The organism is Gulosibacter chungangensis (genome assembly GCF_008831155.1).
GTDB lineage: Bacteria > Actinomycetota > Actinomycetes > Actinomycetales > Microbacteriaceae > Gulosibacter > Gulosibacter chungangensis.
On sequence record NZ_WBKB01000008.1, the window covers coordinates 1 to 57,671 of the forward strand.

Here is a 57,671-nt window from a genome sequence, read left to right on the forward strand (position 1 = left end):
GATTGCGCTGGCTCACCGTCGATCGACAGTGCTGTTCGCGATGATGCGCGACGGCACCCTCTACGACGCACCGGAACCCCGACCGCTGGCATTAGCTGCTTGACAGATCACATAGGGGCACCCCCCAAGAGACTTTCCAAAATCAAGTGGCTTCGCCGAATTGATCCGCGGTTCGCGCCCAAAACATAAAACCCCAGGTCGCGCGGTGGGGCCACGGTGACACCACCGGCACGGTTCACCCAGAAACAGGAAAACCCCTGATCCCACGCCCCCGCCACGGTGGCAGGACCGCGCGTGAGTGTCAGTCGGAGGTCGTTGCCTCTGGCATCTTGATTCCCTCGAAAGGGGCCGCGTGGCGGATGAACTCGGCACGATCTGTTTCACTGATCGTCGTGATCCCATAGAACAAGGAAACACCCGCCACGAGTTCGTCGTCGCTCTCGCCCGCCTGGTAGTCAGGGTTGAGCGTTTCGTCCTGGATGGTGACGTCGAAGAACTCAGTCCCGCGATAGAAGCTCCCTACCCGCATCCACTTTGGATACTCCTCGAAGTAGGTGTCGCGCACTTGGTCAGTGATCTCATACCGTTCCGCGATCTCTCGAACGGTGTCGATAACCGCATCCCATTGTTCGATGGGGATTGTGACGTTCACCTCATGGCTTGCAGAGTTATAGGTGGTTAGCAGCGATTTGCCACCGTACCCGTTGCCTTCCTGTGGATACCAGCCACTTTCGTTTTCTACCGTCCACCCAGTGATGCCGTACTCACTTTCGAGAGTGTCCTGAACTTCGGCGATGAGCTCGTCTGCTCGCGCCTCAACCTCTTCAGCAGCGGAGAGCATCAACACATCGTTTGCTGGGATGCCCGCGTGCGCCGGGTAGTCGACCCAATCAACGGTGACAGTGTTCCCCTCAGCGTCGGTCGTGGTCGTCGTCGGAGAGGGGGCGCAGGCAGACAGCAAAATCGCTGCCGCTACAGCAACTGCCGCGCCGAGCGCGACACGTGGCCGCAATCGTGTTTCGATCATCATGGTTGGTTCTCCTGCCTCACCCAGTCGGTGCGTTCGCCGTTCTCTTCGAGTACCCAGCGCAGGGGGTCGTCGATGTAGCGCACGTTCGGTGTGAACCAGAACGTCTGATCCGGGTCCCAGCCCGCGATCACGGTAGCGGCCTGTTCATCGACAGGGATCGCTGTTCCCGCCGCAGAAAGATACGCCTGTACCTGGAGGTGCACGGCGTCGTAGTGTTCGGCGACTTTCGCCCAGTCCGGGCTCACCCAAGCGCCATCTCGCCCGGTGGTGCGGTACCAGTCGTGACGCTTCTGCGCGGTGACCTCGATCGGGAACCGCGCGCAAAGTTCCGCCCACGCTTGTGCGGTGTCGATCTCGAAGATACGCAGCCCCGCGGGTATCCCCAGCCGCCGGGTATCCGCTTGCTCGTAGCCGAGGCTGTCTTCCACGAACCACAACCCGGCAGGACTCCCGTCGAACAGTGCTCTGGTGGTCGAGGGAAGCTCCCACGGTGGCCGCGACCACCACATCCCGCTCCAGTTCGCAGTCACATCCGACGGTCGCTCACGCTTGGCGGCCAGTTCTTCTTCGATGATCTGATCCCGCACCTTGCGAAGTAGCGCCATCGGGTCTGTCATGATCTCGTGCGGGGGCGCGTCATCCCACTCCACCTGCCATTGGGAACACTCCGCTACCGGCTCGCCCCACCACTCGGCATGCACAGACGCGGCGACGTGCTCCGCGACGCGGCGAAGCGGGGCCTGCATCTCGACTGTCGCCGCGAGTACGTCGTTCCCGTCGGCTTCCTGCCAGTACCTTGCCGAACCGACCGACTCGGCGACGCAATCACGCAACAGTTCCGGCGTCACTTCGGCCAACGCCACAGTTTCCAAGCGTGCTGCAACCTCAGCGGGCGTGACCTCCTGAATCTCCGCACCGACGTCGCCGATCAACTGCACCGACGTGCCCTTACCTGGGTCGAGATGATACGAGGCGAGAAAGACTCCCGCGTTAAACGAGTCCTCACGGTACTCGGGGTCGTGGAGGCGATCAGACGCGATCGCGTACTCGAGGAGCAATCGTCGTCCCCGTGGCCCGCGCATGAGGAGGTCTGCCAGCGAGGTTGTGTTGTTCATGCGGACACCTCCCGTAGCACGTAGGAGTAGTTGCCGCGCAGCGTCTGATCGGAGGCCGGATCCAAGTCGGGGCTTGACCCCCAGTCCTGGCCGTCAAGCCGTGTCAAGGTGGAATCAGCCGCAGAGAGATCCCCGGTTGTCTCAGTACCGACACACAACCCAATGCCGCAGCAAGCCTGAGCCCACTCGCTTTCCTCCACCAGAATCCGCACACTCCGAGTCTACGAACTGCCCCTGAGAATCCGACTGCCTGGCTCCTCGGCTCTAACACCCCTCAGTCTCAAAGTGAGGCACGTATGCCACCGTGGGTGGGGCGTGCGCACCTCCCTCATGAGACGACTCATGAGGGAGGTCGAGATGAAGGGCGGTGTGATCCTGTTTCGCGGCAGCGGGGCTGCCGCGCGCCGTTATGTCGAGGCCGACCGCTCCCGCGCTGACGAGTACTACCTCGACGCGGACAACGCCGTGGCCGAGTACGCGGTGCTCGACGCCAGCGGCGAGGTCACGGACACCCGTTCCCTGACCGCCGAGGAGTATGAGGGTTGGGTGGACTGGACGGAACCGATCACGGGTGAGTCGATGGGCACCCCGCGCAAGCCGGGTGAGGGGTCGAAGGGTTCGCCGTTGTTCGCGGAGATGACGCTCAACGCCCCTAAGTCCTTGTCGGTCGCAGCCGCACTCCACCCGGAGGTATCAGCAGCGCTCGATGCTGCGCAGCAGGACGCGCTGGCTGAGATTCGCCGGTGGCTCGGCCAGCACTCCGTCACCAGGGTCGGGCCGCGCGACCAACGGGAAGTGCTGCCTATCGAGCGGATGCAGGTCGTTGGTATTCGGCATAAGACCTCGCGTGCGGGCGATCCGCACCGGCACATTCATATGCAGATCGGCACGCGGGTGCGGGCGGCTGGGAAGTGGCGGGCGCTCGATACGGCGGCGTTGTTCAAACAGCAGGGCGTGATCCGTGCCCTCGGCACCGCGGTGATCGCCGCGCACCCGCACCTCGCGCAGACCCTTGGCGAGCACGGCCTGACACTCGACCCGGTTTCCGGTGAGGTGGTGGAGTTGCGGCCGTTCAATGGGGTGATGTCGAAGCGGTCGGCGCAGATCAGACGCAACCTTGACCGGCTCAAAGCCGAATGGGAAGCCGAGCACCCCGGCGAAGAGCTCGGCCCGGTGATGACGGCGAGGCTGCAGGGCATCGCGTGGACACACGAACGGCCTGGGAAGAAGCCTGCTGATTTGAAGAACGAGCAGTGGTGGGTGCAGGAACTCCGCGACGCCGGATACAACCCCGCTGCGCCGCAACGCAGCACCGTGCAGAGCCTGGTGCTGTTGGATGATCTTGCGGTGCAGGAGGTTGCATCGCGGGCGCTGGATCGCTGCGCCGCCGTATCATCAGCATGGACGAGACACACGGTGCAGGAGCATGTCACCCGCATCACCACCGAACACGGTGTGCAAGCAACCCCCGCTGAGCTGCGGGATTTCATCACGATGGCGACCGAGCTTGCGGTCTCGGACTGCTTCTCCATCCTGCCACCTGATGCGGCGACGCCGGAGCATGTCGCGCACTTGACCAGCCTCACCGTTGTCGCCGCCGAAACCGCGCTCCGTGACCGGCTCACCGCCGCCACACCGGAGCAAGAACTGGAGCATCCGGACGTGACCGATGCTGCACGAGTGGCAGGGCTGGATGAAGGGCAGACGATGGCTGCTGCTGCGGTTGCATCCTCTGACCCGTTGGTGATCGTGGAGGGCGCGGCGGGCAGCGGGAAGACGACGATGCTGCGCACCGCCATCGAAGCCGCCGCCGAGCACGGGCGTGCGTCGCGGGTGGTTGCACCGACGCTGCGGGCGGCGCAGGTCGCGCACGAAGAACTCGGCGTCCCCGCAACATCCGTTGCAGCGCTCGTGCACGCGCACGGATGGCGCTGGAACTCCGATGGCGTATGGACACGCCTGAGCCCCGGCGACACCGACCCCGACACCGGACGCACCTTCACCGGGCCCTCAGCGGATGCAGTGCTGCGCCGGGGTGAGCGGGTGATCGTGGACGAGGCCGGGATGCTCGACCAAGACACCGCCCACGCCCTCCTCACCATCACCGCCGAAGCAGGCGCGACCGTCGCGCTCGTCGGCGACCGCGCCCAACTCCCCGCCGTCGGCCGGGGCGGCGTGCTCGACATGGCCGCCCAGGTTCGTGGCCGCACCTACGACATGACCGAACTCCACCGGTTCGCCGACGCCGAGTACGCGGCACTCACCTTGACGATGCGCGACCGGGAGAACCCCGGCGAAGTGTTCGACCGGCTCGCAGCCATGGGCCTCGTAACACTGCACGCGGACGAGGAACAAGCCCAGCAGCACGTCACCGAGCACGCTACTGAGGGTGAGGCGATCACGGTCGCCTCGAACGATGAGGCCGCCACGTTGAACGAGCGCATCCGCACAGGACGGGTTGAGAACGGTGAGGTCGATGACACGATTACGGCGTTCGGGAGCGACGAGCTGCCTATCGGTCGGGGCGATCTGATCCAAACCAGGAAGAACGACACCGCGCTTGGCGTAGCGAACCGGCAACAGTGGATCGTCCAGCACATCGCTGAGGACGGCACCCTCTACGCGCGAGAAACAGCCAGCGGGCGCAGAAACCCGCGCACCGTCGCCCTGCCACCTGAGTACGTGAGTGAACACGCGCACCTGTCGTACGCCGCGACCGCGTACGGCGTCCAAGGCGCAACCGTCAACACCTCCCACACGCTGCTCACTGAGGCGACGAGCGCGGCAGGCGTCTACGTCGGCATGACCCGAGGCCGCGAGCACAACCGGCTGTACGTCATCGCTGAGAATCTGGCGGATGCGCGTGCGCAGTTCGTTGATGCGATGGAACGCGACCGGGCAGACCGTGGTCTCACCCACGCCACCGTCCAAGCCGCCGAAGCAGTGCGGGGCATCATCAAGAACGGCCCGATCCGCCGCGTCACCGAAGAACTCGCCAGACTCGACAGGGAGGCCGAACGTGTAGAGCGGCAAGCGGAGCGGTGGGATCAGATCGCCGCGCGCCTCGATGCCCAACGTGCCGCTCATCGGGTTGAGGATGACGAGAGCACCGCAGTTCTCCGCAAGGCCGAGGAAGCCGCCGAGCAGGTACGCACCGAGGTCGCCGGGCCGCTCACTGTCCAGGCCGAGCGCGACGGCGCGGCATACCTCGCTGCCGTCGCAGACGAGGCCGCCGCCCGTGGCCGCCTCGCCACCGTAGGCAGGTTCGGCAGACGCAAAACCCGCACTGAGCACCAGGCCGCGACCGAACGCACCCAGACGTTGCGCGGGCAGGTCAGCACCGAGTGGGGCGCCACGCCTGAGAATCCTGATCGGCTCATCGAATGGGCGCGCAAGGTTGCCGCGAAACGCGCGGGCGCCGACCCTCGCGTGGCCGAGGCAGCGCAGGTTGTCGAAGCCGCCAGGACCGGCCGCGAGGAAGTACGACGACGCCATGAGCAGGAACGCCGGGCGATGCTCGTGCGCGAGTACGGAGCCGACCAAGCGCGTCGCACTGATCTCGGAATTGGCGGCGTCAGCTCGCATCGTGTGGTGCGAGATGCTAAGACCCAGGCCGCTATGCTCCGTACCGAGGCCGACGAACTCCGTGCACTGCCCGTCAACGATGCCGCCCGGCTGATCGAGGCCAAACGTGCCGGGCAGGAGCAGCGCCGACAGCAGATGGCAGAACGAGCCCGTCGGCTCAGCGACCCCTACGAGCATGAACTCCATCGTCACAATCCCGATCGCTGGCGGCCGACGCGCGGGCTATGACGTCACTCCTTCACGTGCGTGTCGCCTGGTGACCGCTGACCGCATGCGGGAGAATGAGAGGGACATCTAGCGAACAGTAGGTGACCGCGTCACCGGTAGGAGGTCTCCGCCAGGTGAAGTCACCCGAACAAACAACGGTGTCCAGTGGTCACCGCAGTACGCACCGAGCCCTCGGGTTCCCGAAGCGTGGTACCAACCCTAGCGACCGGCAAGGGAACCAAGATGTCCGGTAGCAAGCAGATCTCTGTCATCCGGCTCGGCGCGGATGATCCACTACAGGTTGACAGTTCAGGATCGTTGACCGCAGTTCAGACTCGTCGAGTCGAGGCGTGGCTAGCCGCTTTACTTCAGACCGAGCATCTCTCACTTCTGATCGGCAACGGTTTGAGCGCAGCGGCGGGCAGTATGGCGGGGAAACACCCACCCCTAATGTCTCGCCACATCTCAGAAGACGAGGAAGCGCCATTTCCTCGGATAAGAGAGTACGCGAAGGAATCGGCTCAGAACGTCGGTCGAGACGTAAATCTTGAAGACGAGATTCGAGCTGCCATGATGCTCGCGGATGGCCTCGCTGTGCTCGGTGAGAAGTCCAACGAGAACTCAGTCAGAGATGCCATTGAGGCCGCCATGTCGAGCCTGTTGAATGAAGTTCTGGATTTCGAAAGAAACATCTGGGAGCACCACCAGAAGTCTGACAGCGAAGCCCTTAAAGTTGCGCGCGCCTTGACACAGTTTCTCGGACCCTTCGTCGCGCGGCCAGCTCAACGCGATCGTCTGAACCTCTTTACGACTAACTACGATCGGCTATTGGAGTACGCGGCCGATGTACTTGGTCTACATCTGATAGACCGCTTCGAAGGCAGGCTCCACCCCAAGTTCAGCGCATCCAGAATCAACCTGGACCTTCATTATTCTCCGCCGGGGATTAGGGGCGAGCCCCGACTGGTCGACGGCGTGGCAAGGTTCGCCAAACTGCATGGTTCTATCGACTGGAGCTTCGCAAGAGGGGAGATTTGGCGCGACTCGATTCCTTTCGGCGGGCCTCGCACAGCTTCGAAAACAGCAGCGAACGCAGTCATCTACCCCAATCCGGCAAAGGATGTTGAGACCCTGTCCTATCCTTACGCCGAGTTGTTCCGCGACTTCGCCGCGGCTGTTTGTCGCCCAAATACGACACTGGTCACTTTCGGCTACGGGTTCGGCGATGGTCATATTAATCGCGTGATTGCAGATATGCTCCGCGTTCCGTCAACCCATTTGGTTGTTGTCTCGCGCGATCCTCTGAGCGCCCTCGATTCCTTCAAGGCCCGGACTCTGTTTCCTGTGTCGCAGACGACTGAACTTTTGGGCCCGGATGTAGGAGGCCTTGAAGAGTTCTCCTCCTTGCTCCCCGCAATTACCTCGGATCGAATCCTTGAAGCTCAGTTCGAATACCTCAACAAGCGATCTAAACTTGAGGATGAAATCGAGCCGAAGAACGCCGACAATGAGGGCTCATGAGCACACCATTCGATTTTCGCAAGAACCAGATCATCGGTTCAGTGGAGAGTGTCTCTCCCCGAGAGATTAGAGTCTCTCTATCGGACGAAGCACCAAGCGCAACGTCGTTGGATGCAGGCCTCGTGCAACGATTTCCCCGAATCAACTCATGGGTGCTTATCCCCAGCGAGGTCGGTCATTTGGTTGGTGTTGTCACTTGGATAGGCATAGATAGCTCGATGCCCTTGGTGGCTGAACGTCACGACCGAACGCTGCTCGACATCCCTTTCCCGCGGCGGCGAATGTCGGTCACCCCGTTAGGGACCCTGAGATGGGGGTCGACTCACGACACGTCGCCCGAACTAGTTCGGGGTGTCGTCTCCTATCCGTCGGTAGGTGAGCCGGTATTGGTTCCCGATGCCGAGCAAATCCGAGCGATCGGCAGCGCAGGAGCTGCAGGCGGGAAGGTTGTACTAGGCACATCACCTCTCGCAGGCGATACGGATGTCGCATTCGATCCAGACCGCCTCTTCGGCAGACATTTGGCAGTCCTTGGATCGACGGGATCGGGCAAGTCATGTACCGTCGCTGGGCTTGTCCGCTGGTCACTATCGGCTGCACGCGAAGCGTCCAGCAACAACAAATCGCGTGCCAGGTTCGTAGTACTAGACCCGAACGGCGAGTACAAGGATTGCTTCAAAGACTTGACCGGCGTGAGGGTCCTCCGCGTTGAGCCCAGCAGCCAAGGCGAAGAGAGGCTCACTGTTCCCGCTTGGTCCTGGTCAAGCGCTGAATGGGCCGCAATCACCAGAGCCTCCTTGCAGTCGCAACGGCCTCTGCTTCAACGCGCCCTCAGAAACCTCCGAAATAGTCTAGATCCAGAGATTGAGGGGATCGATCGTCTAGCAGTAGAGCTTCGGGCTCATTTCGATATATGGAACATCCTGCGAAGCGACATGCCTGCGTATTTCAACTTTCCGCGATACAAGGGTTTCACTTTGGTGCTGGAAGACATGGAGGGGGTCTTCTCTCCCTGGCAAGACGAAGACGGAATCCCAGAGCTTCTCGAGCATGTTAGGGATATGCAACAGCGCCATTCTTCGACTCGCCAATACGGAGAGAATAGCTATGTAAGCAGTGAGGTTGATGGACTTCTTGACTGCCTTCGTCGCGCCCTCACCGAGCTAGGCGAGCCGGAATCTTCCCCGAAGTATACGGAGGACATGCCAGTAGTTTTCGACCCACAGGATCTTCCGTCTCAACTTGAAGCACTGCTGAGGACACCTGATTTCCAGAGGGATGCCGGATATGCGTCATCGTTCCAAATGAGAGTCAAAGGTTTGTTGGGCGATCTTCGTCATCAGCCGATCATTGCACCTGACGGTGATGAGACCCTTGCGGAATGGCTCAGCAAGTTTCTCGGAGACGAAGAATGTGAGAATGGCGAAGTCGCTGTCGTCGATTTGTCGCTTTTGGCCCCAGAGGTCGTTCACACTGCGGTTGCAGTGATCGGACGTCTAGTTATGGAGGCCCTCCAGCACGTCAGAGCAATCACTGGCGAAGTTCTTCCGACTGTGCTGGTGCTCGAAGAAGCGCACAGTTTCGTAGCATCCGGCGTCAGCAGTGCAGATATACCGACCAGCGCTGATCTCTGCCGTGAGACTTTCGAACGCATCGCGCGAGAGGGCAGAAAGTTCGGACTTGGTCTTGTGCTGTCCTCGCAACGCCCCTCTGCGCTTTCCCAGACTGTGCTCTCTCAGTGCAACAGCTTCCTTCTTCACCGCATCGTGAACGACCGAGATCAGGATCTGCTCGGACGATTGGTGCCTGACTCGCTCGGCGAGTTATTGCACGAATTGCCGTCGTTGCCACCACGCCAGGCAATCCTGCTTGGGTGGGCAGCGGAGGTACCGACTCTTGTCGAGGTAGGTCACCTTGATCGCAGCCAACGGCCGCACTCAGACGACCCTCGCTACTGGGATACTTGGACTGTCGGCAAGACTATCGAGTTCGACTGGCAAGCAGTTGTCGATCATTGGACATCCTGAATCGCGCGACACGCGAGTCCGTCTCGGAGACTTCTTGCCGCCACGGAGGAAGTGATCGCTAGAGCGGGTCTCGACTGCGCAAGTCGCGCATCACGAGTGTATCCGACAATCGTGCAAATCCAGTAACCTGGTACCGCGCACACGCGCAAGATCACAGGTAAGTGTGTTTGGGGTACCTCGGCTACGCCGTCACGGCACACCGGGCTCAAGGAATCACGACCGACACCGCGCACACGGTTGTGACCGCGACAACGACACGGGAGAACTTCTACGTCGCGATGACCCGCGGCCGCAACGCAAACCACGCTTATGTCGCCGTGGACCGACCGGATGATGCGCACAGCCAGCTCCACCCAGGCGATAACACCGATGCCACTGCCAGGTCAGTGCTCTACGGAGTCATGCAACACGTCGGTGCTGAACTCTCCGCCCGCGAAACCATCACCGCGGAGCAAGAGCAGTGGGGCTCGATCGCCCAACTCGCCGCGGAGTACGAGACGATCGCGCAAGCCGCCCAACACGACCGCTGGGCGACCTTGCTACATGCGAGTGGCCTCACGCCTGAACAGGCCGAAGACGTGCTTGCCTCTGATGCATACGGTGCACTATCGGCGGAGTTGCGACGAGCGGAAGCGAATCACCACGATGTGGATCGGCTCCTGCCACGCCTCGTGCAGGCACGCAGCGTTGAGGATGCCAATGACATCGCCTCGGTACTGCATGCCCGACTCGCTAAAGCGACCGTCCGCCCAGCCGGGTCAGGGCGGACGCGCAAACAGCCACGCCTGATCGCAGGACTTATCCCACCCGCAGACGGAACCATGAGTCCAGAAATGCGGCAGGCACTCAATGAGCGACGCGAGCTGATCGAGCAACGCGCCGACGCCGTTCTCAACACAGCACTCGCTGACGGCGAAGAGTGGGTCGCCCTGATCGGGCCGATTCCAGAGGAACCGAAAGTGGCCACGGCATGGACTCGGCAAGCACGAGTGCTCGCCGCTTACCGTGACCGGTACCAGATCAGCGGAGCGCACCCATTAGGTCCTGTACCCGAACGCACTGCGCAGAAGATCGCCCACGTCCGAGCACAGACCGCACTCCAACGACTCCAAGAAATCCATACGCCCATGCAACGGCGCGACCACCAACGCGCCGTTAATCGCGCTCGCGGACTCTGAAATCGACTGTCACCGCGTGTGTCGCTCCCTCCTTACAGCAGGGCCATGGGTGATACTTGATGACCATATGTATCTCTTAAACAAGTAGGCGATTCGCAGAGCCGAGTCATCGCCGGAGAGCGAGGCAGGCAATGGCTATTTCGCCCCCAACGATCAGGCTCTGGGATGATAATCCCAGCACGCTCGACTTTCTAGGATTCGACGCAGTGGTCGACCCGATCGTCGCAGCGATCCGTGAACACAAGATTCACCCCCTTACGCTCTCGGTGCAGAGTCCCTGGGGTGGCGGCAAATCCACCGTGCTCAAGCTCATCGAGGCAGAGTTCGAGAACGACGAGACTTGCTTCGTCGTCTCTACCAACCCGTGGGCATACGACGATCAGGATGACGTCAAGGGCACCTTGATTGCCGAGATCCTTCACGGCATTCAGGCTCAGATTAAGGACTCTGGGGTCAAAGCGAATGTTGTGGCTAAGGCCAAGGAACTTCTGGATCGGGTTAGTTGGAGCCGTGCAGCAGTCGCGATTGCCAAGGGTGCTCTGACTTTCCAAATAGACCCTCAGCAGATCGCTGAGATATTCCGTCCGAAGGACCCGGCTGGTCCGGAGTCGATGGCGAGCTTCAACGATGCTTACAAGGACATGCTGGCATTGATCCCGAAAGTGGAGCGGGTCGTGGTGCTCGTCGATGATCTTGACCGTTGTCTGCCGGATGCGGTGACCGCGACGCTCGAAGCGATCAAATTGTTCCTGTCGACCGAGAAGATGGTGTTCGTCCTTGCCGCTGACCAGGAAATGGTTCGTGACGCTATCTCGGTCAGCCTTGATGGTGCTCGACGCGGCGACATCTTTGCCAAGCGTTACCTGGAGAAGATTGTCCAGCTCCCAATTGCACTTCCGCGCTTGTCCGGAGCGGACGCAGAGGCGTACATTGGCCTCCTGATTGCTGGGCGTTCGATGGAAAGCGACGACCTACGGAAACTTGCAGACCATGTTCGAACGCGTAGGAATTCCAACCAGACGCCACTGCTACACGGCCTAGATGACTTGGACGTCGTACCAACCGATGAGGATTTAGCGTTGGCGACCCAACTCGCAGAGGGCTTGAGCGCTGATCGTCGGTCTAATCCTCGACAGATCAAAAGGTTTCTCAACGCATTCGGGGTTCGCGAGTCCATCGCGCTGGCGCGCGGTGTGAATGTTGCTCCATCAGTGATGATCAAACTGCTCCTGCTCGAAGAACTCTACAGAACCTCCTTCAATACGCTCGCTGCAGCACCCGTTCAAGATCGCAGAGCGCTTCTGGCCCGATGGGAGGGTTGGGCACGCCCCTCCGGAAAGGAGGGGGAGGACGCCACATTGCCTGACGGCATTGATGAAGGAACGAAAGAGTGGGCCGCCGCGCCCCCGTTCCTGAAGGATCTGAACCTCGATCCCTACATCAGTCTCGCTGCCAGCCTTATCAACGTCAGCATGGGCGCGCAGGTTTCGGACGACCTGCTCGCCTTCATCAATGACCTGCTCAGCGAAAGTGAAGCAGTGCGCGATGTCGCCGCAGACGCTCTAGCTGACCGGGGACAAGATGAGCAACTCGCGGCGCTGGAGGTACTGATCGGTGCCACCAAACGTACCGACGACGCAGAAGCAGTGATCCGTGGTGCAGTCGTGTGGGTTGGGAAAAACGCTGCACTCGAAGATGCCGCGGCGACAGGCATTGAGCTGCACTGCTGGGGAGCGCGACTCACACCGGGAGCGATCGTCGAACTTGCCAACAGCCGTCGGCCTGCGCTTGTTAATCTTGTGAAACGTGCTGCGCAAGATACCTCGCTACACCCTTCGACACAAGAAAGTGCACGCGACGAGCTGGGGCAGCTAAATGGGAACTAGCGGCGCATACGGTGGCAGCAACTCCACCGCGTGGAATGAGTTCAGGGACGCGTGGTCCGGACTCGGCTCATCGGGCGACGGGGACGGAACGGAGGGAACTGATAATTCTAAGCCAGATCAACCTTCAGACACTCTCTTCGACCCGATATCGCCAGCGTCGAATCTCGACCGCGTCGGTCAAGCTCTAATCGATGCGCTCTGGCGCGACGACCCTTCGACTAGACGCAACACTGTGCCTCCGATTCCTCGACCCCGCACCCCGGGACGACGAGGAGCAGGTGCCGGAGGAGCAAGTGGCGCTGGAGGAACTGGAGGACGCTCCGCAGGAACTGGACGATCCGGCAGCAGATCTTCCAGACAGGTCATTGGCGGAGCATCCCGCGGCGGCGCAACGATTGGGGCGGCTTACGCACTAAGGAACCGCGATACTCAGAGGCTAGCGGACTACGGCCTTTCGCTTGCCGAGTTCGACTCACTGACCCCGCGAGCACGCATCAGCAAACTCGTGGCCCTCATGATCGGCGACGATGGACACCCCGATGATCGAGCCATCCGACGGGCAGCTACGGAACAAGTCAAGAGGATCGTCGCCACTGACGGCGAACCACCGACCGCTAACGAAGCGATCAAGGGGTTCGTAAGCGCTTACATCTTCCAGCTCGGACTCGTCGAGCTCAAAGACCAGATCACGAGCGGCACACTCGACGGGAATGAAGCCTTAACCCGCGAAAGAATGTTGCGAGGCTGGATTGATGCCAAAGTCCGAGCACTTGATATTGATGCTGGCCCGGCCCTGTCGGCTAACGACCTGCATCAAACCGCCGCTGACCTCGCTCAACGAGCGATCCGCGTATTGAGGGCGAGGTAACCAACATGCCACAGACTCACTTCTACATCTCAGGTCAAGATTCCACGCAGGACAGTCCAATTGCCTATCAACGATTGAGATGGCCGACCGGAGGAGGCGAGACTGAAACGATTAAGACTAGCCTGGGCTGGTGGCTCCCTTCATTGGGTCACGTCCCAGACCGAGCCGTCGACCTTGTTCGTATTGCTGGAGCCGCGTATCTCGCAGATCGACTCTCTGCAAGGCCGTCCGCTTTCACGCGGAGTCTTCATCTCACCGTGGAGGTTGCTGACCCGGTTCCCTGGGACGGCGAAGGGGCGAATCAACTTGCTCAGCTCCTCTCTTGGCTCACTGGCGACGCGTGGGAGATCGACCTGATCCAGGACCCAACCACCAGATCCGATTCTGGCGCTAGCGAATCACTCGATGTTGCGACGTCCGTCGCTCTCCTCAGTGGTGGACTCGACTCATACCTCGGTGCTTTACACCTGCTAGCAACGCTTGACGAGGTACCCCTCTTCGTCAGCCACTACGACACCGCAACCGCAGTGCGACAAGCTCAGAACGCAGTCCGCTTCTGGCTTCAAGATTCCTACGAATCTGTACCTTCCTGCACCCAGCTTGAGTTCACCCAGGTTCAGGAGAAGAAGGAACGCTCCAGTCGAAGCCGTTCGCTGCTTTTCGTGGCCTTCGGAGTCGCTGTCGCAACCAGCCGCCAGGCGACAACGTTATACGTACCCGAGAACGGCTTCACCAGTCTGAACCTGCCCCTGCACCCCAATCGTGCCGGTGCGCTCTCCACCCGCTCTACACACCCCGAGACGTTTTATCGTATCAATACACTTCTCCAGACCATCGGCCTGTCGGTATCCGTAACTAACCCGTTCGCCAATTACACCAAGGGTGAAGAGATGCGCCTCGTGGCGGACAGCCGCCCACCAGCAGGGTGGGTTCAGACTGCCAGCCTCACAATCTCGTGCAGCAAGCTCGACGGTGGTCGCATCAAAGGCGGCGACTCGACCCTTAACTGCGGCCTGTGCTACTCGTGCGTAACCAGGCGAGGCACATTCATTGCAGCTGAAATAGACGACTCGACGATCTACTTATCCGATAATCTCGTCGGTAATGCACGAGACGAACTTCTGCAGCGACGATTCAGCGACCGCGCGGCCATTAGCTACGCAGTCGTGCGTGGCATCGACGAGGACGAGATCGATGCGGGAACTTGGCCACCAGATGCAGACCTGGACGCCATCAGTGACCTAGCCGCACGTGGCCTCGCCGAGCTAGGGCAGGTAGACCTGACATGATCGATAAAGACCTTCCAGCGCTAGACACTCACGCCCACATCGACCCGGACGTTACGCCAAGTCAGATCGCGGCCCTTGGTAACGCCGTTGTGTTCGCCGTGACCCGAAGCCTCCATGAAGCAAACCAGGTCAAGAACCGACGCGACTCCTCGCTAATCTGGGGACTCGGCGTCCACCCAGGAGTCTCTACCGCCCGTGCTGCTTGGGATCCGCAACAGTTCAAAAGCCTCCTCAGTTCGTTCGCTCTAGTGGGCGAAATCGGGCTCGACCGACGCGGCGGCGCACTGGCTGAGCAGAGGTCCATCTTTAAAGAAGTGCTCGCTATAGTGCGCGATGAGCCTGTGTTGGTCTCCATACATAGCTCCGGTGCATCGACGGAGGTCGTGCAGTCTCTCCATGACGCTGGGATGCGCGGCGCAATCTTGCACTGGTTCAACGGTGATCACACTGACGTCCAACGAGCTATCGAAACCAACGCGTACTTCTCTGTGAATGCCGCGATGTCCCGAGAACAGATCCAACAATTTCCTCGCGAACGGGTGTTGTGTGAGACTGACTTCCCAGCGCGAAAGGTGCGTGCTCGTAAACCCGCAGACATGGCGGCCATAGAACAGCTTCTGAGCGAAGTATGGAAAACGAGTCCGGAAGAAGTTCGGGCTGCAACATGGTGGAACCTGCGCACGTTGAGTGAACAATCTGGAGCTATCGAACGCCTACCTGAAAGCATTGCAGACACGTTGTTGTATCTTTAGACGGACGGTCCGTCCTCAGTGAGTTAGCCGAGTTTTTATCTGTCGTACGTTTCTGCTAATCACGAGGTGTTGTGACCTCAATCCCGTATTTTTCATCGGTCATGTCCTTGGGCTTTTAGAGTTCCGATCGGGTTACCTTCCCTCCTGTCAGTGCTTCGTCGTATCCTGGTGACAGAGGCGGATTCTCATTCCAACGCGCCACTTGTGGCAGATCCTTCAGGTCACTCTTCAACGCATCGCCTCGTCGGAGTTGTTTGTGCGATGGAGAGGAACGAGACCGTGATCCGCTTGCTCTGGACTGGAAGTGTCCTTACCCGAAATTTTCTGCGTCGGTACATGCCGACCAATATCCTGCTTGATGCGATCCGCACCCCGCGCGGCCTCAAATGGGGCGTGCCAGCGATGCTGTTGGCGATCCCATACTTCGTGATCGCGGCAATCCTGATACAGGTCATCAACGATGGCGGCCCAGCTTGGCTCAATGTGCTTGTCCTGTCGAGCATTTGGAACGGACTCAAGATGTTGTGGATCGGTCCGTTAAGTCTGATGCTGCTTGCGCGTCTCCATGTCAACCGGCTCAAGACCGGAGCCAGAAGTCAGCAGAGGACCCAGGAAATGTTTGGCGAAGATACTGAATATTGTGATTTAGAAACGGCGCGCTGATCCGCGTCATTATCTACACATGCATCACAAGACCAAACGATCCGTACTGCGATCGTTGATCTCGTAGGTTGCCTCAGAGATCACGGTGAGCTGAATGAGCGGCACGAGCATGTGCCGAGTATCTGTCCATACGGAATGCTTCGGCGCTGAGTGGCGGCATCGAGCCTGAAGGCGGCTGTTTCTCGGAAAGTGCCCGTATGTCGTTGGCATTGGTCACGACACTGGCGACGCCCTGGGCAATGAGTCGATGCGGGCCATAACTCGTGGCACTTGTCACCGGCCCCGGCACCGCACCGACGTTCCGTCCCAGCGAGTATGCCTGTTGAGCCACCAGTAACGAGCCCGACCGTGAACCGGCTTCAATGATCGTCGTTGAACCAGAAAGTGCAGCTTCGATGCGGGCACGGGCCATGAACCGTGCTCGTGTCGGCGTGGCTCCCGGCGGCTGCTCGCTCACCAACAGTCCAACATCACTCACACGTTCAAGCAAATCTCGATGACCCGCTGGGTATGGACGGTCAATTCCACCGGCCATCACCGCAATCGTATGACCCGCAACCGCCAACGCAGACCGGTGTACTTCACCATCTATGCCGTATGCGCCACCAGCGACAATTACTTTCCCATCACTGGCAAGGTAAGCAGAGACATCGTTCGCGACCTGCACGCCGTAGCTGGTTGCCGCACGTGCACCCGTGATCGTGAAGCGATCGTTCTCTGGCATTGCCAGTAGCGACTCATCGCCTTTGACCCAGAGGACATAGGGGGCACTGTCGCCGAGATCGTGGAGCGACGCCGGATAGTTGCCATCGCTGGGAATAAGCGTCTTGAAGCCACCATGCTCAGTGAGGTCGAGTGCTTCTTGGATCAGTCGTGGTTCCACCCGGGGCATCAAGCGTTTACGCCACAGCTGAGCTTCCACGTTATCCAAACCGGGAACCGGTGCGTCGTCGGCAAGCATCGTGACAGTGTTGACCGCGCCGTGAACTGCAAGGAGATGCCCCGTTGTTGCATCAGTGGGGTCCGTGATCATGGTCAGGGCGATCCGTGCCGCACGTTCGTCCGTCGTGAATGCCAAGAGCGTGTCCATGTTCCCGTTCCCTTCGTCGTTGAAGGGAAGGTGAGCATTCGACGCCCGGGTCAAGCATTCATTCGACGGCGGCCTTTGGGTCGAATCGTACCCCCATTGGCTACCACGGCCGAGCGGACGGCTTCGTCGCCGATTCCCAACTGCGCTGAAACTTGACTGAGGGTGAAACCCTCGGCGTAGAGGCGTGCCGCCTCACTTCGTAGCTGTTGGGAATGTTCTGGGGCTCTGCTTGGGTGACCCGCTCGCCGAGCAATCTCTCGCACCGTCGCACGATGAACGTTGAACCTTCTTGCCAGCTCCTGAACCGGCACCCCCTCGGCGTACCCAGCAAGAAGCGCGACTCGACTCGAGGCACTCAAACGGGTTTGAGACTGACCCGAATTTTTACGCATCGGACCACGGGAATCAGCCGCGAGGTTGGTACCCCTACGTGTTTGCTGTGACTTCGATCCCTTGATAACACGGGAAATCAACGTTCTTCGCGGCTTGCTGGGGTTTGAGAAGTACCTATGGAGGCCCACCACGGTTCACCCCAGTGAATATAAAGAACCCCTGCCTCTCCCTCGTGGAGTTGGCGGGGGGGTCTTTCTCGCTTCCCGACCCCCAACGCGACCCCCTCGATAGTCGGCTTTAGGGCTTATAGGCCCGATTGTCCGGCTTCCCTCGAGAATGTTCGAGCTGCCGCGCATTGGTAGCGCCTATTGCACCCAGTTTTGCGTCGTTCTAGGCCTTGGGGCGGAAGGTTGGTCCGCGGGTGTCCCAGGGCGCGTTCTCATATCCCGGGATCGGCACCGGTGGTTGCTCCTTCCGGTAACCAAGATCGAACCGCTTCCGGCCACCCAACCGCGGCTCACGCAGTGGATCGACGTTCGCCGGTGGGATGAACCACACGGTCCCGCCGCCTCGCTGTTTCGCGCGCTTCGCGGCGCGCTTGGATTTCGCCGGGTCATGGACGATCCGGATTTCCCAGCCCGCGTGCACCCGCCGATGACACGAACTGCACAGCAGGATCCCGTTATCGAGATCAGTTTTCCCACCGTGCGCGGTCCAATACGCCATGTGGTGGGCTTCGGTCATCCCGGGTGGCAGCCCGCAGAATGCGCAGCCCCCGTCACGTTCGATCAGCGCGAGTCGCTGCCCACGGGTGAAGTGTCGTACTTCGCGGCCGAGATCGAGCACGACCGAGTCGTAGCCGAGCACGATCGGGATAATCCCAGCCGCGGCCGCGATCCGTCGCGCGGTAGCAACATCGATGATGGTGCCGCCCGCGGCACCATCGATCGTCGCGATCCCAGTGTGCACCCGGTTCGGGTAACTCGTGCCTGGCTGGTTGGTGTTCGTGCAGTTAGAAGCTGCTGGGGAACGGAACGCCGCAGCCGGGTCACCGGCCACCGCGTCAGGGACACCAGCATTCACAGCGCCACCGACGTCACCAGCACCAGCACCAGCACCAGCACCAGCACCAGCACCAGGGTGTCCGGCATCAGCCGAATCATCAAAGTCGGCGTCGGCGTGAGTGTGATTGTCTGCACCCGGACGATCGCCGTCGGTCCCGGACGTGTCTACACCGTCGGCGCCAGCCTTGGCACCAGCACAAGCCTCACAATCGCCACAACCAGCAGCAGGACCGCCAGTGGCTGTTCCAGAGATACTGGCCTGTAGTTCGGCGAGCTGCTCGGGTGGGAGGAAGTCTTCCAGCCCCATCCTCACGACCACGCTCATCGACGGGCCGGGAAGCTTCGAAAGATCACAGCCGATAATGTGCTTGGCGAAATCCACCATCGCATCGGCCTGGATCTGCGGGATCGACCTGGTTTCGACAGCAACTTGGTCACGCCGATACGGGTCCTTGCCCGAGTCATTCCGGAAGCTGCCATCAAGAAACGCTGCCTGCGCCACAGCATCGTCAGCCCCAGCACCGCCGGCCGCAGTATCGTCGGTCTCAGCATCGTCCGGAGCAGGATGTGTTGCCGGCTCGGCATCAGCAGCCAGGTCACTTCGTCCGTTACCGCCACCCTGCTGGTCAGAGCCGTCGGCGCGAGAAACAACGCTCTGCGCAGTAGTAGTGGCGTCAGGGTGGTCCGGGTCCAATACCAGGCCATCGGGGTGGTTGTTGCCACGGGAGGCGCGCAACGTCGCGGTGACGTACGCTTCGAACACCTGCAGCACCGTCGCACCGGATTCCGCATCGAACTTCCCATTCATGTGCAGTATCCCGGTGTCCTGGTTCTTACGGAATGTGACACTGTTCTGCCGGCGTTGCGCCTCGATCGTCGGGGCAACCCCGTCCGGATCCAAATACCCCTCCAAATGCGCCATCGCGGCCCGAAACTCCTTCAACGGCAAGCCAGCGCAGGCGATATCCACCAGCAGTTGTTCGCCCTCGTCGACCTCCTCCGGATCGACCCTCGCCTTTTCCCCAAGCTTCTCGGTAAGCCGAACAATGTCGTTAGCGTGCGCGAACCCCAGCTCCCCAGCACGCACCGCATCAGCGACAACCTCGTTCTTCGCTTGAAGCCGTTCGCCGGTGAGAGCCCGTTCGCCAATGATGGCTTGCCCGAGCTTTGTGAGCACGAACGCGTCACGACGTTCAATCTGGACACAGTCCGCGAAGAACTGCGATGGAGACTTGTATCCGTATTGGAAGTCAAGCCGCTGATCCAGCAACTCACCCCGCGACCGATACGCGACCTCCTGCGCGATCACCGCAAGCGTTGACGACAGCTGCCGCTGGTGAGCCGACACCACCTCGATCAAGTCCAGGAACCGGTCTTGCGAGGCCGCTTCCAGATCATCTTCAAGAACTCCGCGAGAGAACGGGAAACTGCGCGCGTACGAGTCGATGAAGCGAGCGAATGACTCGATTAACCGGGCAAGATCACCATCACGCGACATACCCTCCGGCAAAGTGAAACCCGACCCAAACACGAAAGCACCAGCATCGGCGCCAGCAGCACCAGCACCAGTAGCGGCACCAGCACAGGAACAGGAACCACCAGTGGCCCCAGTGCTATCGCCCGTGGGCGTGGTCGTGGCGTCGACAGATTCACGCCCTGCGGAGCCAGGGGACGTGAAATTGGGAGCGGGCTCAGGCACCGTAGCCCCTATTGCATCGACTTCGTCCCACGGGGAACGCCTGGAGAGCCCAGCGACGATGTCCTCAAACCCGGTACCGGGTGCGCCCAAGGCACCCCAAGCATCCGACGCACCGGAAGCACCGGAAGCACCGGAAGCACCGGAAGCACCGGAAGCACCGGAAGCACCGGAAGCACCACGATACCTATTGAAGTCGTCGTCATCGTCGGCAAACGTCGAATCGCACACGGTCATCGCGGATCACCTCCCGGAAGGCTGGCTAGTGATTCCACACTATCGGATATCGAACGGATAAACTAGTCCTACCTCGCAGCGTTGTCGAAAAGTCATTTGAATTTCGAATTGCAAGGCGGGCCGAGAAAGCGACCAATTTGCTACCCCTCAGGGTAGGAGTAGCCTCCGACGTTGAGTCTCGTTAGGCCTCTTCCATGCTCAACGGCCTGGCATTTTCTCCTGCAAACCGCACTGGCCATTCGTTCCGGTCAACCGCATTCGCTACTCGGTCCTGCTAACCGATGATGCCGTGCGCTGCTCGGCAGCCACATAGCGGCGACCAAACGAATGCATAAGGCTGACGCACCTTGCTGTCCACGCCTCGGATTCTCGAGCCTCGGCAAGGTGCCTATCATTGAACGGATCACAGGCCGAGTCCATCACCGGACAAGCGAACCGAAGGCGGACGAGTGCAAGAAGTGCTGAAGTGGCTCAGTGCAATACCGATGTTGCTTGGCATCGGACTCTCGCTCGGAAGTAACCCGGCAATCTACGGCGCGTTGATCGACATGCTCGCACGAACCACCCGAGCACTCCCCCGGTTGCTGTGGTTAATGGCCGGTCTAGTAACCGGCGTCACGATTCTCTTCGTGGTCTTCCTCTTCTTCAACCCCACCGACCTGGTCACCCTATTACGAGGCAAAGTCGACCACGTCCTACTCAATCGCAGCGTGGATATCGCCGGCGGCATCCTCTGCCTGGTACTCGCCGCGGCACTATGGATCTGGCGGCTGCGCGTCCCAGTACGGCCCACACGACCAACGAAAAAGACCAGTCAGGAACCCGCAAATCCGCGAATGCTGGGGTACTACTCAATTGGGCTCAGCGGCGGTATCGTCGGCTTCACCACACTGCCGTTGATGTATCTCACAGGCCGAGTCATCACGGGGCTGACCGCCGATTGGGCCCTCCGTGTCGTCGCCTATGCGATATTTCTCGTCGCGCTGACTGGCCCGTTCTTCCTTATCGCCTGGCTCTGGCGTCAGTTCCCCAAACTCAGCGTGAAGATTTCGGCCGTCTACCAGCGCGTAGTCTCCTGGGACTACCGAATCGTCGCCGCGATCATCCTCGCCCTCGGAGGGCTGGCCTTCTTCGGCCTGGCAATCTTCGAGTGGCACGCCCAGTCCTCCTCGACCACGACTACCTCCACAATCTCGCACTAATCGTGCTCTGACCAAGGATTTTCTTGACGCAATTTCTCACCAATCGCGGCTACTTGGCCTCGTAGATTCAAGGTCAACCTCGCAAGGCCCTGTTCACTAACTCCATTATTTTTGCATCTGAGGGCACTACGGTAGTTCCATGGTTGACCCCCGTACTTCCGCAGATCCCGGCGAACTCGACCGCGAGCATCCTGGCGAGTCGCAGCACAACGATGAGCTGCCCGAGCGCACTTCCCAGAGCACTTCCCCGAGCGCCGCGCAGGATCCCGCGTGGGGACTGCCGGGCATCCCCCTCGTCGAGGAGGCAGCCGAGCATCCCCCACAGGATGTAAAGCCCACCTGGCGAGGTTGGATCCACGCGGGCACCTTCCCGGTGACGATTGCCGCGGGAATCGTGCTGATTTCGCTGGCTGACGGGGCCGCCGCGAAGTGGTCCTCCGCGGTGTTCATGCTCACTTCGATGCTGCTGTTCGGGATTTCGGCGCTCTACCACCGGATCAATTGGAAACCGAAAACCAAGCAGCTATTTCGGCGACTCGACCACGCGAATATTTTCTTGCTCATCGCTGGCACCTACACGCCACTTGCGGTACTCGCGCTGCCACCACACAAGGGTGTCTTGCTGCTGAGTTTGGTGTGGGCGGGCGCGCTGCTGGGGATCGGATTTCGTGTCTTCTGGGTGACCGCGCCCCGCTGGCTCTATGTGCCCTTGTATGTGCTGCTGGGGTGGGCGGCCATGATGTACATCGTCGATCTGGTGGAGGCAAACGTCGCGATGATGGTGCTCGTACTAGTCGGCGGGCTGCTCTACACGCTCGGTGCGGTGGTGTACGGCATGAAGCGGCCGAATCCCATTCCCGGGGTGTTTGGTTTTCACGAGCTCTTCCACACCGCGACGGTACTCGCGTTCCTCTGCCACTGGACGGCAATCCTCCTGGTCGCGATCAACCCGCCCTACGTCTAACTCACACTCGACCTCCGATGTCGAAGATCCGATACCGCATTCACAGACGACCAGAAATCAGGGAGATCCGCGATGGCAACTACACCGGGCGAAACGCTCACTGTCGCCGAAGTCCTCTCCGAGCTCGCTGCGCTCGAGAACCCAAAAGTTCGCGCCGTCAATGAGAAGCACGGCGATAATCATGGTGTGAAGCTGAGTGAAATTCGCGCGATCGCGAAGCGGCTCAAGACACAGCATGACTTCGCGCTTGCACTCTGGGCCACCGGTGACACCGGTGCTCGGCTGGTGGCGCTACTGATCTGTCGGCCGAAAGCTTTCGACTACGAGGAGCTCAACGCCATGTTGCGGGACGCCCGTGTGCCCAAGGTCCAGGATTGGCTTGTCAACTACGTCGTCAAGAAGAGCAAGCACGCGGATGCATTGCGCCAAGAGTGGTTCGCGGACCCTGATCCGATTGTGGCAAGTGGCGGGTGGGCGCTCACGAGCAATCGGGTTCTCACGGACCCAGATGGGCTCAATCTCCCCGAGCTGCTCGACACTATCGAGTCAGAGATGAAGGATGCTCCGGAACGCCTGCAGTGGGCTATGAACGAGAACCTCGCGCAGATTGGCATCACCAACGAGAGGCTACGACCGCGGGCCCTCGAAATCGGAGAGCGACTCGAGGTACTCAAGGATTACCCAACGGCAGCCGGATGCGTCTCGCCCTTTGCTCCGATCTGGATCACCGAGATGGTGAAGCGCCAGAAGTCGCAATAGCCCCGTAAATCGCTCCGCTACTGCACTGTCTCAAACACTGCCGCGGCAGTGTCATAGGCGATTTTCGCCGCTTCTTCCAGCGAGCGCGCGCGATGTTCGGCCGAGAGGATCTCTACACCCCACGGGCCGGTGTAGCCGACCTCGCGCATGGTCCGAATGAACCCGACCACGTCCTGGTCACCCTGCCCGATCAGCGTGCGATGATCGCGGGTATCGGCGAAGAGCGTCTCGCCGCGAATATCGGCGTGGGCATCGCTGAGTTCCACCCCGAACACGATGTCCGCAGTGAGCGATCTCGCGAGTTCCTCCAGCGAGGTGCCTGCGCGGAACACATGCCAGAAATCGACCACGAGTCCGGCCGCGGGATGGTCCACGGCGCGGATGAACTCGGCGCCGAATGGCATCGAAGCAAACCGTCCAAAGGGCAGCGGTTCCAGCGCCACTCGGGTACCCACGGCCTGGGCTTCCTCGGCAAGACTTCGGAACGGGGCGACGTAATCGCTGAAGTCCGTGAGGGGGTCAGCGAAGTCGGTACCGGCTTTAATGAACGCGGCGCCGAGATCCCCTGCTGCTTCCAACAGCAGTTCCCAGTTTTCGCGCCAGTCGCCGTCTTCTTGCCACCAGTTCGAGACCAGTTCAACCTCAACGTGCGTTAAGCCCGCGTCCTCGATCTCCTGCCGCAACGCGGCAAAGCCGATGGTGTCCCGAATTTCCCGCACGTCATCCTGACCGAAGCCAATCCCGGACCAGCCGTTCTCGGCGGCCGCGCGCACGCGCGCCACCGCCGAGAACGGGCTCAGTTCGGATGCGGCAGCCGGCATCGCGCTCCCGGCAGTCGTCCAGCAGGTCGCGACCAGCGGCGGCAGCGCAATCGCTGCCGCCGCTGACTCAGCCGCCGCACTGGGCTTCGCGCCGAAACCGAGACCGGCAGCCGCACCAGGCTCAGTCCCCGGCTCGGCACCCGAAGTCATCGACGACTCAGTCATGCGCTCAGGTCAACCTTGACGGTGATGCCCTCGGCTGCCGACTTTTCGGCGGCATTGGCGAGCAGCAGTGCCGCACGGCCGTCTTCGAAGCCGGGGCTTGCGGGCGTGCCGGTACGGATCGCCTCGATGAAGGCTGCCAACTCCAGACGGTACGCCGCGGCGTACCGCTCGAGGAAGAAGTTCTCATAGGGAACCTGTGCCTCAACGAGTTCATCGTTGTAGAGACGCACCGTGGTGGGGCCGACGTTCGTGGCCTGCACCATCCCGAGCGACCCGAAGGCCTCGAGGCGCTGATCGTAGCCGTAGCTGCTGTGGCGCGAGTTCGTTATGGTGATGAGCTCGCCATCTTGACCGCGCAGGGTCACGACGGCCGAGTCGTAGTCCCCCGCCGATTCGATGTCGCTGCTGAACTGGTTACCACCGCGTGCGGTCACCTCAATAATATTCGGCACGAAGAAGCGTGCCATGTCGAAGTCGTGAATCGTCATGTCACGGAAGATTCCGCCCGAAACCTTCACGTAGTCAAGCGGCGGCTCGGCCGGGTCGCGGCTGATGATGGTGAGCTGCTCGAGCTTCCCGATCTGACCGCTTTCCACGCGACGGCGGATCTCGGCGAAGTGCGGGTCGAAGCGACGGTTGAAGCCGAGCGCGATCGGGGTTTTCGCCGAGCGCGCCTTCTCGCGCAGCGCGTCCACTCGTTCGATGTCGAGGTCGATCGGCTTCTCGCACAGCGCAGGCACTCCGGCGTCAATCGCCGCCGAGATGAGGTCGACGTGGGTAGGTGTCGGGGATGCAATCACCACCGCATCCACGTCGCCCGAGTTAATCAGCGCGAGGGGGTCCTCGGTCACGTTTGGCACGCCGTACTCGGCGGCGACGGTCTTAGCTCCGTCAATAAACGGATCTGCAACCCACTGCAGCGTGGTGTCGTTTAGCGCGGCAATGCTGCTCGCGTGCACCTGGCCGATACGGCCGGTGCCAATAAGACCGATCTTAAAGGGAGAGGTCATTTCGCGTCCTTTGCGAATTTAAAGCGAATAGATTGCAAGTAATTTTCGAGTCACTTGCGAAAAAGCAGGGCGGGTTTAGTCGAGGTCTACCGGCAGGCCCGTGCGGAGGGATTTATCCGCCGCGAGCGCGATTCGGATCGCGCCAAGCCCGGCACGCGGCGGCGTGTGGTTTTCACCCTCGCCGCGAATGAGGTCCACGAAGGCCTGGGCCTCAGCTCGGAAAGCGCGCTCGTACCGATCCATCGACTGGTCGTAGGGTTCGCCGGGAGCCGCAACACCGGGTTCGGTGGAGTTCATCGGGGTGCGCGCCTCGAGACCGGCCGCGTAGGAGTTCTCCGAACCGAATACCTCCACGCGCATGTCCTGACCGGCATCATTGCGACGCATCGCGCTCACGGTCGCCACAGCGCCCGATTCGAGCACCAGCGCGGCCATTGCCGAGTCCACATCGCCGTGTTCGGCGTGCGCGGGCTGGTCAAGTACCGAGCCGGTAGCCCACACGCGCTTGACGCGCTGCCCGGTGACCCAGGGAATCGCGTCGAAGTCATGGATCGCCATGTCGAGCCACATGCCGCCGGAAGTGGGGATGTAATCCACCGAAAGCGGCAGCCGGTCGTGCGCGGTCGCCGTCACGGCACGCAGGGTACCCACATCACCGTCGGCGATGTGCTTGCGCAGTGCCTGGTGGCCCGGGTCATAGCGACGGTGGAAGGCAACCATGACTTCGGTGCCGGTGGCGTCGAGGTCATCGGCGAGCTTTTCGAGCACTTCGAGATCGAGCGCGAGCGGCTTTTCGACGAGCACGGGTACCCCCGCGCGGGCCGCCTGCAGCGTGAGCTCCGGGTGGGTGGCGGTGGAGGTGGCAATCATCATGCCGTCCACAGTTTCGAGTGCCTCTTCGTAGCTGCCACCGACGGTGATTTTCGCCGGCTCGCGGTCGGGTGCGAGTTCGCCAGCAAGGTCCGCGGACGCGCCGGGCGCAAGTGCCTCGGCGAGTTCCGCGGCGGCGGCCGCCACCTTTTCGGGGTCGCGGCCGAGCAGCACGACCTCGTCAACGCCTTCAGTCTGCGCGAAGTTGCGCGCGTGCATCAGCCCGATGCGACCGAGACCAATGATGCCAATTCGCATGGGTCAGCTCTCCTGGTCCGCAGCGGCAAGTTCGCGCAGCACCGAGCGGAGGTATTCCACGCTCGCGCGGGCATCCTCGATCGGGCCTGCGCCTTCGGCCGGGTCCTCCCGCACAACCTTGTCCTGTTCGAGCACGAACCAGCCGTCATAGCCGGCAGCGACGAGACTCGAGACGATGGCACGCACATCCACGTCGCCCTGTCCGAGGGGACGATAGAGGCTGTCGACCTCGATGGCGTCGTAGTACGTGACCTCACCGTTCTTCACGCGCAGCATGCCCTCGGTGGCAACGTCCTTGAGGTGCGTGTGTGCGATGCGCGAGGCATATTTCTCGGCGAATGCAACCGGGTCGGTGCCGCCGATCATGAGGTGGCCCGTGTCGAAGCAGAACAGCGCACTCGAACCATCGGCCACGCGCTGGACCTCTTCGGCCAACTCCACAACCGTGCCCACGTGCGGGTGCAGTGCCGCGGTCACACCGCGTGACTGGGCGAGTTCGCGGATCGCGTCGAGGTTGCCAAAGAGCGTCGCCCACTGTTCTTCGGTGAGCGGTTCGCGCTCGATGTCGTAGCCATCCTGACCGGTGACCGCGGCGACGATCAGCACGCCAGCGCCGGCGGCGTCGTAGTCATCCAGTTCGCGTTCGATCCGCGGCAGCGGGTCAACGTCGGCGTCGTGCAGGACCACCGGCACGAAGCTGCCGATGGCCTTCATGTCGAACTTCGCGAGTTCCGCAGCCTTGTCGGCGGGTGCTTCCGGGAGGAAACCTTCCGGGCCGAGTTCGGTGGCTTCGAACCCGAGCTCACGCATTTCGCGCAGCACGCGCTCGGGGCGCAGCTGAACGCCCCAGTCGGGAACCTCACTGATGCCCCAGCTGATGGGTGCGGTAGCAATCTTTGGTGCAGCCATGAACTTAGGCCTCCTTACGCGTGTTGCTGGTGTTGCCTGGGACGACTGGGGTGTCTACCCACTGGCCGGTCTTTGCGGATTCTTCCGCGGCGGTGAGGACCTGTGCCGAGGCCAGGGCGTCGTGGATGTTGGAGCTTTCGCTGTCGTCGCCGGTTACTGCGCGCAGGAACTTGCTGGCTTCGATGATCTTGAGGTCGTCATACCCCATCGAGGTACCGGTCGAGGGCTGGAAGCGTGCGAAGTCGGGGAAGGTGGGGTTGGCAAACAGGCGCGTGTAGTTGGCGGCGCCGTTTTCGTCGCGGAAGGCGACCTCGAGCTCATTGAGGCGCTCGAAGTTCCAGCGCAGCGAGCCTTCGGTACCGAAGATTTCGATCGAGTATTCGGCCTGCGGGCCGAGGGCGATCCAGGATGCTTCGAGGCTGCCGAGTGCGCCGGCCGCGAGCGCCGACTCGTCGAACTTCAGCAGCATATTCGCGTAGTCCTCGTTCTCCACGGGCAGGAGCTTGCCCTCGTCGGGGCTGCCCTTCATCGCCGGGCGTTCGGTGATGTAGGTGCCGGTGGATGCGGTGATCGAGCCGATCGGGCCGAGCAGGAAGTGAGTGAGGTCGACGAGGTGGCCCATCAGGTCGCCGAGCACGCCCGAGCCGGCGTATTCGCGGATGAAGCGCCAGGCGAGCGGGAAGTTGGGGTCAGCGTTGAATCCGCCGAAGAAGCGACCGCGCACGTTGGTGATGCGACCGAGCTTGCCCTCGTTGATCAGGTTGCGGGCGTACTGGATGGCGGGCGGCTGACGGTAGTTGAAGCCGATTGCCGAAGCCACACCGGCTTCCACGACGGCGTCCCGGATTTCAGCGGTCTCGTGTGCGCCACGGCCCACGGGCTTTTCGATCCAGATGTGCTTACCCGCCTTGGCAGCGGCGATGCCCAGCTCGGCGTGCAGGAAGTTTGGGGCGCAGATCGAGACGACTTCGACCTCGGGGTTCGCGAGCACCTCGCGGTAGTCGGCCACGGCCTGCTCGAAGCCGAGCACATTTACGGCGTAGTCCTGGGCCTGCGGGGCGGTGTCAGCGGCGACAACCAACCGCGGCTGGATGCCGAGGTCCGGGTAGAACGTGGGCAGGTTGCGGTAGGCGCGGCTGTGGAGTTTGCCCATCCAGCCAACGCTGATGAGGCCAACACCGATGGTGCGCTGTTCGACGGCAGCGTTCGACGATTCGTCGGAGCGCGGAGTCGAGAGGGATGCGGTCATGTCGACCTCCTGAGTTCGGGGCACGTGTGCCTGTGGTGCGGCGCGCACGCAAATCTGGAAGCAAGGCTGAGGCCATTCCGATCTACGCGACGCTGCGCTGTATATGTATTAGCGTCCATTTCTGGACCGGTCCAAATCTATGCCCGACAAGAGAAGCGTGTCAAGCGCAGCGGCGCGAGAATTTGCCGAGAACTTCGCGCTAAGACAATTCCGATGGCGCAACACTCGATCGCCGCACCACCAGGGAGGGTTCCACCAGTGTTTGCGTTTCTTGGACAGCCCCGGAGGCTTCCAGTTCGAGGATGCGTCGAGCCGCTTCGTAACCGATTCTCGCGTTGTCGGGGTCGATGCTCGTGAGTGAAACCTGCCGCAGCCGTGCTTGCGCCGAATTGTCATATCCGGTCACGGCAATTTTGCCCGCAAGTCCCGAATCCTCAATTGCGGCGAGCGCACCGATTGCGGCCGGGTCATTAATCGCGCAAATTGCCGTCGGCACGGAATCGCCGGCGAGCAATTCCCGCGTCGCAAGGTAGCCGCTGCGCTCAGTGAAGTCAGCGTCGGCGATCTGGATGTATTCGGCAAGACCGTGCTGAGTCATCGCATCCCGATAGCCCGAAACTCGATTCTGCGCGACGATCCCGCCCTCGACACCGCCACCGATGTGCGCAATCCGGCGATGGCCGAGCGCCACCAGGTGGTCAATGATCAACTGAATACCGCGCTCATCATCGGTGCGCACGGTTGCCAGCGCTGAAATCGTCGGCGCGATCGTACTCGCCACGACCACCGGCACCCCCGGCACCACCCGTTCGAGGTCTTCCAGCCCCGGCATCGTGCCAACCACGAGCATGCTCCGTGGCCGCAGATCACCGAACACCTGCAGGGCGCGCCGATCGAGCTGCAAATCACCCTGGGCATCCGGAATCGAGGCGGAGCTGAAGAGCACTCCCCTGCCGTTCGCAGAAAATTCCTTCCGTGCGGCGTCGACAATGTCCGAAAAAATCGAGTTGTGCAGGTCCGCGACGAGGATGCCGGTGAAGTCGCCATCTGCCGCCGCGAGCGAGCGCGCGGTCATATTCGGTCGATAGCCGAGTTCTTCGGCGGCGATGAGCACCCGTTCACGTCGCGCGTCACTGACCCGACCGCCGGAAAACACGAGCGAAACAAGCGACTTGGAGACGCCAGCGAGCGCGGCGACGTCGCGAATTGTCGGCCGCTTGGCCGGCTGAACCACGGCATCATTGCCGTCACGCGTATTTGCGGAAGCCATGGGTCCATTATGCAGTACCGTTGAGCTAATGCTGATCGGACCGGTCCAAATATTTCCCCAAAGGGCTTGAGACCCGGTTAGTCCTAACGTATCGTTCCGTGGACAAGCCGTCCGGGAAGCGATGAAGCCGCTCCGGATGTACGAATAAGGAGTCTCGCCATGACCGCATCAACAGCGGACCATACGCAAACCACCTTGCCCCCGCTCAGCACCGGCCCGCACCGACGTCGAATCGGTGTCATCTCGCTGATTGCCTGTTTCGGTGGCCTGCTCTTCGGGTACGACACCGGTGTCGCCAACGGCGCCGAGCGTCCCATGCAGCTCGAGCTGGGATTGAGCGATCTTTCGCTCGGTGTCGTGATCTCCTCGCTCGTCTTCGCCGCCGCGTTCGGCGCGCTCTTCGCTGGCAAGATTTCGGATGCAATCGGTCGCCGCAAGACGATCATCATTCTGTCGATCATGTTCTTCCTCGGCACCGTATTGGTGGTCACTTCCCCCGGCTTCGAACTGCTCGTCGCTGGTCGCATCATGCTCGGTCTCGCGGTGGGTGGCGCATCCACCGTGGTGCCCGTGTACCTCGCCGAGCTCGCACCCTTCGAAATCCGCGGTTCAATCACCGGCCGCAATGAGCTCGCTATCGTCAGCGGCCAGCTCGCGGCCTTCGTGATGAACGCCATCATCGGCAATATCTGGGGCCACATTGATGGTGTCTGGCGAATCATGTTCGCGCTCTGCGCGGTTCCCGCGGTCTGCCTGTTCATTGGCATGCTGCGGATGCCGGAATCCCCGCGCTGGTACGTCGAAAAGGGCCGCAATGACAAGGCGCTCGAGGTCCTCAAGACCGTGCGCACCGAAGAGCGCGCCATCGCTGAAATCGCCGACATCGAGCGCATTGCCGCGGAAGAGAATCGCGAGAAGAGCCACGGCGGCCTGCGTGCGATCCTCTCGAATAAGTGGCTGATCCGCATCGTGCTGATCGGTATGGGCGTCGCAATGGCCCAGCAGCTCACGGGTATCAACTCGATCATGTACTACGGTCAGCGCATCCTGATCGATGCCGGCTTCGCAGAAAACGCGGCCCTGATCGCGAATATCGCCCCCGGTATTGTTGCCGTGATCGGTGGCATCATCGCACTGCGCAATATGGACCGCCTCGACCGTCGTACCACCTTCGCAATCGGTCTGAGCCTCACGACCTTCTTCCATCTCTGCATCGGTATCGCCTCGATCCTGCTCCCCGAGGGCATGGCGGCTCGCCCGTGGATCCTGCTCGTGCTGATTGTCGCGTTTGTGTTCTCGATGCAGACCTTCCTGAATGTCGCGGTATGGGTGTGGCTGGCGGAGATCTTCCCGCTGCACATTCGCGGCCTCGGCATCGGTATCTCGGTGTTCTTCGGCCGGACCGTGAATGGTATCCTCGCGCTCTACGTCCCCACGTTGATCGAAAACATGGGCATCACCGGTACCTTCTTCCTCTTCGCCGGTGTCGGCGTGATCGCCCTGATCTTCGTGATCACCCAGGTGCCCGAGACTCGCGGCCGCACCCTCGAGGCGCTTGAGGAGGACGTCACCACCGGTGCGATTCACGTGCACCACTCGAAGAAGCGCTAGCCAGTCGAACAAACAAGAACCTAAATAATGGCACCGCGGTGGGCCCGAGGCAGTCGCTTCGAGTCCACCGCGGTTTTCGTTGCGCGCATCCGCCAATGTTTTGGCAGAAATCAGCGCTATTCTTGCCGCACCAGTCCATAATTACTCAGGCGTCGGTACATGATTTTGAACGTACCGGAAGATTACGCGGCATTCGCGCGCACGAAGAAGGAGCCGAATCAATGGCTATCGACCCCCAGTACGCCGGCAATTGGATGATCGACGCGGCGCACTCTCGAATCGGTTTTTCGACTCGCCACGCCATGATCGCCCGCGTTCGCGGCGCGTTCAATGAAGTCTCCGGCGAAGTTCACCTCAACCCCGAGTCATTCGACCAGTCAACAGTCCGCGTGGTGATTCGTGCGGCCAGCATCGACACTCGTGAGGCCGATCGCGATAATCACATCCGCAGCGCCGACTTCCTCGATGTCGAGCAGTTCCCGGAGATCACCTTCGTGTCGAACTCGATTGACGAAATTAGCGACGAAAACTTCATTGTCGCGGGCGAACTGACGATCCGCGGCATCACCCGCCCGGTTTCGGTGCCGCTCGAATTGCTCGGCATTGAGTCGGACCCATCCGGCGCCCTGCGCGCCGGTTTGGAAGGCACGCGCCGCATCGACCGTCGCGACTGGGGTGTCACCTGGAACACACCGCTCGATTCGGGTGGCATGCTCGTGAGCGACAAGATCACGCTCGAATTCGAGCTCTCGCTCGTGAAGCAGCAGTAAGCAGTATCAACGCGCCATTCCAGCAATGCGCTGGAATCTGGGCATACACTGCCCGCATGGTTGCTTCGCTGTTGAAGACAGAACTCCCCCTCGTCGCCGCGCCGATGGCGGGTGGCCCCAGCACGGTGGCCCTCGCCAAATCGGTCGCGGCGACCGGTGGTTTTCCGTACCTGGCGGGCGGCTATAAAACCCCAGATCAGCTCTTCGACGAGATCCGACAGGTGCGCGCCTTCACCGATGAATTCGGCGTCAACCTGTTTGTGCCCCGCCAGGGCGTGCTCGATTTGGATGCCTTCGACCGGTTCGCGCAGGCCCTGCAGCCGATTGCTGAGCAGTTCCAGGTAGCAATCTCCCCCGAGCCCGTGGTCCACGACCACGATCTTTGGGAAGAAAAGCTCGACCGGCTCGTGCAGGACCCGGTGCCGGTGGTTTCGTTTACGTTCTCGCTACCGGAAGCGAGCGAAGTTACCGCGCTGCGAGGTGTGGGAACACGCACTATCGCCACGGTGACCACCGTGGACGAGGCTAGGGCCGCGAGCGCCATCGGCGTGGATGGACTTGTCGTGCAGGGCCCCGCGGCGGGCGGCCACAGCGCCACCCACGACCCGACTCGGCCAATCACACCAATGGCCACTGAAGATCTGGTGCGTGCGGTGCGCGCGGCTGTGGACCTTCCCATCACCGCGGCTGGCGGAGTCGACGGACCGACAGCGGTGCGGGAGCTGCTGAGTGCCGGTGCCGAAACTGTGGCCGTCGGCACCTTGCTGCTGCGCAGCGACGAATCGGGTGCATCCGTCGCCCACAAGGATGCGCTCGCCGAACCGCGGTTCACCGAAACTTCCCTCACGCCGGTCTATACCGGTCGGCCGGCGCGGGCCTTCCACAATGAATTCATGGACCGCTTCCACCATCTCGCCCCGATCGCCTACCCCGCGGTGCACCACCTGACCCGTCCCATTCGACAGGCGGCCGCGAAAGCTCACGATTTCGACTGGTTGCACCTGTGGGCCGGCACCGGCTACCGCGAGGCCCGTACCGGCCCCGCCGCGCGCATCCTGGAGCACCTCGCGACTGAACTCTGACCGAAGCCTCGTGCTTCGCGCCCCGACAGCCGCAGCCGCGCATCCCACCCCACGCTGCCGCGCAACGTCACATCAGGACACCTTCATCTTGCGGGGTCGTAGAATTCCTGAAGGTGTCGCTGATTCGGGAGGGACGAATGACCAACGATCAGACTCCCGAAGAGCTTGGGGCAAAGACGGGGTTCATTCCCGTGTTTTCAGAGTATGTGCCCGGTTCACCCGAGGCTCGCTCGGAGCAGCTTCCGGCGCACTATACAAATGAGCCCCGGCCTCGAGATGAGGGTGACCACTGGGCAGTAGGCCCTGACGGCACGCGAATGTGGGGCAAGTTCGGCGCCGCGGGTCTGCTCACGCTCGATCGTAACCGCGGCGTGTTGATGCAGCATCGCGCGCTCTGGAGTCACTACGGAGGTACCTGGGGCATCCCCGGCGGGGCCCTCAACCGCGGCGAAAGTGCCCTCGATGCCGCGGTCCGGGAAGCCCACGAAGAGGCCCTCGTACCGCCGGATGCCTTGGAGCCGCTCTTGTCTCGGGTGGTTGACCTGGGGTTTTGGTCGTACACGACCTATGTCGTCGAGACCACTCGCCCCTTCGAAGCAGAGATTACCGATGATGAATCGGCAGGCCTTGCGTGGGTTGTACCGGGCGAGCTCCGCCGACTCAAGCTGCATCCCGGATTCGCGAAGGCCTGGCCAGTGCTCGAACCGCTGCTGTCCTTCCGTCCGGTGGTGATAATCGACGTCGCGAACCTGCTCGGGAGCAAGCCGAACGGCTGGTGGCGCAACCCCGCCGCAGCGGCCCGCAAGCTGATCCACGAGCTCGCCACGATCGCGACCGCGGGTGTCCCCGGCTCGCTCTTCGACATGGATGCGCAGACCAGCTGGCCAGCGTTGACCTGCGTGGTCGAAGGCAAGCAGCGGGATGCGGTGGTCGGATTGGGCGATCTTCCCGGCCGAGTGGATGTGCGGGCAGCGGATGCTTCGGGCGACGATGAGATTGTCGAGACAGTTCGGGCAAGTCGCCTCGCACAGCCGCTGGCCCCGGTGCTCGTGGCCACGAGTGACCGGGAATTGCGCGGCCGCGTTGAAGCGCTCGGTGCAACCACAGTCGGAGCGGCAGCATTTCTTGAGCGAGCCGGGAGCGAATCCTAACTCGGAAGTGAAAGGATGCTCTCCGTGACCTAGGAGGTCGCTTCAGAAATGCGACGTAGAGTCACTTCATGCTCAAGTCGCCGTTCGACTGAGTCCACGTCTTAACCGGGGGAAGTATGTTTCGCAATACCAGTGAGGTCGCCGCGGAAGCCTTCACCGCGGTATTTGGCGACGCTCCAGAGGGCGTGTGGTCGGTGCCGGGACGCGTGAGCCTGATGGGCGACCACACCGATCTCGAAGACGGGCTGACCTTCGGCTATGCGCATCCGGCTCGATCCGCTGCCGCGGTCTCGCGCCGCGATGACAATGTGGTGCGCGTGGTCACGGACCTCACCTCGGAACAAATTGAGATCACGCTGCCGGAGATCGCACCGCAGCAGGACCACAGTTGGCGCGACTATCCGCTGGGCACGATCTGGGCCGCAAGCAAACACATCCAAGAAAATCAAGATGTGGAAGACTTCCCCGCCGCAGCCCCCACCGGGTTGAATATTTTCATCACCACCGACCTGCCGATCGGTGGCGGGCTCGCGTCAAGCGCATCCATTTGCGGCGCCATCTCACTCGCGATTAATACACTCTGGGAGCTGCGGCTGAGCAACCAAGACCTCGCCCACTTTGGCTACCGGGTAGAAAACGAATACATCGGGGCATCAACGGGGATGTCCGATCACGTCACCGTGCTCTGCGCCGAGGCCGGGAAGGATGTGTTCTACGACTCGCGTGGCTCGGACGTCTCGCTCATCGAGGGCCCCGACCTCGCCGACGAAGGATTAGCGCAGATTCTGGTGGAGACCGGGCAGGTCCACCGCAACTGGGAGAACGTGGTCATTGACCGCCATCAAGCGTGCACTCGGGTGGCAAAGACGCTCGGCTATCAGTATCTCCGCGAGGCACAACACGAAGAGGTCGAGTCGGCGGCGCACATTGACGAAGTCGACCGCCGTCGCGCGAGCTACGTGATCAATGAGATTCAACGCGTGCTCGATCTGGTGCGACTTGTGCGCACGGAGGGCGCGAAGTCCACCGGGCACCTGTTCAACGCTTCCCAGCGCTCGCTGCGCGAGGACTTCGAGGCCACCTCGGAGCGAATCGACGTCACCACCGAGCTGGCCCTCGCCGCGGGTGCGATCGGGGCGCGGATGACCGGCTCGGGGTTCGGCGGCTCGGTGTACGTGCTGATTCCGGCTGAGCGTGAACCGCATTTCCGGCAGACGCTCGCGGCCGCCTATGCCGAATATGGCTGGGATGCGCCAAAGGTCTACGAGATCTCGTCCTCCGCAGGGCCCCGCCGCGACGCCTAGTGAAGGGCGATTTCGACGCTCACAAATAAGGCTGACCGAGGTAAATGCACCTCGGTCAGCCTTATGTTGTGAGCCGGGATATGTGCCCGGCGACGCACTGCTTTAGGCGCCGGCCTCGCGTTCGGCGGTCTCAACCACGTTTGCGAGCAGCAGCGCACGGGTCATCGGCCCCACTCCACCGGGGTTCGGCGACATGTAGCCGGCGATTTCCCAGGCAGCCGGGTCCACGTCACCGCGCACCTTCGACTTGCCGGTTTCCGGGTCCTCAACGCGTGAGACACCAACGTCGAGCACAGCCGCTCCTGGCTTGATCCACTCGGCCTTGACGAGGCCAGCAGAACCTGCCGCCGCAACCACCACATCGGCGGTCTTGATGACCTCGCCGAGGTTCTTGGTGCCCGTGTGGGTCAGTGTCACCGTGGCGTTGTACTGGCGACGAGTAAGCAGCGAACCGATCGAACGGCCCACGGTCACGCCGCGCCCCACGACCAGAACGTGCTTCCCATCGAGCGAGATCCCGTTGCGTTCGAGCAACTCGATGCAGCCGCGCGGAGTGCACGGTAGCGGCGAGGTGATCGGCTTGTTCACGTTCAACACCAGGCGACCGAGGTTGGTCGGGTGAAGACCGTCGGCGTCCTTATCCGGATCAATGCGCTCAATGACCGCATCCTGATCGAGGTGCTTCGGCAACGGCAGCTGCACAATGTAGCCGGTGCAGGCCGGGTCCGCATTGAGCTGGTCAATTGCGGCGTTCACTTCCTCCTGCGTTGCCGAGGCGGGAAGGTCCACCCGAATTGACTCGATGCCAACCTCAGCACAGTCACGGTGCTTGCCCGCGACATAGAGCTGCGAGGCCGGGTCTTCCCCAACCAGCACGGTCGCGAGCCCGGGAACCACGCCGCGAGCGCGCAGCGCCGTTACCCGTTCGCGAAGCTCTGCCTTGATCTCGGCAGCGGCTTTCTTGCCGTCGAGCCTTACCGCTTGTGCCGCGGATGCTTCGCTCATGCGTAGACCAGGCCTTCATAGAGCGGGAACTTGTCGGCGAGTGCCGCGGTGCGGGCACGCAGCGGTGCGAGGTCGGCGCCGGGCTTGAGCGTCTCCGCGATCACGTCGGCAACCTCCCGGAATTCTTCGTCGCCGAAACCGCGGGTGGCAAGCGCCGGGGTGCCGACGCGCAGGCCCGAGGTGACCATCGGCGGACGCGGGTCATCCGGCACCGAGTTGCGGTTTACCGTGATGCCGACCTCGTGCAGCAGGTCTTCGGCTTGCTGCCCGTCAATCGGCGAGTTGCGCAGGTCCACGAGCACGAGGTGCACGTCGGTGCCACCGGTGGTGAGCGCAACGCCTGCCTCGCGGACATCGTCCTGCAGCAATCGCTCCGCGATGATCTGCGCGCCGCGCTTGGTGCGAGCCTGGCGGTCCTTGAACTCGTCGGTCATGGCGAGCTTGAACGCGACGGCCTTACCCGCGATGACGTGCATGAGCGGGCCACCCTGCTGCCCCGGGAACACTGCCGAGTTGATCTTTTTCGACAGGTCGGAGTCGTTGGTCAGGATGAAGCCCGAGCGGGGGCCGCCAATGGTCTTGTGCACGGTGGAGGACACCACGTGAGCGTGCTCGATCGGGTTCGGGTGCAGGCCCGCGGCGACGAGGCCCGCGAAGTGTGCCATGTCCACCCAAAGGTAGGCGCCGACCTCGTCTGCGATCTCGCGGAAGAGCGGGAAGTCGAGTTCGCGCGGGTATGCCGACCAGCCGGCGATGATGACCTTCGGCTTGTGTTCCTGCGCGAGTCGACGGACCTCATCCATGTTGATGCGACCGGTCTCGTTGTCTACCCCGTAGGCAGCGACGTTGTAGAGGCGGCCGGAGAAGTTGATCTTCATGCCGTGGGTGAGGTGGCCACCGTGGTCGAGCGAAAGACCGAGGATGGTGTCGCCGGGCGTTGCGAGCGCGTGCAGCACGGCAGCGTTTGCGGTCGCACCCGAGTGCGGCTGCACGTTCGCAAACTTCGCGCCGAAGAGTTCCTTGGCGCGGTCGCGTGCGAGGTTTTCGGCAACGTCAACGACTTCGCAGCCGCCGTAGTAGCGACGCCCCGGGTAGCCCTCGGCGTACTTATTGGTGAGCACGCTGCCGGTGGCTTCGAGCACCGAGCGGGGAACAAAGTTCTCACTCGCGATCATCTCGAGCGTGTTGCGCTGACGGTTCAATTCATCGCCGAGCACGGCGGCGATCTCGGGGTCTACCTGCGAAAGCGGCAGATTCTGATAGTCGGACACTTGCGACTCCTTAATCGGATTCCAGTTCACGCGACCGGATGGTCAACCGGGCGGTCATGAGTGTCGGCGAGCCCAGGCGTGCGGCTCGTGATCCGTGTGCCGCTCCCCGATGGTGCCCCACCTGACGCCAGTCGCGACCACATCAGTCTAAACGCTTCACGCGCTTCGTTCTCGGACGGTTTTCAGATCGACGACCACATTGATGATCACGCCCACAATCGTGAGCGTCAGGAACGAGACCCCGAGGGCGCCCATCCCGTACTGGTCAAGCAACAGCGCACCCACGAGCGCACCGAGGCCGATACCGCCGTTGAATGCGGAGGTATAAATGGCGCTGGCGAGATCCCGGTGCTTGGAGGGCGCGATTGCCAGCAGCCGCGATTGCAGCAGGGTTGGCAAGAAGCCCATCCCAAAGCCCCATAGCCCCAGCCCGATCAGTGGAATGACCGGCACACCGGCGAAGAGTGCCAGCGATCCCCCGCCGAAGACGAAAAGGCCAAAAGCCACGTAGAAGCCCAGGCCCGCACGCCCCGTGAAGAGCGCTCCGGTGAGTCCGGTGGCGAGCGCCGAGGCGATGCCGTAGCCAAACAGCGCAATCGGCAATAGGACTTCGGCGAGCCCCACTGGGCCGAGCAGATACGGCGAAATATAAGAATAGAAGGAATAGTGCCCGGTCATTACCGTCATGACCAGGACACACAGCACGATCACCAGGCCCATCGATTTGCGCGGTCGACGCGCAATCGGGATGCTGGCGGTGATCGCTTCGACGTCGCTGAGAGCTTGCGGGGTGGGCAGTTCCACCGCGGTCGTTGCCGGTGCGGGGCGGTCACCAATCCCCTGCGGCAGCACCTTCCATAGGGCCGCGGCGACGATCAGGCAAACCACGGCGAGCACAATGAAGGTCGTCCGCCAGTCGAGCCACTGGCCAAGCGCGGTACCGAGCGGCACACCGAGGACGAACGCGAGCCCGCCGCCACCGCCAGTGATGGACACCGCCTTCGTAAGGTGCTGCGGTGCCACGAGTGAGCCGGTGTACGAGGTGACGGATGACCAAAACACGCCGTGCGCGACACCGTTGATGATTCGGCTCACGAGCACCAGCGCATAGGTGGGCGCGAGCGCGGTCATAACTGTGCTCAGCGAGAAAAAGGTCAGTACGCCCACCAGGAGGTAGCGCTTTGGGATGTTCCGCAGCAGCATTGTCAGCGGCGTCGAGGTAATCACCACGGCAAACGCAAACACCGACATGAGCAGACCAATCTGCCCGTCGTTCACTCCGAGATCCCGAGCCATGAGGTGCATCAGACCGGTCGGGAGCATCTCGATCGTGATCGACATGAAGATCGCGGTGGCCAGCGTAAACAACGGCCCCAACGGGAGCTTCGAGGTCATATCAGTCTTCACTGCTCGATCCTACTGCTCAATAGCAAAATCCGAGTCGTTCTCCCGTACTCTATCGACTGTGACCGAATCGAACTCTTCAGCATCCAACGCCGCAGAATCGTCGACCGCTCAGGCCTCGACCACGCACCGAGTACTCACCCTCGTGTGCCCCGATAAGCCCGGTATCGTCCACGCGATGACCGCGGCGATTGTTGCCTCGGCCGGAAATATTGTCGAGCTGCAGCAGTTTTCCTCGCTCGATACGGACCGATTCTTCATGCGGATCGAAGTCGACTCTCCGGTGACGCGCGGCGCACTGCTGGCCGAGGTGAACCCGGTCGCCGAACGCTTCGGCGCAAGCATCCACCTCGACGAAGTCGGTCGCCCGATCCGCACCCTCGTGCTCGGGTCGACCGCCGAGCACTGCGTCAATGACCTGCTCTTCCGCCAGCGCACCGGTCACCTGCCGATCGAGGTCACGCGCCTGATGGCGAACCACCCGAACCTAGCCAACATCGCCAATTTCTACGGCGTCCCCTTCGAGCACCTGCCGATCAAGGGCCCAGAGCAAAAAGCTGCCTTCGAAAACCGCGTGCGCGAGATCATCAAGGAAGACGGCATCGAACTCGTCGTCCTCGCCCGCTACATGCAGATTGTCTCCCCGGAACTGTGCGAAGAGCTTGAGGGAATGGCGATCAACATCCACCACTCCTTCCTGCCCGGGTTCAAGGGCGCAAACCCCTACCGCCAGGCGCACGAGCGCGGCGTGAAGGTGGTCGGTGCGACCGCGCACTTCGTCACCACCGACCTCGACGAAGGCCCCATCATCGAACAGAACGTGCGCCGCGTGGACCACACTGACACGGTCAAGCAGCTGCAGGCTATGGGCCAGGACGAGGAGTCACGCACACTCACGCAGGCCGTGAAGTGGTTTGCCGAGCACCGCATCCTGCTCGACGGTCACCGCACGATCGTGTTCCGCTAGCGCGAAGCTGGCTGACCGGAGCAAGGGCCAGTCCTCAAAAGTTAGAAGGCGGCGTATTGAAGGCTGCGCGTAATTGCGCGGCCGCTTCGATACGCCGCCTTCGGCGTCTACTCAGCGAGCAGAGTGTTATGCCTTCGGCGTCTCCTCAGCGAGCGGGACTTTAGGCCATCGCCGGGGTGTCCCACAGCGGCAGGCTGGTGCCGATGCCGCGCTCGAGGGCGTTGCGGTAGACGACGGTCCCCCAGGCCACGTCTTCGATCGGCAGTCCGCCGATTGACACGAGCACGATCTCCTCGGGGTTGCGGCGGCCCTCGGCACGTCGCTCGACCACAGGGCCGAGTTCTTCGATGTCCCAGTGGCGGATCTTGCCCTCGGCAACCAGGTCGAGAAACTTATTACCGATGATGCCCACGTGGTGGTGGGTGGGCGTTGGGAACTCCAAGCCCCAGGCCTCATAGAGGCCGTAGGAGTCAACCACCTTGCGCACGTCCTGCGCTTCTAAGCCCTCATCGATGTCAGCGGCAGCCGGCATCGTCACGAGCGCACCTGGCTCCAACCATTCGCGGCGGATGAGCGGATAGGTTTCCAGATCCCCCGCCTTGGTCGTGGCGCAGACCGTGACGACATCGCAGCCGCGCACCGCTGCCTCATCCGAGTCAACCTGGATGATCTCGCGGATCTGTGGCACATAGGTCGCAACCCAGTTCTTGAAGTCTTCAATGCCTTTCTGGCTGCGGCCACGAACCTTCACGGTGTCGAGCATCGGGCAGGCCACGGCAAGAGCCGCAAGCGAGGTGCGCCCCATCACACCCGGGCCGATCACGCCGGCGACCCGCGCATCCCCGCGGGCGAAGTGGCGCGCCGCGACTCCCGAAACCGCACCGGTGCGCATCGCCGAAAGCAGGTTCGCGGACATCATCGCGAGCGGCGCAGCCGTTTCGGTGTCATTAAGCATGAACATGAGGATCGAGCGGGGCAGCCCGCGATCGCGATTCGCGAGATTCGACCCGTACCACTTCATCCCGGTAGTGCCGAAGCTACCCCCGAGATAGGCGGGCATAGCAGTAAACCGGCGATCATCACCGTTCTTAGGCATCGTCGGAAACCGCGGCTCATCGGGGAAAATCATGCGCGCCCCGTGCGAGTCGTTATTCGGTCCGGCCATGCGGTAATCCCCCGCGGCATACAGCGCGAACGTTTCTTCCATCGCGTCTACACAGCTGGCCATATCCATTACACCGGCCTCGATCATGTCGGGCTCGGAGAGGTAGCGGAAGTCGATGCGGTTGGTCAACCAGGTCCTCAATTCATGCCAAGTGCGCACCACTTACCGCGGCACGCATCCATTACGGGCGCGGATGCGCGCCGAAGGGAATATTACGGTGAAAAATTCCCTCGCGTAAAGCAAAATTTTGGCGAACTCGAGACCAATCTCCGGTCGCGAAGAAACCCCAGGTCAGCTGGCTGTTACTGGGGCTGGAATCCGCTGGATTACGGCGTCGATAATGCGGTGCCCGGCACGGTCGCGCAGGGTCATGAGCGACTCCGGGTGGAACTGCACCGCATACCAGCGTTTTTCGGTGACTTCCACGGCCTGCGGAATGCCGTCATCGTCGCTCGCAATGATCTTCAAGCCTTCCGGCACGGTCTGCGGATCGATGTACAGCGAGTGGTAGCGCCCGGTCACGAAGCGCTTCGGCATCTCGTCGAGGAACCCTTCACGGACCACCTCAACCTCGCGCTCCTGACCGTGCAGCGGATAGTCCAGCTGCCCGAGCGAGGCGCCCATATACTCCCCGATGGCCTGTTGGCCGAGGCACACGCCAAAAACCGGCAGGCCGCGAGCATCCAGCTCGGCAAGGATTTCCCCGTCGCGGAAGTCACTGGGCGAGCCAGGCCCGGGCGACATCACCACCAGTGTCGGGTCGAGCGCGTCGAGCTGCTCGCGCACTTGCTCGATCGGCACGCCGCCCTTCGGCACGCGCACGGTGCGCACGAGCGCACCCGTCTCGCGCATATAGCCGGCAAGCATCTGCACGAAGGAGTCTTCGTGATCGAAGAACAGGATGCGGTGGTCGGCGCCAATTTTCGCCTCGGGTTCGTCCGTGGCTGCGGTTTTTTCAGCCGGTCGCGCGGCGATCGCTTCGAGGAGTGCCGAGGCTTTCATTTCGGTCTCGCGCTCTTCGTCCTCGGGAACCGAGTCGATCAGCAGGGTGCCGCCCGCACGGACCTCCGCGATGCCTTCCCGGATCATCGCGGCGCGGATCGTCAGCCCCGTGTTGACGTCACCGTTTGCGTACAGCACACCGAGGGCCCCGGCATACCAGGTGCGCGGTGAGCGCTCGTGCTCGTCGATGAAGCGCATCGCCCAAATCTTCGGGGCACCGGTGACGGTGACGGCCCACATGTGCGTGGCAAAGGCATCTAGCCCGTCGAAGTCCTCGCGCAGCGTACCTTCCACGTGGTCGACCGTGTGGATCACCTTCGAGTAGAGCTCGATCTGGCGGCGTCCGATAATGCGCACCGAACCCGGTTCGCAGACCCGCGATTTGTCATTGCGGTCCACATCGGTGCACATGGTCAGTTCCGACTTGTCCTTCTCGCTATTGAGCAGGGTGCGGATCTGGTCGGAGTCTTCGATCGCGTCAGCGCCGCGGGCAATCGTTCCCGAGATCGGCGCGGTCTCAACCCGGTCGCCCTGCACCCGCACGAACATTTCGGGGGATGCGGTGACGAGGAATTCATTCTCGCCGAGGTTCATGATCGCCCCGTAGGGCGCGGGGTTATTTGCCACGAGGTTGCGGAAGATGGCCGAAGGCGAGGTGCGCACCGGCTCACGGAATGCCTGCCCGGGCACCACCTCAAAGAGATCGCCGCGCGCGAAATAAGCCTTCGCATCCCGCACGAGCGCCGCGTACTCACCCTTTTCATGGTCGCGCGAAGCGGTGGCTTCGGCGGCCGGGCCGATAAACGGCGCGGGCACTTCCGTGCGCGGAAGGACGGCGGTGCTCTGACCGCCGTAGCTGAATTCAAACTCATAGCGGCGGGCGTCGCCGCGCTGTCGGTCCACCGCGATGATGCTGTCCGGGAGGTACATTACGAGGTCCCGCTGGGCGCCGCCGCTCGGCTCATTGAGCTGTTCAATTTGGCGCACCAGGTCATAGCCGAGGGAACCGTAGAGCCCCAAGTGGCGCGCGTCCTCCGGCAGTGCCGAGAGCACGTGCCGCAGCACCGCGAAGGAGGACCGGCGACGGGTGCGCTCTTCCTCCGGAAGAATGTCATCGCGCTGCGGGGCGATCTGGATGGTGGTTTCGCGCTCGGCCGCGGTCACGGTGAAGCCGTCGACACCTTCGAGCAGTTCCGTGAAGGCTCGCAGGGGCACGAGTCCCCGGTCATTGAGCGCGCGCATCCGCACCGTGAAACCGCGACCCTCGATGACCAGCGGCGGGTCAATGAAGCCCATGTCCCATCGCGTGTAGCGCCCCGGGTATTCGACGCCCGAGGCAAGGACGACACCCGCACGGTGATCAAGACCGGCAATGATGTCGTCGATCTCGGAGGGAACGGCAACACGATCGGAAGCAACTACGGTAAGCACTCTCGAATCCTACGCTGAGAAGCGGCTCGAAGGCGAAGCACCCCGCTTCCGGCGGGCTACAGCCCCTGTCTGCTACAGCCCCTGCGCGATGACCGCGGCCGCGTGACGCCAGGCCTCACGCGTCGCCGGCTGCAGGTTCGGGATGTTCAGCTCGCCACCACCGACAAATTCTTGGTCATAGGGCACCGAAACCACCGCACGGGTGAGCTTCTCAAAGTGGCTGTGGAGCTTGTCCGTGAGCACCGGGTCCTCCTTCGAGGAGGGCGAGGAGAGGATCGTCACCGCGTTCGCGAGCAGCTGTCCGTAGCCGCGCTCGCGCAGACCGTCGGCGAGCCACGCGGCGGATGCGGCGGTGTCCTCGCGAGCGGTCGACACGATCACGAGCTGGTCAGCCACATTGAGCGCCGCTTCCCAGTTGGATGCGCGCATATTGTTGCCGGTGTCGATCACCATGATGCGGTAGAAGCGCGAGAGCACCCGGTGGAGCCGGTGGAAGGCGTCATCATCGATGATCGCGGCCGAGGCGGCATCGTCATCGCTCGCGAGCACGTCAAACTTCGCGTCGCCCTGGTTGCGTACGAAGCGGTCGATATCCGAGATGGTCGCACCACCCGAGACTTCGAAGTGCGGCAGTTCGCGCAGCAGGTCCACCGCGGTGTTCGAGGTCACTCCGGCACGGGAGCGCCATCCGAGCGTGCCACGAGTCTCATTGTTGTCCCACGCGAGGGTGTAGCCACCGCGCATGGTGCCGAAGGCGGCCGCGATCATCAAGGTCGCGGTGGTCTTGTGCGCACCACCCTTCGGGTTCACCACCACGATCGTGCGGGTGCCGTCGAAGACCTTCTGAATCTGATCCATCTCCTCGCGCACCGTGCGCTCTTGCTTCCCCGGGCCGAGCTTAATCAGCCCGCCGGATGCTCGGCGCAACCTCGCTCGCCAGCCCTGTTCGGCAAGTTTCGCCTGGTCAGACTGCTTTGAGGAGAGGAAGTCGTCGAGGGTCGGCACCGCTTCGTGCGGTGTGGCGGTCGCGGGGCGCAGCTGTGCCCGCGGCTGCTGGCCTCCCGTAGGTGCCGCCGAGGTACGCGTTTCGGCACCGGAGAGGAGGTCCTCGTGCTCTTCCGTTGTCGCGGGTGGCTCCGGGCTGCGACGCTCACCGCGGGTGAACTGCGGCCGCCAGTCGTCCACCGGTGGCTCGCCCGCTTCGGTTGCATCCTCCGTCAGCGCGGATGCAGCGAGGCTTTTGTCAATCGGCGTGCTGGGCTTGGCTGCGGGAATTGGCGTCGGCGCGGTTTCCTGCGAGCCGGTCACCCCAGGCCCGGTCACCCCCGGCCCGGTAACCCCCGAGGCTTCGGCAGGCGCATCCTGCAGATCGTCGAAGTCGTGGTCGAGGCCTTCCTCGTGAATCTCTTCTTCGAGTTCCTCGTCTTCGCCCAAATCAGCTGAGCCCAGGTCCGCGCCGCTCACGTCCGCAGTATCAGCCGCGGCATCCGAAGCGAGTAGTCCGTTGGCGACAATCGGCTCATCCCCCACATCGGGGAAGCGCTCGTCACGGTCCTCCACCTCGAAGTGCTTTGCGAGCATCCCCTCGCGCGGCAGCTGAATCGTCTCGTGCAGGGAGTCAGCGGTCGTCTTCTCGTCACTCTCATCGTGACCGAACAGCTCCGCGTAGCCGCCGTCGGCTGCCTTTGTGTCTGCTTGCGGAGTGAGTTCGGTGTCGCCCGGGCCGAGCGGTAGCACATCGCCAACCTGTTCAAGGTTGCCGTTCGGGAAACACACCAGCGAGTAAATGCCGTCCACGTCGATGGTTTCGAGGTCAACCTCGCTCCCCTCGTCCACCGCGATCGCGATCGCGCGCTCCATCAACTGTCCGCGCAATTCGTCGGCATTGCTGGCGTTCATTCGGATGACGCGGTTCCCGTCACGTAGCTCACCGTGACCGTCGACTCGAACCAGTGCCACGAGTGAGCGACCGGTCTGCGACATTTCTTGCGTCATTACTTGTCCTCCATGTGCGTGGACACGCTAAGACACGTTCGGTCCACCAAAAATTCTGCTTCGCTGATTCTAGAGCGGTGCTGTTGATTTGCCGTCGCACCCCGCTGAAATTTGCGTCGGAGTGCCGGAATGAATCGCCATCAGCCTAATTTCCGCATGTTGGGGGTACCCTGCATGACATGACTTCGTTGCGCCTTGCCCCGCTTACCGCTGACAACATCGTGGCCGCGAACGCTCTCTCGCTGAAGCCCGGCCAGGAAGCTTTCGTAGCCCCGGTCTCGCATTCGATCGCTGAGGCCTATGTAAATCAAGACACCATGTGGCCCCGCGTTGTCGTCAGTGGTGACGATGTCGTGGCTTTCATCATGGCTACCTTCAATCACGAATCGGACGACCCGCTGTACCGGGCGACGATTCTTCGCCTGAATGTGGATGCCGACCATCAGCGGCAGGGCATCGGTGCCTTCGCGGTGGATGCGGTGCTCACCGAAGCGCTGGAGCGCGGCTTCAATGCCGTGGTTGCGGTGTGGGAAGAGGGCGAGCTCGGTCCGGGTCGCTTCTTCCAGGCCATGGGCTTCAAGATCGTCGGTGAGACCCCGTACGGTGAGGTGATCGGCGAACGCGCGCTCAAGGCGTAGTCGTTCCAATAGCAAGAGGCGAGACCCGATGATTCGGGTCTCGCCTCTTGCTATATCTGCTTCGAACGCTCGCTAGTCGCGGGAGCGCAGCGACATCCGCGGAAGCGTGCCGCCGGCGGCTTCGAAGGCGCTGATGTCGAGCACCTGCGTCTGGTAGCCGAGCGAAGTCACGAGCTTCACCGTCGCGGGGGCTGAGGCGGGTACGGCCACCGTGTGCTCATCCAGTACGAGGACCGCAGCTCCCCGGGGCTCCTCCACGGCGATCTGCTCGCCCAGGACTTCCGGGTGCTCGATCGCGGGCTGCCACACAAGCTTGGTGCCGTCGGGAAGTATCGACAGCGCATCCGAGAGCGCAAATTTGCCGGCCACGGGCACGGCGACCACGCGGTAGCCACGGTCAGTGACCACCTTGCGCAGACCCCGCAGGGCGGATGCGTTCGTGTTCCCACCGACACCGACGTAGAGCACGCCCTCGGCTTCGACAACATCGGCCGGGTCAAAGATCGCCGGAGCTTCAAGGTCATCAAATACTGCGCCGGCGTTGTCGAGCGTTTCGCGCACCGTGGGAAGTTCCCCGCGTCGTTCATCCCCCTTGGGTTTTGCGAACACGACCTGCTCTCCGAGCACGAGGGCCGTGTCACCGACGAACACCGCGCGCTGTTCACCCGGTTCTTCCGGGATCGCCTGGGTGCCCCAGCCGTGTTCCTCGAAGGCGGTGACCATGGCTTCCCACTGCTCATTGGCCTGTTCAATTGCAGCTTCATCCTTGCCCTCAAGCATCGCTTCCGAGGGAATCCGCACAAAGGCCGAACCGCTATCCGTGATCGATGAGGGTGCGGCTGGGGCTGCGACGTAGCGCGCGGCGGCGCCGGGGACCGGCTCGCCGCTCGCCGCGCGATAAACGGGCGGGCACAGGAGTGCTGCGGCGACGATTCCCATCACCGTGAACGGGAAGTTCAGCCCCACGAATTCACCGAAGATCGCGTTCCAGGCTTCACCGTTGAGTTCGAGGCCGTTCGAGACAATCTGGATGATGTATGCGGCGGTGCCGCCCAGCAGCACCGCGAGCAGGCCCGCGAGTGCCGAGGTCCACCAACTGCGAAATACGCCAATAAAGCCGAGCGCAATCAGCACGATCAGGTAGATCCCCACCGCGGGCGCGGCGAGCCCAAAGGCGCTCGAGAAGGTCTCCCACGGCGAGAGCACGAAGGTGAGGTCGCGCTCATTCGTGGAAAACAGCGTGCCCAGCAGGGTGATCGCCGAAGCGGCGAGCGAAGCGCTGAGAATCGCGTTGAAGCGGAATCCAGTGGGGGCCTGAGCGGGGTATGTCACGTTGTCCTTTATAGCCTGGATGGAGGTGCCTGGATGGAGGTTCCCGGAGGGCTGCGGGGCCTAGTGGAAGAAGTGGCGTTCGCCGGTGAAGTACATGGTCACGCCGGCCTTTTCGGCAGCGGCCTTGACCTCATCATCCCGGATGGAACCACCGGGTTGCACGATCGCGCGAACCTTCGCGGCGGTGAGCACCTCGAGGCCATCGGCAAACGGGAAGAAGGCGTCGGATGCGGCGACCGAACCGGCGGCACGTTCACCGGCACGGTTCACGGCGAGGTGGCAGGAGTCCACGCGGTTGACCTGCCCCATGCCAACGCCGACCGAAGCGCCGTCGTGTGCGAGCAGGATCGCGTTGGATTTCACTGCCCGACCGGCGGTCCACGCAAATTCGAGGTCGCGCAGGGTCTGCTCATCGGCAGCCTCACCGGTAACGAGTTCCCAGTTGTCGCTGAGGCGACCTTCGCGGGGGAAGGTGTCCGGGGTCTGTGCGAGGAAGCCGCCGGAGATCTGTCGCAGTTCGATGTCTTCGCGGGCGAAGTCGGTCGGTACCGCAAGCAGACGAATGTTCTTCTTCTGCGTCAGCAGCGCCACGGCGTCTTCGGTGTAGCCGGGGGCAACCACGACCTCGGTGAAGATTTCGCTGAGGGTCTGGGCCATTTCGAGCGAGACTTCGCGGTTCGCGGCGACCACGCCACCGAAGGCCGACAGCGGATCGCAGGCGTGTGCCCGACGGTGTGCCTCGGCGATGGCGGCAGCCTCGTCGAGCCCTTCCGGCGCGATTGCGATACCGCAGGGGTTCGCGTGCTTGATGATCGCCACTGCGGGAGCGACGAAATCGTAGGCCGCGCGCAGTGCTGCGTCAGCATCCACGTAGTTGTTGTACGACATTTCCTTGCCGTGCAGCTGCTGTGCCTGCGCAATACCCCGACCGGTGTCATTGCGGTAGAGCGCCGCCTGCTGGTGCGAGTTCTCGCCGTAGCGCAGGGTCGCTTCGCGCTTGACCTCAACCGCGAGGGATGCGGGGAAGGTCAGCTCGGCAGCGTCCACCGCGGCATCGTCCTGCGCGGCCAGCTGCTGCGCGAACCAAGCCGAAACATTGGCGTCGTATTCGGCGGTGTGCGCGAAGGCAGCCCCTGCGAGCTGACGGCGCTGCGCGAAGGTGGTGCCACCGTTGGCGGCAGCATCGATGATTTCCGCATAGCGTTCTGGCGACACCACGATCGCCACATTCGCGTGGTTCTTTGCCGAGGCACGCACCATAGCGGGGCCACCAATGTCGATCTGCTCAACGACATCTTCTGGCGCCGCACCCGAGGCCACGGTCTGCGCAAACGGATAGAGGTTGACGACCACGAGGTCGAAGGGCTTGATCTCAAGTTCCTGCAGCTGCTGCTCGTGGCTTTCCAAACGCAGGTCGGCAAGGAGGCCCCCGTGCACGTTTGGGTGCAGCGTCTTGACGCGACCGTCGAGAATCTCGGGGAATCCGGTGACTTCCGAGGCTTCGATCACGGCGACACCCGCATCCCGAATCTTCTGCGCGGTCGAGCCGGTCGAGACAATTTCAACCCCGGCCTCGCCGAGCGCCTTCGCGAGCTCTTCCAGACCGGTCTTGTCCGAGACCGAAATCAGCGCGCGGCTGATCTTGACCTGGTCACGTTCGCGACGGTGTTCGGTGATTTTCGGTGCGCTCATGCGGCGATCTCCTTGAGGTTGATGGTGCCCAATGCCAGGTTGCGCACCGTTTCTGTCAGTAGTTCACGTTCGACGATCTTGATGCGCTCGTGGAGCGAATCCTGATTGTCATCGGGGTGGATGGGGATGCGACGCTGATCGATGATCGGACCGGTATCTACACCGTTGTCGACGATCATGATTGTCGCGCCGGTTTCGCTCGCGCCCGCGGCAAGCGCGTCACGCACGGCGTGGGCGCCCGGGAATTCCGGCAGATAGGCCGGATGCGTGTTCAACAGGTGCGGGGAAAGCGCCTCGACCACGCGCGGCGGCACGAGTCGCATGAAGCCGCTGAGGATGGTCGCATCCGGCTGCCAGCGCTGGATTTCTGCGAGCAGCGCATCGCCCCAGGCGGCGCGATCGGGAAAGTCACTCGGCTGCACCAGGAAGGTCGGGATGCCCCGCTCGGTGGTGAGCGCCAAATTGGCTTTCGGGGTGTCGGCGCCGATGGCGACGACTTCGGCATCGATTGGCTGATCACTGTCGCGACTGGCTTCGATGGCGTCGAGTAATGCGCGGAGGTTCGACCCCGTGCCAGAAATGAGTACGACGAGCTTGAGCACTAACCGATCTTAGCGCGTCCCAAATGTTCAGCGCTGATCCTCATCCAGGTCGATGTCAGCGTAGATATCCGGCTCATCCGGTCGCTGCACGGCATCGCGGAGTTCCAGGCGCGCTCGGGGGCGCGCGTAGGGACTGGGTTTGGCGGGCCAGCCTGCGGTGTGGTCGGACTCTGCGTCGCTCTCCCCCGAAGCTTCGCCTCGATGTTCACGGTCGTCCCGGGACTCGTTCGTGCCCACGCCCGCGCTTTCGTCAAAGTCTTCAGCCGAGTCTTCGTCACGGTCGCGGTCTTGATCGTCATCCTCAGTGTCATCGCGAGGTTCGCCGAGGACTCGACCGAGAATATTGCGGAAGGGAATGAGGTGGGGCCGCGTGCGCGGGTTCGCGCCATCAAGGTCATCATCCTGCTCGTCCGTGCCTCGAGCATCCTCCCCGTGAGCGCTCTCCCCCGGTCGCCCCGCTCGCCCTGCTGCATCCGCTCGTTCCGCTGCCTCGGCCGACTGCGCTGCCGGAGCCGCCTCCGATTCGCTTGCTTCGAGGGGCAAGAAGGCACCGATTGCTCCACCGACGAGGAAGATCCCGAAGGCGGCGAGCAGCATCCACCACGGCTGCGGACCAAATTCCAGCAGCCGCCCGGGGCCGATTGCGCCACGTGCCAGCTGTGCGAAGATCGCCAGCGCGAGAGCCGCGAGCAGCGCGCCAGCCGCCGGGGGCAGCAGTCGTTCCCACCACACCCGCCCATCGATGCCGGGGTTTCGCGAGCGCGAGATCAACGCGATCACCGACGCGAGCGTGACCGGGAGCGCAAGCGCCGCCCACAGATACGGCGAAGATTCCTCCGGCAGGAGCCCCAGCAGCGGCACAATCGGCAGCGGTCCCGCATCCGTCCCGCCAAGCGTCGCGAGTGAGCCTTCCCCGAGCTGGATGCCGGGGCCCATTAGCCAGGCCGTGGCCCAGACGATCAGCGTGGGTAGGTACGCGAGTTGCAACAGCCCCATGCCGATGACACCCGCAAAGTCGAGTTGCAGCGACTCCATGAGCCCGATGACGCGTCCCATGCTGGTCACGAGCCCGATGAGCAAGAACGCCGTTGCCAGCCCGAAGACACCAACCACGAGACCAACCGCGATGCGCACGGCGCGGGCTGCGAGATCGGCAATGTCATCGATCCGCTCGCCAACCCAGCGGGACCAGGGCAGGTACTCCCACACCCGCGTGCCGATGAGCAACATCACAGCCCAGGTAACGGTGCCGACCGTCACGGCGCCCTGGACATCAATGCGGATCACGTCCGTACCCGCGAAATTTGTCGAAAGCCATGCGGCCAGCACGAAGGCGACAGTGCTTCCCGCGAGTCCCGTCCACGGTTCATCCTCGTGGCTGAGCCGGTCCCCCGTCCGCCAAGCCATCCAGGCGATGAATGCGGTGAACACCAGCGGCGCAATCGAGACCACGAAGGTGAACGGCTCTGCGATACCGAGTCCCGGATAGGTTTGCGGGTCGATCGTGAACCCGACTGCGCCGCCGAGACCCAGCGCCCACACCGCGGCCGCAATCGTTAGCGGCACCTCAAAGGCCGTCGACTGGAATCCACCCGTGATGAGCCAGCTCGCGATGGTCACTGCGAGCGGGACGGCGAAGCCGATTGCGACGGTAAGCGCCGCGTCAGCGATGGCGGCGATAAGAGACGATATGCGGGTCATGCTTTGCAAAAGAGTAGTCGAGAGCGCTTGAGGGATCGCTAAGTCGTGACTGGATGCGCGAAAACAGTTGCGACAAGAAAAAATGCCGCAGGCGGTGATCCGACACGACATATTGCGCGTGTCAGTACCGTCTGCGGCACTTGGTAGCGGCGCCGCTAGGGCGACCGCTTGAGAGCTTGGCGGGCTAGAGGCTCGCGAAGATCTCCTTCATGATGTTTGCGGTCTCGGTCGGGGTGGTCCCCACACGAACACCGGCAGCCTCGAGGGCTTCCTTCTTCGCGGCAGCGGTACCGGCCGAACCGGTCACGATCGCACCCGCGTGACCCATGGTCTTACCCTCGGGAGCGGTGAAACCTGCCACGTAGCCGACAACGGGCTTGGTGACGTTGGCCTTGATGAACTCTGCGGCGCGCTCCTCAGCGTCACCACCGATTTCACCAATCATCACGATCGCCTTGGTCTCAGGGTCAGCCTCGAACGCCTCGAGCGCGTCGATGTGGGTGGTGCCGATGACGGGGTCGCCGCCGATACCGATGGCGGTCGAGATACCGATTTCACGCAGCTCGTACATCATCTGGTAGGTCAGGGTGCCCGACTTCGACACGAGACCGATGGGGCCGGTGCCGGTGATGTTTGCCGGGGTGATACCCGCGAGCGAGACGCCCGGGGTGATGATGCCGGGGCAGTTCGGGCCGATCAGGCGGGTCTTGTTGCCCAGCTCCTGCACGCGTGCCCAGGCCTCGGCCGAGTCCTTGACCGGGATGCCCTCGGTGATCGCCACGGCGAGGGGGATCTCAGCCTCGGCGGCCTCGACGATCGCGCTCTTAGCGAAGGCCGGCGGCACGAAGATGACGGTGACGTTCGCGCCGGTTGCCTCCATGGCTGCCTTCACGGTGCCAAAGATCGGCAGTTCCTTGCCGGCGAGTTCGATGGTCTGCCCGGCCTTGCGGGGGTTCGTGCCACCTACGACATTCGCGCCAGCTTCGAGCATGCGGGTGGCGTGCTTCGAACCTTCCGAGCCGGTGATGCCCTGAACGATGATCTTGGAGTTCTCGTCAAGAAAAATCGACATAGTTCTTTAAATCCTTATTCCGTGTTTGGCGCGCTTAGGCGTTCGCGAGTTCTGCGGCCTTGTCAGCGGCCTCGTCCATGGTCGGGACAACGGTGACAAGCGGGTGGTTGAAGTCGGCGAGGATCTGGCGACCCTCTTCGACGTTGTTGCCGTCGAGACGGACCACGAGCGGCTTGCTCGCTGCATCCCCCAGGGTCTTCAGCGCGCCGACGATACCGTTTGCCACGGCGTCGCACGCGGTGATGCCACCGAACACGTTCACGAATACGCTCTTGACCTGCGAGTCACCCAGGATCACGTCGAGGCCAGCGGCCATCACCTCAGCCGAAGCGCCACCACCGATGTCGAGGAAGTTAGCGGGCTTGACGCCACCGTGCTTCTCGCCAGCACCGGCAACCACGTCCAGGGTCGACATCACGAGGCCAGCACCGTTACCGATGATGCCCACCTGGCCGTCGAGCTTGACGTAGTTGAGGTCGTTTTCCTTGGCCTTCTCTTCCAGCGGGTCGAGGTTGCCAGCAGCCGCCTGCAGTGCAGCGTGGTGCTCGTGACGGAACTCGGCATTGTCGTCGAGAGTCACCTTGCCGTCGAGTGCGATGATGTCGCCCTCGGCGGTCTGCACGAGCGGGTTCACCTCAACGAGGGTGGCGTCCTCGTCACGGTAGACCTCAAAGAGCTTGACGAAGACGGGAACGAGCTTCGCGATCTTCTCGTCGTCAAAGCCGGCGGCACGAGCGATCTCTTCCGCCTTGGCTTCGTCGATGCCGACGATCGGGTCAACGGCGATGCGAGCGAGTGCCTCGGGGCGTTCCTCGGCGAGCTGCTCGATCTCCATGCCGCCCTCCTTGGAGCACATGGCGAGGTAGTTGCGGTTCGCACGGTCGAGCAGTACCGAGAAGTAGTATTCCTCTTCGATATTGGCGCCAGCGGCAACCATGACACGCTCTACGACGTGGCCTTTAATGTCGAGCCCGAGGATGGCCTTGGCAGCCTCAAACGCCTCATCAGGGTTCTTGGCTACCTTGACGCCACCAGCCTTGCCGCGACCACCGGTCTTCACCTGTGCCTTGACAACGGTCACGCCGCCAAGCTTCTCGGCGGCCGCTTTGACGTCCTCCGGGGTGTCCGCCACGATGCCGGCCAATACCGGTACACCGTGAGCTTCGAACAGGTCGCGCGCCTGATACTCGAAAAGATCCACGTTTCTTCCCATCCACGGCAATTGCCGCGTTGTATCGCTCGATGGAGCCTTCAGCTCGACCGAGCACGAAATTTGTGAGTAAGGATGGACCGGCCATGCACCGGATTTGGGCGTTGCACTCAACTATCCGACGCATCAGCGCATCCGACCCCAAAGCCTACTCCACCAAATCGGCGACTTTGTAATGTATCCCCCAGCATCACCGCGGGCAACTTCTCCACCCTTCGTCGGACAGCGCTCGGTTGGGGAAGGAAGTACGCTCTTGAGGTGGCTTCCTCTACTGCGTCCCGAAAACCGCTGTTCTTCCGGTTGATCTGGGTCTTCTTGACACTCATCATCGCGATCGCACTACTCAAACTGGCGTTCTTTTCCGGCAGCTCATCGGAGGCTGCAGAACCCACCGGCACGCTGGAAGCACCGCTGGTTGCGGTAGAACGTTCCACCATTACAAACACCTTCGTGGTGTCGGGATCGGTGAGCGCAGATTCCGGCGTTCCGGTGCGCGCCACCGAACAGGGCACTGTCACGGAGATCTATGCCGCCAACGGGGCGAAAGTTGCTAAGGGTGACACGCTCTTTGAGGTCCGCGAGCAGACCGGCGAAACCGAGCCGCGCATCCTCACCGAAGGTGACCCCGAGGCGGGAATCGAGCCCACCTATTCCGAACCGGAGCCGATCTATTCCTATTACACGGTGACCGCCCCCGCGAGCGGCACGCTCAGCGGGTTTACGCCGCTACCCAAAATGAGCGTCAGCATCGGCGAGGAAATCGGCCAGATCGGCCCCGGGACGTTCACGGTCGTGGCCGATCTCACCGCCGCAATGCAGTATCGGATGCTCGACCAACCCGCCAGCGCCACGATCACGATCTCGGGTGGCCCGGCCCCCTTCGACTGCTCGAGTCTCGAGATCGGCGCTCCGATCGAGCAGGATGCGCCGGAGCCGCAGATGGTGGATCCCTATGCCTATGACCCGTATCTCGCCGAAGAGTCTTCCGGCGCCGCGAATGTCACCGGACAGATTCGCTGCGCCGTCCCCGAGGGTGAATCGGTCTTCGCCGGGCTCAATGCCGAGATTGAAGTGACTGCCGGTGTTGCCGAGGATGTACTCGTGCTGCCGGTCACCGCGGTGCGCGGCGACTACGCGACCGGGATTGTCTATCTCGCCGCCGGGTCGGATGCGCAGGGCGATCTGGCTGGCGCCGACGCGGTCGAGGTGAACGTCGAGCTCGGGCTGACCGATGGCGTCTACGTCGAAATCACGTCAGGCTTGGAGGAATCCGCCCTGGTGCTCGAATACGTACCGAGCGAAGTGCCGGTCTATGACGAGTACGCCATGTACGAAGAGGTCTACTAGTGAGCGAGCCGGTGCTCGAGGTCAGCGAGGTAACCCGTGCGGTGACTCTCCCCGACGGCAGTGAGCTGAGCATCCTGCGTGGCGTGAACCTGCGGGTCTTCGCAGGTGAGCGGGTCGCGATCCTCGGTCGCTCCGGCGCCGGGAAAACTACCCTGCTGAATTTGCTTGGACTCATCGATCGCCCGACCTCCGGATCGATCAGGTTTCGGGGTCAGGATGCCGCGGCGCTCAGTGAGGCGCGGTTGGCGAAGCTGCGCGGAGCATCCGTCGGGTTCGTGTTTCAGCAGTTCAATCTGCTGGAGAACCGCACCGCGCACGCGAATGTCGTGATGCCGCTGCTCTACGGGTCACCGAAGCAGTTCTGGCAGCGCGAGCGGCTCGCGCTCGAGGCCCTCCGCGCCGTTGAGCTCGCCGACCGTGCCGATCAGCTCCCCCGGCAGCTTTCCGGTGGTGAACAGCAGCGGGTGGCGATCGCGCGCGCACTCGTACGGCAGCCAGCACTGTTGCTCGCCGATGAGCCGACCGGAGCGCTCGATGTCGGCACCGGACAACTCGTGATGCGGCTGCTGGCGCGGATGAGTGCCGAAACCGGGTCGGCCCTGGTCACGATCACCCACGATCTGTTTGTCGCGGCCACGGCCGAGCGCATCCTGCTGCTGCAAGACGGGGTGCTGCGCGAATGCACTCTCGATGAGGCGGAGCAGGCGCTGCGGGCGGATGCACGCGAGCGGGAAGCAACCGAACTGCGAGATCGCGTATGAGCACCCGAGCCAAAAAGCCTCGCCGCTCGCGAATGAACGCGGACGATCGGCAGTCTCATCAGCCCGGCGAACGAGCCACCGCATGGATCGCGATGCTCGTGGATGCGTGGAGTGAACTGCGGGTCAACCGGCTGCGGATCCTCCTCGCACTCGTGGGCATCATGGTCGCCGTAATTGGGCTCACCGGCGCGCTCGGGGCGGGCAGCATCCTCAAGGACACCCTCATTGAAACCGGCGAACGCCAATCAGGCCGCACCGCGACCGTCAGCGTTTCGCTGAGCCCAAGCAATTCGGTTACGCCGCAGCAGCAGCTTGAGCTGCTCCGGAGCCTGCCGACCGACTATGGCGTCTCCGATTGGTCGATCGTCTCCTCCCAAATCGGCACGGTGCTCACCCCGCAAAACCGACACTCGGTCAGCGTGACGGGCGTCGATCCTGCCTATCAACAGATCTATCGCGTACCGGTGGTGCAAGGCCAGTTCTTGACCGCGCAGGATGCGGATCGGCTGGCACCGGCGATTGTGGTGAATGATAAACTTTGGGAACGGCTCGGGTCGCCCAATCTCGCCACGAATCCCGGCGTCACCTTCCTGGTTGATCATCACGAGCAGACCGCGGTGATTGTCGGGGTTACGGCCAATACCAGCGAGTGGGATGAACCGCTCGCCTATGTGCTCAACGAACAGCTGTCGCTCCTCACCGCCTCGGATTCGATCGACTCCACCCGACTGTCGATGTGGGTGCCGGAAGCAATCGCGGATGAGCTCGCCATGCAACTATCGACACAGCTTGAACCGCTCGGTATGTTCACTTCGCGCGATGACTGGGCGAAAGACAATGCCGCCGCGATCGTCGGGCTGCAGTGGGCGGTGATTGCCGCGGCCGCCGGTATGTTCGGGCTCGGCGCGCTGGGGCTGGTGAATATCAACCTCGTGACCATGCAGCATAGGGTGCGCGAAATCGGGATTCGACGCAGCTACGGCGCGACCACCGGACGAATCTTCCTCGGTGTGCTGCTGGAGTCGGTAGTAGCCACCTTTGTAGCCGGGTTCGCGGGAGTTCTGATTGCGGTGCTGCTCGTGCAGAATCCGCTGGTCGAGTCGCTGCTGCGTTCCATCGGGGTATATGAGCCGAGCCCGT

45 protein-coding genes, 2 pseudogenes and 1 riboswitch (1 of these 48 running past the window's edge) are annotated in these 57,671 nt (G+C 62.4%); of the genes and pseudogenes, 24 read left to right on the forward strand and 23 right to left on the reverse strand.

Annotated elements, in window-relative coordinates:
* Nucleotides 1-301 precede the first annotated feature (301 nt).
* Complete coding sequence (locus F8O05_RS11645; protein ID WP_158052927.1) at nt 302-1,030, reverse strand: hypothetical protein; 729 nt, start codon at nt 1,028-1,030, stop codon at nt 302-304.
* Entirely contained in the window at nt 1,027-2,145 is a 1,119-nt protein-coding gene (locus tag F8O05_RS11650) for a hypothetical protein (RefSeq protein ID WP_158052928.1), read from the reverse strand. Before F8O05_RS11650 ends, F8O05_RS11645 begins: the two co-directional genes overlap by 4 nt.
* Before the next feature lie 357 nt (nt 2,146-2,502).
* Here F8O05_RS11650 and mobF point away from each other — a divergent pair, with 357 nt between their 5' ends.
* The 11 genes and pseudogenes from mobF (at nt 2,503) to F8O05_RS11695 (ending at nt 16,121) form a co-directional block, all read left to right on the forward strand.
* Nucleotides 2,503-5,958: a MobF family relaxase gene (gene mobF, locus F8O05_RS11655; RefSeq protein ID WP_225735881.1), complete on the forward strand. Its 3,456-nt coding sequence runs from the start codon at nt 2,503-2,505 to the stop codon at nt 5,956-5,958.
* Between the two features lie 222 nt (nt 5,959-6,180).
* Complete coding sequence (locus F8O05_RS11660) at nt 6,181-7,458, forward strand: SIR2 family protein (protein ID WP_158052930.1); 1,278 nt, start codon at nt 6,181-6,183, stop codon at nt 7,456-7,458.
* Between the two features lie 281 nt (nt 7,459-7,739).
* Nucleotides 7,740-8,294: pseudogene (locus tag F8O05_RS15330) on the forward strand (helicase HerA domain-containing protein); the annotation flags it as partial.
* A gap of 99 nt (nt 8,295-8,393) precedes the next feature.
* Nucleotides 8,394-9,485, forward strand: a complete 1,092-nt coding sequence (locus tag F8O05_RS15090; RefSeq protein ID WP_225735900.1) for an ATP-binding protein — start codon at nt 8,394-8,396, stop codon at nt 9,483-9,485.
* A 176-nt stretch (nt 9,486-9,661) separates the two neighbouring features.
* Nucleotides 9,662-10,663 (forward strand): annotated as a pseudogene (locus tag F8O05_RS11670) (MobF family relaxase); the annotation flags it as partial.
* Between the two features lie 131 nt (nt 10,664-10,794).
* Nucleotides 10,795-12,549, forward strand: coding sequence for a KAP family P-loop NTPase fold protein (locus tag F8O05_RS11675; protein WP_158052932.1), 1,755 nt, complete (start codon nt 10,795-10,797; stop codon nt 12,547-12,549).
* A gap of 191 nt (nt 12,550-12,740) precedes the next feature.
* Complete coding sequence (locus F8O05_RS14825) at nt 12,741-12,965, forward strand: hypothetical protein (protein WP_192497159.1); 225 nt, start codon at nt 12,741-12,743, stop codon at nt 12,963-12,965.
* A gap of 98 nt (nt 12,966-13,063) precedes the next feature.
* Nucleotides 13,064-13,417 (forward strand): hypothetical protein, encoded by a 354-nt coding sequence (locus F8O05_RS14830; RefSeq protein WP_192497160.1) that lies wholly within the window; start codon nt 13,064-13,066, stop codon nt 13,415-13,417.
* Between the two features lie 527 nt (nt 13,418-13,944).
* Nucleotides 13,945-14,706, forward strand: coding sequence for a hypothetical protein (locus tag F8O05_RS11685; protein ID WP_158052934.1), 762 nt, complete (start codon nt 13,945-13,947; stop codon nt 14,704-14,706).
* Nucleotides 14,703-15,458, forward strand: a complete 756-nt coding sequence (locus F8O05_RS11690; protein ID WP_158052935.1) for a TatD family hydrolase — start codon at nt 14,703-14,705, stop codon at nt 15,456-15,458. The genes F8O05_RS11685 and F8O05_RS11690 overlap by 4 nt, the downstream gene beginning before the upstream one ends.
* 279 nt (nt 15,459-15,737) lie before the next feature.
* Nucleotides 15,738-16,121 (forward strand): sulfate permease, encoded by a 384-nt coding sequence (locus F8O05_RS11695; protein ID WP_225735882.1) that lies wholly within the window; start codon nt 15,738-15,740, stop codon nt 16,119-16,121.
* A 73-nt stretch (nt 16,122-16,194) separates the two neighbouring features.
* On the opposite strand, the gene F8O05_RS11700 is transcribed toward F8O05_RS11695, so the two are convergent.
* From F8O05_RS11700 to F8O05_RS15095, 3 genes are all read right to left on the reverse strand, one after another.
* Nucleotides 16,195-17,211: a DNA-processing protein DprA gene (locus F8O05_RS11700; RefSeq protein ID WP_225735883.1), complete on the reverse strand. Its 1,017-nt coding sequence runs from the start codon at nt 17,209-17,211 to the stop codon at nt 16,195-16,197.
* Nucleotides 17,212-17,261: 50 nt separating this feature from the next.
* Nucleotides 17,262-17,603, reverse strand: a complete 342-nt coding sequence (locus tag F8O05_RS15335; RefSeq protein WP_342664647.1) for a helix-turn-helix domain-containing protein — start codon at nt 17,601-17,603, stop codon at nt 17,262-17,264.
* 331 nt (nt 17,604-17,934) lie between these two features.
* Nucleotides 17,935-20,541: an HNH endonuclease gene (locus F8O05_RS15095; RefSeq protein WP_158052937.1), complete on the reverse strand. Its 2,607-nt coding sequence runs from the start codon at nt 20,539-20,541 to the stop codon at nt 17,935-17,937.
* A 449-nt stretch (nt 20,542-20,990) separates the two neighbouring features.
* On the opposite strand from F8O05_RS15095, the gene F8O05_RS11715 reads away from it, so the two are divergent.
* From F8O05_RS11715 to F8O05_RS11725, 3 genes are all read left to right on the forward strand, one after another.
* Nucleotides 20,991-21,743: a hypothetical protein gene (locus tag F8O05_RS11715; protein ID WP_158052938.1), complete on the forward strand. Its 753-nt coding sequence runs from the start codon at nt 20,991-20,993 to the stop codon at nt 21,741-21,743.
* A 277-nt stretch (nt 21,744-22,020) separates the two neighbouring features.
* Nucleotides 22,021-22,707, forward strand: a complete 687-nt coding sequence (gene trhA, locus F8O05_RS11720; RefSeq protein WP_404811374.1) for a PAQR family membrane homeostasis protein TrhA — start codon at nt 22,021-22,023, stop codon at nt 22,705-22,707.
* Between the two features lie 72 nt (nt 22,708-22,779).
* Nucleotides 22,780-23,466 carry a DNA alkylation repair protein gene (locus tag F8O05_RS11725; RefSeq protein WP_158052940.1) on the forward strand — a complete coding sequence of 229 codons (687 nt, stop codon included), beginning with the start codon at nt 22,780-22,782 and terminating at the stop codon, nt 23,464-23,466.
* A 17-nt stretch (nt 23,467-23,483) separates the two neighbouring features.
* Here the strand turns inward: F8O05_RS11725 and F8O05_RS11730 are convergent, their stop codons facing one another.
* The 6 genes from F8O05_RS11730 to F8O05_RS11755 all read right to left on the reverse strand — a co-directional run bounded on the left by F8O05_RS11730 (nt 23,484) and on the right by F8O05_RS11755 (nt 30,018).
* The gene (locus tag F8O05_RS11730) at nt 23,484-24,452 is read right to left on the reverse strand and encodes a sugar phosphate isomerase/epimerase family protein (protein ID WP_225735884.1); all 969 of its coding nucleotides are present in this window, start codon (nt 24,450-24,452) and stop codon (nt 23,484-23,486) included.
* Nucleotides 24,449-25,462, reverse strand: a complete 1,014-nt coding sequence (gene iolG / locus F8O05_RS11735; RefSeq protein ID WP_158052941.1) for an inositol 2-dehydrogenase — start codon at nt 25,460-25,462, stop codon at nt 24,449-24,451. Before iolG ends, F8O05_RS11730 begins: the two co-directional genes overlap by 4 nt.
* 75 nt (nt 25,463-25,537) lie before the next feature.
* On the reverse strand, nt 25,538-26,590 hold the full coding sequence (locus tag F8O05_RS11740; RefSeq protein WP_158052942.1) for a Gfo/Idh/MocA family protein: 1,053 nt from the start codon (nt 26,588-26,590) through the stop codon (nt 25,538-25,540).
* 3 nt (nt 26,591-26,593) lie between these two features.
* The gene (locus F8O05_RS11745; protein WP_158052943.1) at nt 26,594-27,499 is read right to left on the reverse strand and encodes a sugar phosphate isomerase/epimerase family protein; all 906 of its coding nucleotides are present in this window, start codon (nt 27,497-27,499) and stop codon (nt 26,594-26,596) included.
* A gap of 4 nt (nt 27,500-27,503) precedes the next feature.
* A complete protein-coding gene (locus F8O05_RS11750) occupies nt 27,504-28,748 on the reverse strand; it encodes a Gfo/Idh/MocA family protein (RefSeq protein WP_158052944.1) in 1,245 nt (414 codons plus the stop codon).
* A 199-nt stretch (nt 28,749-28,947) separates the two neighbouring features.
* Nucleotides 28,948-30,018 carry a LacI family DNA-binding transcriptional regulator gene (locus F8O05_RS11755; protein ID WP_158052945.1) on the reverse strand — a complete coding sequence of 357 codons (1,071 nt, stop codon included), beginning with the start codon at nt 30,016-30,018 and terminating at the stop codon, nt 28,948-28,950.
* A 90-nt stretch (nt 30,019-30,108) separates the two neighbouring features.
* On the opposite strand from F8O05_RS11755, the gene F8O05_RS11760 reads away from it, so the two are divergent.
* From F8O05_RS11760 to F8O05_RS11780, 5 genes are all read left to right on the forward strand, one after another.
* Entirely contained in the window at nt 30,109-31,629 is a 1,521-nt protein-coding gene (locus F8O05_RS11760) for a sugar porter family MFS transporter (RefSeq protein ID WP_225735895.1), read from the forward strand.
* Between the two features lie 221 nt (nt 31,630-31,850).
* Entirely contained in the window at nt 31,851-32,399 is a 549-nt protein-coding gene (locus F8O05_RS11765; RefSeq protein WP_158052947.1) for a YceI family protein, read from the forward strand.
* 56 nt (nt 32,400-32,455) lie between these two features.
* Nucleotides 32,456-33,481 (forward strand): nitronate monooxygenase, encoded by a 1,026-nt coding sequence (locus tag F8O05_RS11770; protein ID WP_158052948.1) that lies wholly within the window; start codon nt 32,456-32,458, stop codon nt 33,479-33,481.
* A 137-nt stretch (nt 33,482-33,618) separates the two neighbouring features.
* Complete coding sequence (locus tag F8O05_RS11775; protein ID WP_158052949.1) at nt 33,619-34,632, forward strand: NUDIX domain-containing protein; 1,014 nt, start codon at nt 33,619-33,621, stop codon at nt 34,630-34,632.
* A 116-nt stretch (nt 34,633-34,748) separates the two neighbouring features.
* Nucleotides 34,749-35,936: a galactokinase gene (locus tag F8O05_RS11780; RefSeq protein WP_158052950.1), complete on the forward strand. Its 1,188-nt coding sequence runs from the start codon at nt 34,749-34,751 to the stop codon at nt 35,934-35,936.
* 102 nt (nt 35,937-36,038) lie between these two features.
* Here the strand turns inward: F8O05_RS11780 and F8O05_RS11785 are convergent, their stop codons facing one another.
* The 3 genes from F8O05_RS11785 to F8O05_RS11795 all read right to left on the reverse strand — a co-directional run bounded on the left by F8O05_RS11785 (nt 36,039) and on the right by F8O05_RS11795 (nt 39,619).
* A complete protein-coding gene (locus F8O05_RS11785; RefSeq protein WP_158052951.1) occupies nt 36,039-36,941 on the reverse strand; it encodes a bifunctional methylenetetrahydrofolate dehydrogenase/methenyltetrahydrofolate cyclohydrolase in 903 nt (300 codons plus the stop codon).
* Nucleotides 36,938-38,212, reverse strand: coding sequence for a serine hydroxymethyltransferase (glyA, locus tag F8O05_RS11790; RefSeq protein ID WP_158052952.1), 1,275 nt, complete (start codon nt 38,210-38,212; stop codon nt 36,938-36,940). Before glyA ends, F8O05_RS11785 begins: the two co-directional genes overlap by 4 nt.
* A 63-nt stretch (nt 38,213-38,275) precedes the next feature.
* A riboswitch (ZMP/ZTP riboswitch) is annotated at nt 38,276-38,357 on the reverse strand.
* Nucleotides 38,358-38,368: 11 nt separating this feature from the next.
* Nucleotides 38,369-39,619, reverse strand: a complete 1,251-nt coding sequence (locus F8O05_RS11795) for an MFS transporter (protein ID WP_225735885.1) — start codon at nt 39,617-39,619, stop codon at nt 38,369-38,371.
* Nucleotides 39,620-39,677: 58 nt separating this feature from the next.
* On the opposite strand from F8O05_RS11795, the gene purU reads away from it, so the two are divergent.
* Nucleotides 39,678-40,583: a formyltetrahydrofolate deformylase gene (purU, locus tag F8O05_RS11800; RefSeq protein ID WP_225735886.1), complete on the forward strand. Its 906-nt coding sequence runs from the start codon at nt 39,678-39,680 to the stop codon at nt 40,581-40,583.
* Between the two features lie 160 nt (nt 40,584-40,743).
* On the opposite strand, the gene F8O05_RS11805 is transcribed toward purU, so the two are convergent.
* The 3 genes from F8O05_RS11805 to F8O05_RS11815 form a co-directional block, all read right to left on the reverse strand.
* Entirely contained in the window at nt 40,744-41,877 is a 1,134-nt protein-coding gene (locus F8O05_RS11805) for a tyramine oxidase subunit B (RefSeq protein ID WP_158052954.1), read from the reverse strand.
* Between the two features lie 162 nt (nt 41,878-42,039).
* On the reverse strand, nt 42,040-44,181 hold the full coding sequence (locus F8O05_RS11810) for an anthranilate synthase component I (protein ID WP_158052955.1): 2,142 nt from the start codon (nt 44,179-44,181) through the stop codon (nt 42,040-42,042).
* A 72-nt stretch (nt 44,182-44,253) separates the two neighbouring features.
* Entirely contained in the window at nt 44,254-46,176 is a 1,923-nt protein-coding gene (locus F8O05_RS11815; protein WP_158052956.1) for a MinD/ParA family ATP-binding protein, read from the reverse strand.
* A gap of 179 nt (nt 46,177-46,355) precedes the next feature.
* Between F8O05_RS11815 and F8O05_RS11820 the strand changes: the two genes are divergently transcribed.
* On the forward strand, nt 46,356-46,814 hold the full coding sequence (locus F8O05_RS11820; protein ID WP_158052957.1) for a GNAT family N-acetyltransferase: 459 nt from the start codon (nt 46,356-46,358) through the stop codon (nt 46,812-46,814).
* A gap of 72 nt (nt 46,815-46,886) precedes the next feature.
* Here the strand turns inward: F8O05_RS11820 and F8O05_RS11825 are convergent, their stop codons facing one another.
* From F8O05_RS11825 to sucC, 6 genes are all read right to left on the reverse strand, one after another.
* Nucleotides 46,887-48,146: a hypothetical protein gene (locus F8O05_RS11825; RefSeq protein WP_158052958.1), complete on the reverse strand. Its 1,260-nt coding sequence runs from the start codon at nt 48,144-48,146 to the stop codon at nt 46,887-46,889.
* Between the two features lie 60 nt (nt 48,147-48,206).
* Entirely contained in the window at nt 48,207-49,838 is a 1,632-nt protein-coding gene (gene purH, locus F8O05_RS11830) for a bifunctional phosphoribosylaminoimidazolecarboxamide formyltransferase/IMP cyclohydrolase (RefSeq protein WP_158052959.1), read from the reverse strand.
* Nucleotides 49,835-50,440 carry a phosphoribosylglycinamide formyltransferase gene (gene purN / locus F8O05_RS11835; RefSeq protein ID WP_158052960.1) on the reverse strand — a complete coding sequence of 202 codons (606 nt, stop codon included), beginning with the start codon at nt 50,438-50,440 and terminating at the stop codon, nt 49,835-49,837. Before purN ends, purH begins: the two co-directional genes overlap by 4 nt.
* Before the next feature lie 27 nt (nt 50,441-50,467).
* Nucleotides 50,468-52,141, reverse strand: a complete 1,674-nt coding sequence (locus F8O05_RS11840) for a cell division protein PerM (protein WP_158052961.1) — start codon at nt 52,139-52,141, stop codon at nt 50,468-50,470.
* Between the two features lie 184 nt (nt 52,142-52,325).
* Complete coding sequence (gene sucD, locus F8O05_RS11845; RefSeq protein WP_158052962.1) at nt 52,326-53,213, reverse strand: succinate--CoA ligase subunit alpha; 888 nt, start codon at nt 53,211-53,213, stop codon at nt 52,326-52,328.
* 34 nt (nt 53,214-53,247) lie between these two features.
* On the reverse strand, nt 53,248-54,414 hold the full coding sequence (gene sucC, locus F8O05_RS11850; RefSeq protein ID WP_158052963.1) for an ADP-forming succinate--CoA ligase subunit beta: 1,167 nt from the start codon (nt 54,412-54,414) through the stop codon (nt 53,248-53,250).
* A gap of 267 nt (nt 54,415-54,681) precedes the next feature.
* Between sucC and F8O05_RS11855 the strand changes: the two genes are divergently transcribed.
* The 3 genes in view from F8O05_RS11855 to F8O05_RS11865 are tightly spaced (at most 32 nt apart) and all read left to right on the forward strand, a layout consistent with a single transcriptional unit that may run on beyond the window.
* Nucleotides 54,682-55,770 carry an efflux RND transporter periplasmic adaptor subunit gene (locus F8O05_RS11855; protein ID WP_158052964.1) on the forward strand — a complete coding sequence of 363 codons (1,089 nt, stop codon included), beginning with the start codon at nt 54,682-54,684 and terminating at the stop codon, nt 55,768-55,770.
* Entirely contained in the window at nt 55,770-56,531 is a 762-nt protein-coding gene (locus tag F8O05_RS11860) for an ABC transporter ATP-binding protein (RefSeq protein ID WP_225735887.1), read from the forward strand. Before F8O05_RS11855 ends, F8O05_RS11860 begins: the two co-directional genes overlap by 1 nt.
* A 32-nt stretch (nt 56,532-56,563) precedes the next feature.
* Nucleotides 56,564-57,671, forward strand: partial view of an ABC transporter permease gene (locus F8O05_RS11865; RefSeq protein WP_192497162.1) — the 5' portion only. Its footprint extends 119 nt past the window's final position; 1,108 of the gene's 1,227 nt are visible here — the first part of the coding sequence; the start codon lies at nt 56,564-56,566; its stop codon lies beyond the right edge, outside the window.

Bases quoted from the DNA above. Each gene is read 5' to 3' on its own strand.
- F8O05_RS11660 (WP_158052930.1), top strand. From the start codon at position 6,181: ATGTCCGGTAGCAAGCAGATCTCTGTCATCCGGCTCGGCGCGGATGAT.
- mobF (WP_225735881.1), top strand. From the start codon at position 2,503: ATGAAGGGCGGTGTGATCCTGTTTCGCGGCAGCGGGGCTGCCGCGCGC.
- F8O05_RS15335 (WP_342664647.1), bottom strand. From the start codon at position 17,603: ATGCGTAAAAATTCGGGTCAGTCTCAAACCCGTTTGAGTGCCTCGAGT.
- F8O05_RS11775 (WP_158052949.1), top strand. From the start codon at position 33,619: ATGACCAACGATCAGACTCCCGAAGAGCTTGGGGCAAAGACGGGGTTC.
- F8O05_RS11725 (WP_158052940.1), top strand. From the start codon at position 22,780: ATGGCAACTACACCGGGCGAAACGCTCACTGTCGCCGAAGTCCTCTCC.
- F8O05_RS14830 (WP_192497160.1), top strand. From the start codon at position 13,064: ATGATCGGCGACGATGGACACCCCGATGATCGAGCCATCCGACGGGCA.
- F8O05_RS15090 (WP_225735900.1), top strand. From the start codon at position 8,394: ATGCCTGCGTATTTCAACTTTCCGCGATACAAGGGTTTCACTTTGGTG.
- F8O05_RS11730 (WP_225735884.1), bottom strand. From the start codon at position 24,452: ATGACTGAGTCGTCGATGACTTCGGGTGCCGAGCCGGGGACTGAGCCT.
- F8O05_RS15095 (WP_158052937.1), bottom strand. From the start codon at position 20,541: ATGACCGTGTGCGATTCGACGTTTGCCGACGATGACGACGACTTCAAT.
- F8O05_RS14825 (WP_192497159.1), top strand. From the start codon at position 12,741: ATGCGCTCTGGCGCGACGACCCTTCGACTAGACGCAACACTGTGCCTC.
- F8O05_RS11645 (WP_158052927.1), bottom strand. From the start codon at position 1,030: ATGATGATCGAAACACGATTGCGGCCACGTGTCGCGCTCGGCGCGGCA.
- F8O05_RS11745 (WP_158052943.1), bottom strand. From the start codon at position 27,499: ATGGCTGCACCAAAGATTGCTACCGCACCCATCAGCTGGGGCATCAGT.
- iolG (WP_158052941.1), bottom strand. From the start codon at position 25,462: ATGACCTCTCCCTTTAAGATCGGTCTTATTGGCACCGGCCGTATCGGC.
- sucD (WP_158052962.1), bottom strand. From the start codon at position 53,213: ATGTCGATTTTTCTTGACGAGAACTCCAAGATCATCGTTCAGGGCATC.
- F8O05_RS11755 (WP_158052945.1), bottom strand. From the start codon at position 30,018: ATGGCTTCCGCAAATACGCGTGACGGCAATGATGCCGTGGTTCAGCCG.
- F8O05_RS11675 (WP_158052932.1), top strand. From the start codon at position 10,795: ATGGCTATTTCGCCCCCAACGATCAGGCTCTGGGATGATAATCCCAGC.
- F8O05_RS11770 (WP_158052948.1), top strand. From the start codon at position 32,456: ATGGTTGCTTCGCTGTTGAAGACAGAACTCCCCCTCGTCGCCGCGCCG.
- F8O05_RS11785 (WP_158052951.1), bottom strand. From the start codon at position 36,941: ATGAGCGAAGCATCCGCGGCACAAGCGGTAAGGCTCGACGGCAAGAAA.
- F8O05_RS11780 (WP_158052950.1), top strand. From the start codon at position 34,749: ATGTTTCGCAATACCAGTGAGGTCGCCGCGGAAGCCTTCACCGCGGTA.
- F8O05_RS11765 (WP_158052947.1), top strand. From the start codon at position 31,851: ATGGCTATCGACCCCCAGTACGCCGGCAATTGGATGATCGACGCGGCG.
- F8O05_RS11840 (WP_158052961.1), bottom strand. From the start codon at position 52,141: ATGACCCGCATATCGTCTCTTATCGCCGCCATCGCTGACGCGGCGCTT.
- F8O05_RS11650 (WP_158052928.1), bottom strand. From the start codon at position 2,145: ATGAACAACACAACCTCGCTGGCAGACCTCCTCATGCGCGGGCCACGG.
- purH (WP_158052959.1), bottom strand. From the start codon at position 49,838: ATGAGCGCACCGAAAATCACCGAACACCGTCGCGAACGTGACCAGGTC.
- F8O05_RS11700 (WP_225735883.1), bottom strand. From the start codon at position 17,211: ATGGACACGCTCTTGGCATTCACGACGGACGAACGTGCGGCACGGATC.
- F8O05_RS11820 (WP_158052957.1), top strand. From the start codon at position 46,356: ATGACTTCGTTGCGCCTTGCCCCGCTTACCGCTGACAACATCGTGGCC.
- F8O05_RS11750 (WP_158052944.1), bottom strand. From the start codon at position 28,748: ATGACCGCATCCCTCTCGACTCCGCGCTCCGACGAATCGTCGAACGCT.
- F8O05_RS11815 (WP_158052956.1), bottom strand. From the start codon at position 46,176: ATGACGCAAGAAATGTCGCAGACCGGTCGCTCACTCGTGGCACTGGTT.
- F8O05_RS11740 (WP_158052942.1), bottom strand. From the start codon at position 26,590: ATGCGAATTGGCATCATTGGTCTCGGTCGCATCGGGCTGATGCACGCG.
- F8O05_RS11690 (WP_158052935.1), top strand. From the start codon at position 14,703: ATGATCGATAAAGACCTTCCAGCGCTAGACACTCACGCCCACATCGAC.